Below are 57,671 nucleotides of genomic sequence, written 5' to 3' on the forward strand. Positions count from 1 at the left end.
TTAGTAGAAATAGAATTTGAAATTAAAAAAGCTGATATCAACGACATAACTATTGAAATATCAAATAGTTTAATAGAAGTAATTCACAACAACAATAATAAAACATGGTCATTAGAAGATGTTAATTCTAATATAGTACTTAAATTTAATGGTCAGACAATTTCTGATAGTGAAGTAGACATATTACATTATAACTTTACGAACTTAAGCCAATCTATTACTAGCCTTGATTTAACTAACGGAGCAAGCACATTTATTGTAAGAAGTTCAATCAAAGCTATAGAGAGTAGTAACTTTGAAGGAATATACGAAGAAGAAATAGATCATACAGATATTACAATTAAATTAAAATCGGTATTATATAATAACATATGGTATACGATTGAAGATGCTTTGGCAGTTGCGAGGAGTGGCACAGTTGTTGTAGCATTTAATACTGCATTTGCATCAAGCGAAGTGGCTCAAGAGGTATATGGCGGCAATACACAGGATGTTAAAATGGGTGTTACGTTATTATTGCCTGCAAACAGTAGTCATGAGACAAGCAGAATTAAGGGTGGTACTAGTGGGCGAATCAATCGTACTCAAGGACCATTTATCAAGCTTTCAATGGAAGATGTTGTGCTTGATGTTTTTGGAGAACTAATAGTAAACGCTAAAATAGGATATTCACAACCACAATCCGGTCATGTCGTAGGATCTGAGTATTCAGAGTTAGAACTTATTGGAAATGCGATTATCAATATTAGAGCGAGTGCAACGTTGAGTGTTTTAGGATTCATTCATGGTGGTCATATATTTGCTGAAGAAAACTCAAAGGTTTATGAAACTATGATTATCAATAATTTCCCAGGCGGAAATGTGGCGCGAGTGACATATGAAGATGTATTACCTTTTAATCAATATGGCTTGAATCATATTATAAGCACAATAGAGTTTGCATCTGGTGTTGATTATTATGGTGTAGCTTACACATCTATTGAGGGTTTTAATGAGTTTATAGATGTTAAAGTTATAGGTGCGTCTACTGATTATATGTTACAATTACTTTCAGGCAAAGTAACTAAATATTTTAGTGAAAGCAGTGGAACGATAGAATTAGAACTTAATAATGCTGAAGTATCTTTCAATAATATTGAAGTCCCTATAAAATATGTTAACATTATCACCGTCAACATTAATATGAGTACTAAAGACAAGTATTTACCACTACCTGGTAATTTCAGTGTTAAAGTCTTAAATAATTCCAATATGGTAGTTAATTCAGTAATAGCATTATTGCCAGGATCATCAATATACGTTGATAATAGTTCAATTGTAACGCTAGGTAAAAATGGTGCTGTATTTACTACACTTGAAGGAGATTATCAATATAATAACAGTGCTGGTCATTATGGTTATGGAAGCAGTAATTCCACTTTAAAAAGCACCTATAGATTGGAACCAAACATTATGTATGGACCAAATGATTCTTCTCAAGTAATTGTAAATGGAACAATAATTGTCCAAGGTAAAATCTCAGGTACTTTTAGAACGAATGAAAATGCAAAAGTCATATTAATGCCAAGTTCAACAAATCAAATTACAATTAAAGAATTAATTTCTATTACTGGATCAGGATTATCTGTATCTGCACAAAAGATTGATAAAACTTATAAATTACTTGATGCACAAGAAAACGATATTAGTAATTTGCCTAAAGGAATATATACAGTGTCTGATGGTGGTAATACTTGGACGTTAGATAATTCTGAAGCACTAATATATTTCCATTTAAACGGAGGCACAGGAGTACCTAATGAACTTCATATTGATTTATTTAATTTTGACCCAAATCAATCAATATATATACCAGAACATGATTCAAAAGTATTTTCTGGATGGTTTGTTGACGAAGAACTAACAATTCCATATGTAAATTTAGCAACATTTGAAGATGAATTGCATCTATATGCAAAATACTTGAGTGAAAATGACATAAATATAATGCTTGAGTCAAATAAAGAATCACAAACTGGAGCTGGTGATATTATATTTACAGCAACGGTAAAAGATGTTGGGGGTAATAGTATAGCTAATTTAAAAGTTAATTTTATGGAAGGTACAACCCTAAAAGGCTCTGGAATAACTAATCAATTTGGTCAAGTTGCACACACATATAAGGCAACAAATGATAATAAGACTATTAAATTGGTAGCAAGTCTTGATAAATATCCAGATACAAAAGATGAAAAATCAGTAAAAGTGACTAAAAGTAGTAGTAGTAGTCCATTCTTATACTCTGTAGACTCAGCTGGAAACCTTCATTTCGAACACGAACCAATTTCACTTTCAATGTTAAAAGTATTAGAATCATCAACATATGGAACGCTAAGATTGTTGGAAGACATTGATGGAAAATACTATATTCAAGTAATTGAAGAAGGCACATCCATAACCATGTTAAATGGAGCTAATTTATTCTATTTTGATTATGAAGAAAATAACGAAATTATAGATTTCTTTATCGATGTTTATGGAAATCCATATAGTATTAAGGAAAGAATAACTCCAAATACATTTACTGATCATAAAGGAATATCTTACTTAGATCAAGTGTTGGCAAAAGATGGTAATTATGCAACGCTAGTAGAAAATTCTCAAGATTTATTAGCTTATTACTACATGACATTTAATAGACCAAACACCAACAACGCCAAATTTATGATTAGTTTACAAGATAATAGTATTAGCAATGGTAAAAACACAACTGAAATTTATAGTCAATTGTTGAGTTCATTTAATGCACATCGTAATTTATGGTGGTTTGATCAAATCTTAATGAACAACTCAGATGATGCACAAGTAGTTAAAAACTTATTTGATTCATTATTAGTAAATGTAGAAGTTTGGGATGGTAACAAATGGATTTATAAAGGCTCAATTCAAAGAGGATCATACTTACTAGAAGAATTCTTGCTTGTATTAGACTTAGAAGGAATTAACACCGAAGAATTAAATGTAAGACTACAATTGCCAGGTAAAGCACACTATATAATTGATAGCGTAGCTGTTGATTATTCTGAAAATATTGAGTTTTCTTATGGTGCAATGACACTAGAATCAGCAATGTTAAATAATGGATTAAATGTATATTCATTAGTTGTTAATGACTCTGACAATCAATATGTATCGTTAAGTTATAAAGATGCAGTAGAATTAGCATTTACAGCGCCAGAACTACAAGAAGGATTTACAAGAAGATTTGGAGTCGAAGTAAGTGGATATATTTATCCATCAGAGACAACTATATATGATGATTTAGAGGAATTAATGATAGGTAAAACCTTTGAAGAAATTAAACAAATTATTATTGATTCAGGTAGACAAGATTTAATTGATGATATACCATTAGTTGAAGAGTTTTATTACACTGTGTTACATATAGGAAGTCAAGATTTAGAAATAATTCTAGATATCTTATTCAGTGATAACAATCCACCTGGAGAGGACGATTAAATGCTCGAAATTACAAACTTAACTAAAACTTACAAAGGTACTAAAAAACCTGCAGTAAATAATATTAGTTTAAGCCTTAAACCCGGAGAAATATTCGGGTTTTTAGGCTTAAACGGTGCTGGGAAATCAACAACATTTAAATGTGCAACAGGTATTCAAACATTTGAAGAAGGAACAATTTTAATTAATGGATTTGATATTGAAAAAGATCCTTTAAATGCGAAACAATCCCTTGGATATATTCCTGATAATCACGCAACTTTTGAAGAACTAACAGGTCTTGAATATATAAACTTTATGGCAGATGTCTATAAGGTATCTGAGGAATTAAGAAAGATAAGAATTAATCGGTTTGCAGAGATGTTTAATATGGAACATGCATTAAATACGGTTATTAAAGCATATTCTCATGGGATGAAACAAAAGATAGCTATTATGGGTGGAATCATCCATTATCCAAAGCTTTGGATATTGGATGAACCACTAGTAGGGCTTGATACTTTTTCAATGGATGAAATTATGGCTTTTATGAAAGAGTATGCAAAAGACGGTAATACAATTATTTTTTCTTCACATATTATGGCATTAGTTAAAGAACTATGCGAGCGGGTTGCAATTATCGATCACGGTGAGATTAAAGCGTTATTTGAAAAACCTGAAGATATTGCAATTATTGATAAACATTTTAAAGAAATAGTGGATAGATATGGTAATAACGTTAATAAAGAATCACTTCAAAAGAAGTAAACCGAGATTAAATAATATAAATACTAAAAATATCTTAGGATTAATACTGTTAGGGATACTATCAGTATTAATCTTAGGAATTTTTGGCTATATTTTACTTTTATTAACACAAACATTTGCAAGATTAAGATTACCTGATGTTTATTTAAAAACGGTATTTTTTATTCTTTTAGGTGTTTTAACAATCTATGAAGTATTTAATATAATTAAGCAATTATATCAATCAAAAGATAATCATATTTATTTAAAATTACCAATAGAAAAAGAAAAAATATTTTTATCTAAGATTATTTATATCTATTTAAGACAATTATTAATCTCATTCGTCTTTTTATTTGCTACTGCGGGAATATACGGGTTTGTAGAAACTGATATTACAATTTTTTATTTTTTTAGATTAATAATAATTGCCATTATTATTCCGTTTTTATCATTAATTCTTGCAAGTCTACTATCAATACCAGTTTCATTTATTATGGGATACATTAGAAAAAACAAGTTTTTACTAATTGCAAGTATTACAATTGTTATTGGTGCATTCTTTATTGTCTATATCCAGTTTATTAATGTTGTCCTAAATTTCATTGATTTAACTAGTGCATCATCATCACCAATAATTGATCCATTAATAATTGAAAATTTAAGAGCATCGACAAATAATCTTTATATAAGTTCATTGTTTTATAATTTATTAATGAATCAATCGTTTATTCAAAGCTTATTAATCTTAGTATTAGTTTTAGGGGCATTAATGATAGGCGTTTATTTCTTATTGAAATATTTTTATTTTAAAGCTTTGAATAAAGAGAATGAAAGAATTGATGTTGAAATAAAAAAAGATATAAAATTAAATAAACCAGTTATAGCAATCTTTAAAAAAGAATTGATTACTTTAACTAGAAATCCTGATTATGCTTTCCAGGCTGTTGTTTTAAATGTTTTAATGCCAATCTTTATCTTTTTAACAATTAGACTAACATATAGAGCAGGAGAGGCAACAGTAGGTAGAGAAATAGTTCCTGGTATTACATTACTAACTGTTTTAGTATTTATCTTACTTACTAATAGTTTTCAAGGGATGATTATTAGTAGAGAAAAAGAAGCGCATTATATTACTAAAATTATTCCAGTAAAGATTATTCATCAATTGTTTGCTAAAATTGGATTTGGTTATATATTGAATTTCTTAATGACAATAGTTACGATAACTATTGTCACTAGTATGCAATATATAACTCTAATGGAAGGAATTGTAATATTTATATTAAGTATTATCTTTTCTACGGGATATACACTGACATTAGTCACATCTGATTATGAAAATCCCCAACTAACAAGTAATGAAGGTGGCTTTGAAGAGGGTTTAAATATGTATAAAACATTGTTTGTAGGTCTTTTCTTAGCGATTATAGTAGGAGTAGTCTTTAGTGTTACACCGTTTATTAGAAAGTTATTTTTATCTCAAAGAGTTTTTGAATTTTTCGGACTTTTTGTTATTAAATTAGATGCAAATAAAATTAATTATTTATTATATGGTGCAATTGTATTGATTCTACTTATTTATATGATTATAAGTATAATAAGAATTAGAAAGGTGGCTAATAATAAATGAAAAAGATTTTAATTTTATTCTTACTATCTTTCCCAATTATCATTTTTACAATCGTTACTTTAACTTCTAGTGTAATTGCATATTATGTACCGCTAGCAGTTGAAGGTATTGAAATGATCGAAGGATCTGATATTGCTGATAATGATGTTGGAACAACTCATAATTTAGAATTTCAAATATTACCAGCTAACGCTCGTAATATGTCATTTGAAATTAGAGATGAAAATGACTACTTAATTGTTGATTATAATCAAGGTGAAACAATTGTTTATAATAATTTACCTGATCATATTATTGAAATATCAGGTGAGACATTATTCATTCAAAATGGTAGAGTTAATTTAAATGTAAAAACTAATAATATTGGTTTTACAAGACTTACGATAATTACCAAAGATGGTAATTACCGTATTAATAGCGATATTATGGTTTTAGATAGTAATGCTGATCCAACTGAAATTCAAGGGGTTGTCTTAGACTATAATAAAACTAATGAGGATTATTTATTTGGTAATAAAAATGAGATAGTGGTAGGATTTACTTATTTTCCTAAACGTGCAATTAATGCTTCATCTGAAGATGAAACATTAATTAATGAAGCGTTAAGGGAAAATGCAAAAATTCTTCAATTTAATTCAACTAGAGGAAGACTATCTAATCTAAAGATTAGCGATACTGATTATGGTAGGGGAGAAATTACAATTGCTTCAAATAGTCAAACATTTGAAGGGATGATGACAATTGAAATATTAATTAATAAGTTAGTTAAATATGAGTTTAATGTTAAAAATGGTTATAATATATATAATGAAGATGACCTATTCGCTAATAATAGTACTGGGGCTAATTTGTTTTTATTAAATCATATTAAACTTAATAAAACAATTGTTTTTAGAAATGGGACTAATCTTTATGGAAATTACTTTCAAATTGACCATAGTAATCTTTTAGAGTATAATGAAAGAGATGAAAATGGCAAGGTATTAAATGTAGGTAAAAAAGCTATTACATTTATTGGCCATAATAGTGGTTTACATCAAGTTCACATAATAGGTGCTCTTGATGAAAACCAACAACCATATGAAAATATTGTTAATGTTGGAATGGATGCTCAAGGAACTAACGATAAATATATGGTAGTTAATGATGTAATTATTGAAAATGGCCGTTATAATTTATCAGTTAGAGGAAAAATTAATAGTCTAGAAGATGATATGACTTTATTTGATTTAGATAAGATTAACTTAATTGGTGCATATTTTGCATCTCTTGAAATTGATAACCACCAACATACAGCAACATATTCATGGGCTACAGAAGTTAATATTTCAAGATTAAACATTGGTTATACCGCAATTGGCGTTTTAGTTCAAAATAATCGTAATAGTAATCCAGGAAGTAAGATTAATTTAATTGAAAAAGAAGGAATTCAAGCAATTACATCAACTTCATGGCGTAACTTAGATGATGCAACTGGCGCTTTAAGTGCAAATAACTTCGGCTATATTATGAATGAGTTAAAATCCGAACAATATAGTGATGTTTACTATAAAGAAGGAAAGAATTATTATGTTAACCCTGTAATTATGTTACGAGGTGGTGGGAGAAATAGAAGTGAAATTAACTTTGAAAATGATTCTACCATAGATGATTTAATTATGAAGGAAAGAGTTCCTAAAGGAATGATTGAAGTTGGTATTGTGGGTGGAACCCATCCATTTGTTATATATTTATTAAATCCAAAATATTATAAGGAGTGATTGTAATGCGTAAAATAGTATTAAGTTTATTGATTATGTTTTCATTTGTACTTGTTGCATGTGAAGAGATTACTGATGATTACAACAAAGCAAAAGAACCTTCGATTGAGTTAAAAGTAGAGGGTGAGTTAACGCAAGCATATGAAGAAAATGAAGATTTAGAGGATGTTAGTTTCGAAATTGTTTTTAAACAATTTACTGAAAATAACATTAATATGGAAGATGTTGAAATTAATTGGTTTATTAGAAACCAATTAATTGAAGAGCATTCTAATAAAACTAATATTACTCAAATAGTTAATTCACCTGGTGATATTAATGTTAGAGTTGAAGTTAAGTTTGTTTTTGAAGAAAGAGCTAAAACATTAGAAGCAGATTCATTAATAAGAGTTATTAAAACTGCAACTAATATTTTAGTTACTAATAGCATTGATGATGCTAATCACCGAATTTCAGTAAAATTAGGTGATAATAATGAAGTTGAATTTACAGGAAGAATTACTGGTAATTTAAAACATAGTGTCATTAAATGGGTAATTCAAAAACAAACATCAGGCGAACCAGAAATATATCGTGAGTTTGAAGTTGATGATTTAGAAAATTTAGGTGGTATTGGTAATACTAACTTTACTTATAAGTTTGATAAGCCAGGCTCATACATTGTATTCCTTCAAACCGGTGAAGGTATTTCACAAGATGCTAATAGATATATTAGTAATTCAACTCATATTAATGTTGGATACGGCCAGTTTGAATTAAGTACTGAAGACGAAAAGGTCTTAAGTACAAATGATGGAATTACTAATCGCGTTTTAAAAGTTAATCCCCTAGATGAAGGTTTAGTTGGCGAAGGTGAATACGAATGGTATTTAAATGGTGAAAAACTAATTCATACAGGTTTAACATTCACACATGAAGATGCTACTTTGGGTGGGTATTTATATCAAGTAGTATTTAATCCGGCAGATGATTTAATAGTGCCACTTAAAACTGATCCGTTATTAATTATTAACGGGGTAGAAGTTTCAAATGAAACTGAAATGTTAACTGAGTTAAGTAAAAAAACAGAAGCGTTAATTTTAACAAATGATATTGAATATACTAATGAAGTTGACTCACTAAACCTAAAATATCCAGTAACTATTTACGGAAATGGTCATACATTATCAAGTAAAGAAATCTCTATATTTATTAGTGTTACATCTAATAATGTTTATTTATCAAATATGACAATAGTAAGAGCTAATAGATATAACTTAATGTTTACAAGAGTTGATAATGGTTACTTAGAAGATATTAAAGTAGATGAACTTGGTGGCGGAAGTAATCCTAATGATTTCTTATCTGGTGATTTTGGATCAGGTGTATACATTAATAAATCAGAAGTTGTTGTAAATAACATTGAATTTATTAGTGGTGGACTTGTAGGAATTAGAATTGATAATGATTCAAGTGGAACATCAAAAAAGGCAAGTTTAGAATTAATTGGTGAATTTAAATATAATTCTGAAGACCCATTATTCTTACCAATTGGTAGTGGTAAGAGTTCTAGAGAAGGAGTTGAAGTAATTGCTACAGGTTTTGATTACTTTGCACTTCCAGCTGGACAAATTACAATTAGAAGATGGGATAATCAAGGTGATCCGGTAACTTGGGAAATTTATGACCAAGAAAAAACCGAGTATCAATCAGGTGAGTTCTTAGACTTATTTGGAATTGGTATTAATGTTGATATTGGATTCTTAGGACTTGAGATTTCTAATGCGGAAGGCTTAATGTTTGTTAAGATGTATATTTCAATGTTTAAAGAATTTGGTACACTTGAAATAACAGATTTGGAAGATGAAGTCTTAAACACATATTATATTGTTGGTGAAACTGATGAAGTTGTTTATGGTTTAGATAAACTAGTTTATTCAAATACAAAAGAATTAAATGTTGATAATCAAGTAGAGCCTAAACTACCTACTGAACCAGGTCAATATAAAATTAAAATATATATTAGTGATGAATTCTATTTAGGTAGTGTATTTATTACAATAACTGAATAAGTAAAAATTAAGGCTCTTTAGAATATTTTAGGGTTTGAGTAAATCAAGCTATGGAAATTCTTAGGGTTTCATGAAAACGAAAGAACCGGAAATCCGGTTCTTTTTTTGTTAATTAAGAAATTCTATATCACGTATTTCTATGGTTTACCATAGCCAAAATAACCCTTCCACGAGGGTTGGATATAAATTTAATTTCTATTTGAATATAGTTTTAAATCTATCGTAATCTTCAATGACACTTAATCCATCTTTTCCACATGTAGGACATGTGAACCAACCATCCTTATATCTTATCATAAGAAGGATTCTTACTCTTTGTGTCTACTAAACTATACTAACATCAATGGATACTAATGGTATTTGGATTCCACTAAGGGAGTTTGATGCAAGGACAATGTTTCAAGATAAAGATGTTTTAATCAACTATTTCTCCGAGATTGATTTTCTGTCAAAAGCATTTAGATTCATAGTTGAAACAAATCAAGTTCAAAATGACAATAATCGTGGTAGAGTAGTCATTGGAGATATAAGAGTTATTAGAAATCACACTCATACTTACCATTCACCGTATATTTCAGTAGGAGATGCAGGACATTTGTCAACGTGCTCATTAGGATCTAAAGTTACAAACTTTAATATAGGGGATAAAGTATTTGGTGACTTGTCAGTTCAAAAGTTCGGCGGTTATGCAGAGTATGCGAAGGCAAATCAAAAAAGTATATATCATACACCAAATAATATGGATTTAAAAGAAGTTGCCGGTTTACCTATGTGTGCTTCTACCTCTCTCATAGCCATAGATAAAGTTAAGCTCAAAAAGATTGATCATATATTAGCGTATGGTGCATCAGGTGCAGTAGGATATACTTTATCTCAAATACTTACTTACGAGGGTTATAAAGTAACACTTGTCGCAAGTAAGAGACACCATAGTTATTTATCTAAACTCAAACCTATGAGTATTATGGACTACAATGTTCCTGATTTTAAATTAGAAAACGATAAATATGACGTAATATTGCAGTAAACGGATATCAACCAATTAAAAGCTATATGAAAGTCCTGAAGGAAAAAGGTAAGCTTGCTATTATTGGCGGAGATTTCAGGCAAATTAATGATGCAATGTTTAAAGGGCTTTATTATGCAATATTTAGAGGCAAAAAGGCTATAAGTATCATGAGTAAATCAACGCCTAAGACTTTAAAGAAAATTAAGGAACTTGTTGAAGATAATAAGCTACATCAATTTATCGGAAGTATCTATTTGTCAGCTCATATTAAAGATGCTTATATAGATTTTAAAGATGCAAAAGTGATGGGAAAGATTATTATTGAGATGCCTAAATAAAACAAGTGTGCACCATTGCTTCGTTGATAACTTGATGAATTTATGCTATATTTATACTATATACCAAGTAAAGAATTGAGAAAATACAGATGCATATTAAGACAATAGAAAACTATCAACCCAAAAATGAACAAGAAGCAATAGATAAAAAGGCAATGTTAGAATTTGCTAGAAATAATGATGATGCACTATTTAGGACAAACCTTATTGCTCATTTTTCAAATTCGGCAATTGTTTTAAATAAAACATTAGATAAAGTATTATTTGCTAACCACCTTATATATAAATCTTGGGGCTGGATTGGTGGACATAATGACGGTAATCCTGATTTTTTAGAAGTATTATTAGAAGAGGTAACAGAAGAAACAGGAGTTAAGAAAGTTAGGCCACTGTTTCATGAACCTGTGGCATTAGATAACATCTTAGTTCATAACCATATAAAACGGGGTGTATATGTGGGTGACCACATTCATATGAATTTGACCTATTTACTTATAGCTGATGAAGATGAGAAACTAGTTATAAAGGCTGATGAGAATAGTGGTGTTAAGTGGTTTGATTTAGATGATGTTCTAAATCATGTTACTGAAGAGCGTATGATATATATCTACCAGAAATTACTTTCTTATATAAAAACACTTAATAAGTAAAAATCACAATATTTAACACGAATACATAAAGCAGTTAATATCTAACTGCTTTTAAAATGCCTTTTATTGGAGCTTAAGGAAACTGTATAGTAATATATTTCTATATCGAAATAATTAGTGAAAGAGGGATACACATGTTTGATAATTATTTAATAGATTCATGGCAAAAAGGCGTACTGTACTTAACTACATTAGTAGTCATAGCGCTTATTTTCTTTACAGGTAAGAAAAAGTTAAAATTTAGTTTAAGAGTGATCATTGGGATGACTCTAGGCATACTAGTAGGATTTTTATTTGGTCCAACTACAACTACCATTAATGGTCAAGAAACAACAATTGTTGCAACAATAAGACCGATTGGACAACTTTATTTAAGATTAATCCAAATGGTTGTTGTACCTCTTGTTTTAACGGCTGTAATAAAGAGTTTTACATCACTTGAGACAATGCAAAAACTAAAGAGCATTGGTATTAAGTCTTTCTTCTGGTTACTTATAACAACAACTATTGGTGCGGCTATTGGATTCTTATTTGCATATATACCAGGATTGGGTAGTAATTTTGAACCAATTGGTGAATATGTAAGAGAAATTACGCCAATAGAAACAGTTATCTTAAATTTCTTCCCTAACAATATTGGTGCAGCTTTATCTGGTAATGTTGCATTACCCGTAATTGTGCTTGCATTATTTGTTTCAGTGGCAATCATTGTTGAAAATGTAAGACATCCAGAGCGCACTAAGGCTTTTATTGACTTTAATAATTCACTAAATACTATTATGACAAGAGTAACAAAGTTTGTTATTAAATTAACACCTTATGCGGTATTTTCATTTATGGCTTATGCTGTGGGTAGAAGTAATATAGAAACATTGAAACAACTAGGTTTATATATTGCGTTAATATATGGCGCATTAATCTTTCATTTTATATTTGTTCAAATGCTTTTACTAAAGATTATGAAAGTATCACCAATCAAGTTTGTTCAAAAATTCTCTCCTGCAATGTTTTTAGCGTTTACCTCTCAAAGTAGTTATGGTACCTTACCAGTTACTATGGAGTCCTTAACAAAACGTGTCGGGGTATCTGATCGTATTGCAAACTTTGTTGGACCATTAAGTGCTAATATAGGTATGAATGCTTGTGGAGGGATTTTCCCAGCGATGGTAGCAGTATTAACAGCAAATGCTTATGGTATTCCTATAGGACCAGTAGAGTTCATATTACTTTTAGTGATCACAACCATTTCAGCAATAGGAATAGCTGGTGTTCCAGGTATTGCAACCATTGCTGCAGCAGTAGTTTTATCAGCTCTGGGCTTACCAATTGATGGTATTGCTTTAGTTATTGCAGTAGATCCTCTAATTGATATGGGACGTACACTAATTAATGTTACTGGTGCTGGTGTTGCAGCAACTATCGTTGCCAAAACAGAAAATGAATTAAATTATGACATCTTAAACAATAAAGAAGAAGTTGTATTAAGTGAATAGTTAGAATCCATGAAATAATCGATTATAACATGTAATCGATTATTTTTTTAAAGTGTGAAAGAATTGGAAGGTAAGAAAGTAATAAAACATATTTTAGTTTGTTTAATTTGGTGTTATTTGTTATAGTATTTAGAGGTGCTCTAATATGGAAGAAAATAAACGCGTAAGAAGAAAAAGATATAGTGGTCTATATCCTAAAAAATATAATGAAAAATACAAAGAAAAAAACCCCGAAAAGTATAATGAAACTGTTCAAAAGGTTATAAAAAAGGGTAATACACCTGCAGGTATGCATCGTTCTATTATGGTTGATGAAATATTAGATTTTTTTGATATTAAACCGGGGCAAGTAGGGATTGACTTGACTACTGGATTTGGTGGACATAGTAAAGAAATATTAAAAAAACTAAATCACACAGGACACTTACATGGAATTGATCAAGACCCTATTGAACTACCAAAAACAAGAGCTAGACTAGAAAGTTACGGTTTTAGTAAAGATAACTTTACGCTTCATCAATTAAATTTTAAGGATTTTGATGAAATTGATATTGAAGGCTTTGATTTTATTTTAGCTGATTTAGGTGTATCTTCTATGCAAATTGATAATCCGGAAAGAGGCTTTACATTTAGAGAAGAAGGTCCTTTAGACCTAAGAATGAATCCGGAAGTTGGTATCCCTGCTTATGTAAGATTACTTGAGATGAGTGAAATAGAAATTGAACATATGTTAATTGAAAACGCTGATGAAATTTATGCAAAAGAAATAGCTAAAGAAATTACAAAAGCAAAAATACAAGGTAAGTACATTCAAACTACATTGGATTTACACCATGTTATTGCATCAGCACTACAAAAGGTTTCGAAAAAAGTATATGAAGAAGAACTAAAAAAAGCATCGAGTAGAACTTTTCAAGCATTAAGAATTGATGTTAACAGTGAATATGAAGTATTATTTGAGATGCTTGACAAATTACCGAGTAAATTAAATCCTGGTGGTAAAGTGGCCATTTTATCGTTTCACTCTGGTGAGGATAGGCTAGTTAAAAAGGCGTTTAAGCAATATTTAAATGATGGTCTATTTAGTATGACAGAAGGTCCAATATTGCCAAGTAAAGAAGAAGTATTTAATAATCCAAGAGCAAGATCTGCCAAACTAAGGATTGCTATTAAAGGTTAATAAAAAACGGTCACTATATCATATGGATATGGTGACCGTTATATTTTACGAATGAATTGAAACTGCTATGCCAAGCGCTTCTGGACCAGTGTGGATTGCTAATGCTGGAGTAATATTGGATATAGTGAAGTTTCTGATATGTGGTAGAGCTTCTTTGATTTTTGATGTGAAAACTTCTAAGTCTAGTTTAGAGTCACTATTCATTAATGAAACATCATAACTTTTACTGTCTTTAACAAATTGGGCAACTTGATGAATTAATTCATTAACAGCTTTTTGATAGCCTCTTTGTTTTTTAACTGTATAGTAGATACCTTCATCATTACATGTTATTACTGGTTTTATTTTTAATAAATCAGCAACTGTTGCAGATACTAAACCAATACGTCCCCCTTTTTTTAGGTAAACAAGTTTATCAACTGTGAAAAACACTTTCCTGTTTGTTAAGTTATGGTTTATTGTATGCACGATGTCTTCAAAGGATTTACCTTCTTCAATCATTTGAAGTGCATCTAATGAACTATAACCACTTGCCATACTAATGTTTTTGGTATCAATAAGTTCGATAGTTAAACCTTCATAATCTTCGGCAATTTGTCTAATGATATTCATTGTACCACTCAAGCCTTTTGAAATCGGGATACAAATAACATGTGTGAACCCGTCTTTTTTAATTTGGTCAAAAGTACCTTCAATGTCTTTTGGACTTGGTAGAGAAGTAGTTACTTTTTTATGATCGATGTGACTTAAGACTTCTTTTAATGAAATTTCTTTTTTATCAATATATTCTTTACCATCAATAATAATTCTTAATGGAAGTATATATAATGGCTTATTGGTTGAATCTATGTTAATGTCAGATCCTGAATCTGCAAGTATTGCGATGTTTTGTTTCATGTTTGAAACTCCTTTATGAATTTTTGATATCAAGTTTTGAAAATAGGTAGCTAGATAGCATGATAGAAGAAAATGCTATGGTAGCTGTTTTAAGCGGTAGCAAATCAATTGAAACAGGTTTAGAATAATAAGTTATATTAGGTTTTCCTTTTAGTTCACTCACAGCTGATTGTAGTGACTGTTCTAAAAAGTCAATAAATAAATTATAAGCATCGACTTTACCATAGACAGAAGTTAAATAAGCGATACCCTTATGTACATCATTTAAGCTACCTACTTGTTTAAGTATAGTAATAGTAATAATAAATGCGATGTGAGATCTTTTATATTTTTTCTTTATGGGTGGTGTCATAATTTTATGTTTTACATAGTTATTTATCATTGAAGCTGTAACAAAACTATCTTTGATATCTTCGTGATCGATAAATATATAATCTAAGTGTTGGTTCACATAGTTTATGACTTGTTCTGAGTATAGTTCAATGTCAGGAAGTTCTTCCCAACGTGGTAACTTTATAAGCTCTATTTTGTCTATCCATGCTTTAATTTCAAAATCCATTAAACACCTCTATCTAGTTATAATAACTAGGTTACCACGTTTTAAAGACTTTAACAACAACATTGCTTCAATTTCTATATTAAAGTATATCTAATGTAAAAAATACATAAATTAATGCCATTGGTATTTTAATAGATGAACCTTTTTGTATAATGAATATATGTTTAAGCTAAGATAGATAACTTTGAGGATGATATATGGATAATTCACATAAAGTTAAATGGTATATATTTTTATGGGATGTTTTTTTATGTTCAATAGGATCATATGGTGGACCTGAAGCTCACTATGGTGTATTTTCTTCCATATTAGTTAATAAGAAAAAATACATTAGCGAAGAAGAACTTACGGAAATGATAGGGTTATATGCACTAGTCCCAGGTCCGAGTAGTAGACAAACGATTACAGCCATCGGTTATTATGTTGGTGGTAAATTACTGGCAATCTTAACTTTTCTAGTGTGGGCATTACCTGCAATAATAGTCATGACCTTAATCGGTATGTTTTTTACGTTTATCGCTACAAATCATGCATGGGAACCGGTACTTATCTATCTATCTGCCGCAGCAGTTTCATTTATTATATATGCTGCAATTACCTTATCTAAAAAAGTACTAAAATTTAAAATAGATATTATTTTATATGTTGTCATGCTTGTATTAGGTGTATTATTTGCAAATCAATCTATATGGATAGTACCGTTATTACTGATACTGGGAGGCTTAAGTTATGTAGTTTTAAAAATTAGTGACAAACGTACATAAAAACTTGAATATAAACCAAAATGGCTTATACTAATAATTGTTGTAGTGCTAGCACTAGTCAATGAGATTTTAAGTCAAACACTTGATAATTCTATCTTAAATATCTATACCTCATTTTATAGATATGGATATTCTGTGATTGGAGGTGGACAAATTGTTGTCCCACTGATGATTACTGATTTGGTGAATAATCAATCTATTATCTCTTTAAATGACTTTTTAGCAGGTTATGCAATCGATCAGGCAATACCTGGTCCGCTATTTAGTTTTGCTTCATTTGTATCTGCAAGATCATTTGATGGTAGTAGTCATAGTTTTGTAGCAGGCATGATTGGTGGGTTTAGTATTTTCTTGCCGGGTATATTATTAGTGTTTTTCATATTTCCTTTATGGAAGGCTTCAAGAAGGATGCCTTTGATGAAACACTTCTTAACTGGAGTAAGTATTACTGCAGCCAGTTTGATAGTAATGACAGCGATTAACCAATTACTTAAGTTAGAAGTAGACTATAAGATATACGCTGTTGTAGTGGTTTCAACATTATTGCTGTTATCAAAAAAAGTGCCTGCGCCAATCATTATTTTACTTTCGATGTTATTAGGTTTTATAGTTTAGTTATTTAGATGTTTTGTTAAGGAGATTATATGGCATTATTAAGTTTAGGTATTATTTTAATCACGGGATTCTTAGCTGGTATATTATTTGAAAAATTAAGATTACCCAAAATAATAGGTATGATTATAGTAGGTATCCTCTTGGGTCCATCTTTTTTAAATAGCATAGATGGTGCTATTTTAGAAATTTCGGGATATTTACGTCAAATAGCTTTAGTGATTATACTTACACGTTCAGGTTTATCACTTAATATTGATAATTTGAAGAAGATAGGTCGACCTGCAATCCTCATGTGCTTTGTACCTGCTGTATTTGAGATTGTGGCAATCACAATCTTTGCACCAATGCTTTTGGGTGTTAGCTATGTTGAAGCACTACTCATTGGTTCAGTCGTTGCAGCAGTATCTCCTGCTGTCATCATTCCAAGGATGATCAAATATAGTAAAACAAATTATGGTACAAATAAAAATATACCAGAGCTTATTATGGCAGGATCTTCAGCGGATGATATCTTTGTTATTGTATTGTTTTATGCATTTCTTGGATTACTTAAAGGAAATACATTAAATACTTGGTCTATGCTTCAAATACCAATATCTATTATATTAGGTGCAATTATTGGCATTGGTGTGGGACTCGTTATGGTTAAGATTTTTGAAAAACACACCAAAACAATACTATCAAATATACTGATTTTACTTTCTGTATCTTTTATCCTTATAGGTTTAGAAATACTTATTCAAGATATGATTTCATTTTCCGCTTTAATTAGTATTGTAACTACCGGTATGGTCATATTATTTAAAAATAGAACGATTGCACATGACTTAGAAGAAGGTTATCAAAAGTTATGGTTATTCTTTGAGATTTTACTATTTGTTTTAGTGGGTATTTCTGTAGACGTAAATTACGCGATTAGTGCTGGATTTATGCCAATTATTGTTTTAATGATTGCACTGGTATTTAGAATGATAGGCGTGTATGTATCCTTATTATTTACCAATCTAAATACTAAAGAAAAAATATTTTCAATGATAAGTTACATACCAAAAGCGACAGTTCAAGCATCGATTGGTGCAATCGCATTAACTGAAGGCTTAACTGTTGGTAATTTAGTGCTTACTATGGCTGTTCTAGCCATATTGATTACTGCACCATTAGGTGCTATACTCATGGATAATATGTATAAAAAGTTATTATTCAAATCGGTTTTGTAGATAATCAGTTATGTATAAATATAAAAGCCTTTCATTTATAAGTTTGCTGTGTACTGTTATGAACATGATGATAAGTCGATAATAGAAAGAGCTAATAATTTAGTAAAAGACATAGAAAACCTAAATAATATGACCAAGGAACTTGGCATAAGTGTATCTATTGGTATTGTAAAAATTACAGATGAAAATAAAGACTACCACAGGTTACTAAACCTCGGGGATAAATGCATGTATGAATCCAAACAAAAAGGTAAAGGAAACATCACACTTTATGTGTGAAATTTAAAGGTTATATACTTTATATAGCCTTTTTTATTTCTATTTAGCAATAAAAATGATACAATATCTTTAATCTAATCAAGGGACAAGATATTATAATGATGCTTCAAAATATAGACCCGTTATTAATTGAATATTGTGAGAGGAATATTATACCTAAATATAAACTACTTGATTTGGCACATCAACCAAATCATGTCTTTGATGTTATAGAAAAATCGCTTATTATAGCCAAAGATTATGATGTGAACATTCAAATGATTTATGTTGTTGCGGTATTTCATGATATTGGATTACTTGTGAATAGAAAAACACACCATATAGATGGTGGTAAGATCTTAAAAGATGATGCATTCATCCAAAACTACTTTACCACAGATGAAATTGTAATCATGAAACAAGCAGTTGAAGATCATAGAGCATCCAATGATGATGCACCAAGAACTATTTATGGTAAGATTATTAGTGAAGCAGATAGATTAATCGATCCTGACCAAATCATATTAAGAACCATTCAGTTTAGATTAAGTGGTTCAAATAGTGAGGATTTCGATGCGATTTATGAGGGTGTAAAAGCGCATCTTATAGATAAGTATGGTCATGGTGGTTACCTAAAACTTTGGCTTAAGACAGAACAAAATGAAACACAACTGTCTAAATTAAGAGCCATAATTGATGATGAAGATGAATTATATAAAAAAGCAAAACACATATTTAATACAATAAGAAAATAACATGGATATAATAAATCCATGTTTAAACATATAAAAAAAGTACTTAAAAGGAGCGTATTTATAAAAAATGAATGATGGCACGATGTACATATTAATCATAGTAACAATTATTATATCTGCATTTTTCTCAGCAACTGAAGTGGCTTTTGCTACCTATCATAATCTTCGAATGAAGAATTTAGCAGAGAATGGAAATAAAAGAGCAAAACTAGTAATTAAACTCAACAGTAATTATGATGTATTTTTGTCAACTATTTTAATTGGTAACAATATCGCAAATATTTTAGGTGCATCACTTGCGACTTTACTGTTTGTCAAATCATTTGGTAATGATTTAGGTGCGACACTATCGACACTTGTATTTACAGTAATCATCTTAATATTTGGTGAAGTTACTCCAAAAAGTATTGCTAAAGAATATCCAAATAAATTTGCAATGTTTGCAGCACCGATTGTAAATGTCCTTGAATTTGTATTACTTCCAGTTAATTTTTTCTTCAAGGTATGGAAGAAAGTACTATCTTATATTGTTAAACCAAACAGTAAAGCTCACTTAAGTGAAGATGAACTCATCATGATTGTTGATGAGGTACAAGAATCAGGCGCTATTGATGAATCAAGTGGTACATTAATACGTAGTGCAATTGAGTTTGCTGACTTAGAAGCAGTGGATATTTATACACCGAGAATTGATGTTGTAGCTGTTTCAACAGCTGCAAACCATGAAGATATATTTAAAGTCTTCAAAGAATCTGGATATTCAAGAATACCTGTATATGAAGAAAATATTGACCATATCATAGGTGTCATGAACTATAAAGATTTCTTTATGGTTTTAACAGAAGGTTTTGATATTAAAGAAATTATTAAAGATGTTTTATTTATACCCAAAACTAAAAAAGTAAAAGATCTATTATTAGAACTTCAACAGTCTAAATCTCATATGGCTGTAGTCATTGATGACTACGGCGGAACAGCTGGTATCTTAACACTTGAGGATATACTTGAAGAACTTGTTGGAGATATTTGGGATGAACATGATGATATCATTGAAGCAGTTAAGAAGATGAATGATAATCAATACCTCGTTTTAGGTAATAGTAGTATTGAAGATTTCTTAGATATTATAGGTTCTAAAGAAGAGCCGAATGTGCTTACAGTCAATGGTTGGGTTGTAGAAAAATTAGGCACACTACCTCTTGAGGGCAAAACCTATGTAGTTAAGCCGTATACCTTTGAAATTGTTAAAATGGACGGTAAACGCATCGATTTAGTCCAAATTACGATTGAAAAAGAAGAACAAATTTCACATGATTTGGAAAATAATGAATAATAGTATAGTCAAATGAATCATTATTTGATACAATGAATATGCAATGATTAAGATGAGTAATTAAGTACTAATTTTAGAAGAGAATCACTGGATGGTGAAAGGTGATAATTAGGTTTAATGAAAGCTGTCTTAGGAGCAAAAGTATTTCCGGCTATAACGGATTTGAACATGAGTGCACATAATTATGTGAACTAAGGTGGTACCGCGAATTTTTCGTCCTTAGAAGATTTTATATCTTTTAAGGACTTTATTATTTTTGAAAGGAAAAATAGAACTATGAAATATATGACAAGCGAACAAATTAGACAAACTTGGTTAAACTTTTTTAAAGATAAGGGGCATATTATTGAGCCTTCCGCATCATTAATTCCTGTAGATGACCCTACACTTTTATGGATTAATGCGGGTGTGGCTCCATTAAAGAAATATTTTGATGGTACAGAAACACCAAAATCAAAACGTATTACAAACATCCAAAAAAGTATTAGAACAAATGATATTGATAATGTTGGGAAAACTGCAAGGCACCATACATTTTTTGAGATGATGGGGAATTTCAGTATTGGTGATTACTTTAAAAAAGAAGCTATAGAATTTGGTTTTGAACTTTTAACGAGTCCGAAATACTTTGATATACCATTAGATAAACTGTATATGACTTATTATCCAACCGATCTAGAGGCTAAAAATACTTGGTTAGAGTTGGGTGTCAAAGAAGATCATTTAATCCCTGTTGAAGGTAACTTCTGGGAAATTGGTGCTGGTCCATCGGGTCCAGATACGGAAATCTTTTTTGATAGAGGCATATCTTATGATTTAAGAGGTCCTGAACTTATCCGTGATGATATTGAAAATGAGCGTTATATAGAAATTTGGAATATTGTATTCTCACAATACAATGCAGATCCTAAACTTAAGAGATCTGAATATAAAGAACTACCAAATAAGAATATTGATACGGGTGCTGGTTTAGAAAGATTTGCTTGTGTACTACAAGGTACAAAGACAAACTTTGAAACAGACCTACACTATCCAGTTATTCTTAAAGTAGAGTCTTTAAGTGGTGTAAAATACGATGGGCAAATGGCATTTAAAGTGATCTCTGACCACATTAAAACTTTAGTATTTGCAATCTCTGATGGTGCGAACCTTTCAAACGAAGGTAGAGGTTATGTATTACGTCGTATTCTACGCCGTGCGGTTAAGTACGGTAAATCTATTGGTTTTGATGCACCGTTCTTGCATTTACTAGTAGATACAGTTGTTGATATGATGTCAAACTTCTACACAAACTTAAAAGAAACTGCAGTCATTGTTAAGAAAATTATTTTAAAAGAAGAAGAAAAATTCTTTTCAACCATCCTAGATGGTGAAAAACACTTACTTCAATCCATTAAAGATGGTAAGTTAAGTGGTGAGGATGCATTTAAACTTTATGATACATATGGCTTCCCGATCGAATTAACGATTGAATATGCAGAAGAACACGGTATCACTGTAGATATTGAAGGATTTAACGAAGCACTTGAAGTTCAAAAATCACGAAGTAGAGATGCTAGAAAAGTAACACACTCTATGAAGGGTCAAGATGAGGCTTTATTAAACTTTGATCTACCAAGCGAATTTGTAGGTTATGACTACCTACAAACAGAAAGTAAAGTCATCAAAGTATTTGATCAAGGTATTGTATTAGATAAAACACCATTTTATGCAAATAGTGGTGGTCAAATATCTGATACAGGGTCTATTAATGGTTTAGTTGTTAGAGATGTCATCAAATTACCACATGGTCAACATCTACACTTAATTGAAACAGATGCATTTACTGAAGGTGATGAAGTATTATGTATTGTCAATCAAGATAAGCGCCAACACATAATGAAAAATCATACAGCGACACACTTACTTAATCAAGCCTTAAAAGATACGTTAGGAAGTCACGTGAAACAACAAGGTTCTTATAATGGTGATTTAAAACTAACATTTGATATCAACCATTATGAAACTATCAAAGATGATGAAATTTTAGTAGTAGAAAAAATTGTTCAACAAAAAATAAAAGAACAAATTGATGTAGTAACGCGCGTTTTACCAATTGATGAGGCTAAAAAATTAGGTGCAGCTATGCAATTTGGTGAAAAATATGGTGATATTGTTAGAGTAGTCGATGTAGGATCTTGGAGTATGGAGTTTTGTGGTGGCACACATGTTAAAAACACATCAGACATCAAAAACTTTATGATTACTTCAGTAGAATCTATTGGTTCAGGTACTTACAGATTTGAAGCAATTACTGGTCAAGTATTATCACAAGTTAAAAAAATAGCTCAAAATTTACTTGAAATGATTCATCAACATATTGAAAAGATTAAATCACTTGATGAAAATCATGATTTAAATCCATTACCAGAATTAACTGGATCTTATCAAGATATCATCAATCTAAGAGTGTATAATCACTATATATCAAATGAATCTAAAGTCGTTGAAAAACAACTAGAAGCTAAATTAATTGATCAAATTATTCTACAAGCAGATACATTTATACCTGAAACAATTGAACCAACTACCTATATTTATACTGAAAACCTACCGCAGTCATCATTAAAACCACTCATTGATGTCTTATATGATAAAATAAAGGTAGATACTGTTGTCTTATTAAACATCTCTGAAGACAAGGCAAGTTATTTAGTTAAATCATCAGTAAATGAAGCAAGAAACGTTATTAATGAGTTAAACAAAGTACTTGATGGTCGTGGTGGTGGTAAACCTGATTTTGCTCAAGGTGGTACACAGGCACTAGACAAGGTAAAAATGCTTTTGAAAGGTAAAAATTAATTTGAAATATTTTGGACTCGATTTAGGTGAAAAATCACTTGGCGTAGCGATATCTGAATCAGGTATCATCGCAAGTAATTTAACCACTATTCGATTTAAAAGCGAGGATTATGAAGATGCTGTAGAACAACTTCTTAAACTCATTAATCAATATAAAATTGACTGTGTTGTATTAGGTTTACCTAAACACATGAACAATGATATTGGTTTAAAAGGTCAAATGGCTATTGATTTTAAAACATTATTAGAATCAAAAAGTAACATTCAAGTCATCTTATGGGATGAACGTTTATCTACAAAAACAGCATTAAGAATCTTATCAGATAGTAATAAGAAGTATGATAAGCAACGCAACCTAAAAGACGAGGTCGCAGCACAAGTGATCTTACAAAACTACTTAAATTCCAGGGGGAATACATTATGAAAAAAGATAACGAATTAATCATCATTACTGGTGATAAAGAAGAAAAAGCAACTATTTTATTTACTTTCGAAGAAGAAGGTAAAAACTATGTCGTATTTGAGTTTGATGAAACTGAAGAAGTTTCAGCTGCTCGTTTTGAACCAACACAAGGTGAAGGCATTGGTCAATTAATGGATATTGAAACCGAAGCTGAATGGGATTTAGTTGAAAACGTGTTTAACCAATATGAAAAAGATTTAGAAGATGAAGAACTGGAAGATTAGTGATTTAAAGTCTTATGCACTGTCAAAAAATATTCCAATTATTCAAGATGATGCATTAAACTTTATCAAAAACTATATTCAAAATAACAACATCACATCTATATTAGAAATTGGAACTGCCTATGGATATAGTGCAGTTTCTTTCTCAAGTGAGACTACACATGTAGATACCATCGAAAGAGATAGAGTCCGTTATGAAGAGGCTTTAGAGTGGATTAGTCTACTGGATGCCAATGTCACACTTTATGCAGAAGACGCATTAACATTTGATGGATTAGAATCTACATATGATCTCATCTTTATAGATGCAGCTAAATCTCAATATGAAACACTATTTAAAAAATACAGTGCATTATTAAATCCAGGAGGGAGTATTGTTTGTGATAATATTAACTTCCATAATTTAAAGATAGAAACGGTTAAAAATAGGAGTACAAAAGGGTTACTTAAAAAGTTAGAAAAATTTAAAACTTTTTTAAAAGAAAATGATACTTTTGAAACAACTTTTTTAGATATCGGAGATGGGCTTACAGTGTCCAAGTTAAAATAATGATTGAACAATATACTAAGAATAATCAAACAATTCAATATAAGATTATTTTTAAAACGATTAAACATGTATATTTTAGAAAAAAAGATGATTATTTTTTGATATCAGCTAATCGCAAAATGAATAAAAAACAAGTACTAAGTATATTAGACAGTCATTTTAATAAATTGGTAGGTTATCAAACGAAGAAAAGACGTCAGACAACTGAAAAGTTTCAGTTATGGGGCAGTAAACTCAGTGAAGAAGCATTCTTTGATGGGTTAGAAAACACTCAAAAAAACTATGAAAAAATACTGATTAATAAAACATTTGCTCAAATAAAAATATTTGAATCGCAACTAATAAACGACCTATCTAAACTGAATTTAACACTTAAACCCACCAAGGTTAAGTTGTTAAAATCAAAATTTGGTTCATGCCAAATTATTAAAAAAGAAATAACAATTAATGCATTTTTAGCCAAAGTAGATCCTATCTATTTGTATTATGTACTTTTACATGAGTACTGTCATTTAATAGAAGCAAATCACTCAAGCGCGTTTTATAAATTGCTTGATGTACTTATGGAAAACCATAAAGTGATTCAAAAGGATTTAAGAAAATATGTTATTACATTTTAGATAGTCAATTTATGATATAATATAACAAGAAATTAAGGAGATATACATCAAATGGCAAGTAAAAAAGTATATGAACTTACCCAATCGGGTTTAGATCAACTAAAAGATGAATTAACACATTTAAAAGATGTTAAACGTGTTGAAAACTTAGAAGCTTTAAAAGAAGCTCGTGAACAAGGTGACTTATCAGAAAATGCTGACTATGATGCAGCTCGTAATGAACAAGCTAGAATTGAAGCACGAATTCTTGAAATTGAAAGCATCTTAAAAAATGTAAAAATAATTAGAACTAATGATGATTCAACAACTGTAAATATTGGTAAAAAAGTATTACTTCACTTTGTAGAAAAGAACAAAGATGTTGAGTACCATGTTGTTGGAACCATTGAAGCAGACCCTAAGAATTTCAAGATTTCTATCGAATCTCCATTAGGACGTGCTATCAAGGGTAAAGAAGTTGGAGATTTAGTACAAATCAAATCTGCAACAAATAAACAATCAAACGTAGAGATTAAAGCAATTAGTTAATGATTAAAGCAAGAAATTTAATTCCTAGCCTATATCAGGAATCTATAGCAACAATTGATTATGACATGCTTAAAAAGCAGGGTATAACGACTCTGCTTTTTGACTTAGATAATACAATCATTGACTACCATCAAACCAAACTAACAAGCGAATCGATAGAATTCCTAGCTCACTTAGAAAAAGAATTTAAAGTACTAATTATCTCTAACTCTCATAATAAACGCGTTGATTTTGCAGTAGGACATCAATTTAGATATGTTTCTTTTGCTAAAAAACCACTTAAAATGGGTTTCAAAAAAGCCTTAAAAATATTAGATTCAACAATTGGTGAAACAGCCATGATAGGTGATCAACTCCTAACGGATATTCATGGTGCTAACCGACTAGGTATGTTTAATATATTAGTGGACCCAATAGCTAAAAAGACAGATAAATTACCTACTAGAATTAATAGACAACTAGAAAAGTATTTTCTAAAGAAGATTGAAAGAAAGTATCCAGATGAATTTGGGAAAGGATTGAACGTTTATGCCATCAAACACTACTAAATGTATGGGTTGCGGAGTTGTATTACAAACTGAGGATCCAACAAAATTAGGTTATATTCCAAATCATGACCACATCTTTTGTAAAAGTTGTTACCAGCTGATGCATTATGGAAAAGCCGAAGGTCATAGTCATCCAGATAATTTACCTAATTTTGAAAAGAAATCTTTAATTGTTGTAGTAACATCTCTTCTTTATTTAGACAGTATGTTAAATTCAGAGGTGAAACGCTTAGGAGATAACTACAAAGTTGTCTACTTAATTAACCAGATTGACCTATTACCTGATGCAACTTCTAAGAATTTTTTATTAGGGAAAATTCAGAAAAGTTTTAGATTAAATAGAGTAAGCTATGAAGATATCGTTTTAATGAGTGCGCTAAACCCATATGATATCGATCATTTAAAAGGATATCTTAAATCATTTAACTTACCAAATATCTATTTAATTGGACTACAAAATAGTGGTAAAACAACTATTTTTAAGGCATTAACTGGTAATAAAGAAGCACTGAGTTTACCAAAGGCTGCTTTAACTCAAACCATGTTACATGCTAAATTTGATCAATTAAACATCTATGACACACCTGGTTTATATCAAAGTGGTTACCTACATGAATTCTTTGAGTATAAAGATTACAAAGATTTACTCCCACAAAAGCAGTTTAATCCTCGAAACGGTACGCTTAAAAGTGGACAATCACTCATGATTGGTGGTTTAGTAAATATTAGTGTTCTTAAAGGTGAAACAAAATCTACCTTATATGTATCTGATTATGTGAAACACCATATAACAAGTACAGATAATGTAGAAAATATTTTAACTACCGATAATATCTTTAAACTTAAATTTGATAATTATGTGACTAAAGATTACAAGCTTGTTGAAGACAAAAAATATCAGTTCACACTTGCAGATTTCGGGATTGTTCATATCCTAGGACCTGTCACTATCCAAATAACAACACATCCAAAATTACATGTCACACTTACAGAGAGTTTCTTCAAATGATCGATAAAATAACAGAAGATGTCAGGCTAAAGTATAAAGACAATCCCAAACGATATGAACATATCCTAGGTGTTGTAAAAACTGCTGTAAGTCTTTCGTTAAGGTATGGGGTTGATTCCAATAAAGCCTATATTGCAGCAATCTTTCATGATTATACAAAGTATGATGACATAAATAGTCAAACATCTGTATTAGACATAAATGAAATTAAAGCTTATGAAGATGTACCTGTGATGTATCATGCTTTAAGTGCAGCAGCAATTTTAAAAAATACCTACAACATAGAAGATGAAACCATCTTAAATGCCATTAAATATCATGTATATGGTAGAGTAGGTATGACAACACTGGATAAAATTATACTAATAGCTGATAAAATAGAACCAACAAGAGATTATCCACTTGTTGATGATTTAAGAAAACTATCACTTGAAAGTTTAGATGAAACCATTAAAGTATATTTAAATGATTTAGTAACAAATCCTGAATTGGGATACATTACAAATAAAAAAAACATATTAGAAATAATAAAAAGTATAGGAGAATAGATTTTGCAACTATTACAACAAACCATAGAAATATTAGAAAAAATTAATGCACAAGACATTACAGTATATGAATTCTTAGAAAAGAGTCCATTTTATGACTATTTTGTAGTCGCAACCGTCAATGAGCGTGCATCCCAAAGTGCGGTCGGTTATTTCAATGAAACCCTTAAATCAAGTATTAAACAAGTAGAAGGTAAAGGACAAACAGGTTGGTTATTAATTGACCTTGGAGATGTCGTAGTTCACTTGTTTGGTGAAAAAGATAGAGAGTTTTACGGATTTGATAAACGCTTCATGGAATTAAAAAAGAAAATATAATCTACATAAATAAAAGTCGAAAACCTCCATTATCTATACTATATAGATGAAGGAGGTTTTTTTATGAAGAAAAATGTCATATGGGCAATAGTCTTTTTACTCGTATTTATGTGGTTGGTGTTTAAACCAGAAAGTAAAGATTTACCTTATTTTAAACATGAAACAGATATGCTTCAAGTAGATATTACCGGTGCTGTTAAAAAGCCTGGAACCTATCAAATTACTAGGGGTATGACCTTAGCTTATTTAATTGATCTATCTGGCGGTCTTAAAGAACATGCAGATATATCAAATATCAAATTAGGTAGTATTGTAACAAATGCTACATATCATATTCCACACTATCAACTCATTGAAGAAGAGATTATTAAAAAGATTAATTTAAATACGGCTACCTATAGTGAACTCATGTTAGTACCTTATATTACTGAAAATAGAGCACTTGAAATTCTACTATATAAAAAAGAACATGGTAATTTCAAAAGTTTAGAAGAACTACTTCATGTGAAGGGTATTGGAGTACAAACATTTGATAAAGTTAAAATTTATTTTTTTATTTAAGCAGACGTATTTATATTTAATTTTACTTATTATTTTAATACTTACAATGCATTATCCTTATATAGGTATAGTACTTATATTATATTTGTATCGAATGAGAAAACATATATCCTGGTTGATTGTATTTTCTATAGCTTTGATCTATTTACTAGGTTTTTTTACACTTTACCCAATAGAAAAAGATGTGAATCAAAATTTTGTTGTAAGTCATATTGAAGATAAAGAAAGTTATTATCAATACACAGTCACATCAGGGTTTGATTCATTTCACTTTAATAGTCAGATACAGTATGCATTTGGTGACATTATTTTTATTAAAGGAAGGATAGAAAATTATAGGAAACAAACAGTACCTGGTGGTTTTGATAGTTTTAAGTATCAACTTGGTAAGGGGATTAAAGGTATCATAAGAATCGATACGATTAGTCTTAAATTCCCTTCAATATTTAGAAAGATTAAGTTAAAACCAATACCAATTTTAGATTTGTTTTATGATGATACACTCATTGAAACACAGTATATGTCTCACCTATTTAAATTATCCTCTATTCATCTTACCTTTTTAATCGCCTTGATGTTTAAATTATTTTATTATCTTGATATCAAGGATACATCAAAATACTTAATTACAGCAATACTTATGGGTGTATCTTATGTCATCGGTTTTAGCGTGATTATCTTAAGGATGTGTATTAAATACACCATTAAGTACTTAAATGATGTATTTAATATAGAAATGGATAACTCTAATATAGAGGTATTAACCTGTTTGATTATACTAATATTTAATCCTTATATCATCTATAATCAAACATTTATTGTAGTATATGTTTTTGTCTTTTATATCGCACTTAGTTCGAGGGTAACTAAGAAGCATATAAGCTATATCATACCTTTTTTGATTGCACCTTTTTTACTTTTATGGCAAAAAGAAATTAGTTTGATCAGTTTATTTTTTATTCCGATTATGAGTTTACTCATTAAATATGTATGGGTACCTAGTTTAATTATTGGGTCTACATTACCCTTTATTTCACTAATTGATAATATAGCTATATTTATTCAGAAAATAGAGGCGTTTATTGATATTTATGATATTCGTTTCTACCTAATACAACTTAATGGAATCATGTGGATCTTCTATTTTGGTTACATCATATTTTTATATGCTGCACCACACAAAAAAGCCTTTTACAGACGTTTTGTATCTCTTTTGGGTATGGTGGTCATCTCTTTTTTACTTACCCTTAAACCGCTTGAAGATAATGTTATATTTTTAGATGTAGGTCAAGGCGATAGTGCTGTCATATTTAAAGATAATCAAGTTATTGTTGTTGATGCATTTGTAAATGTTACAAGTTATTTAAAATATCATTATGTATATACGATTGATTACTTATTTATTACGCATTCTGATTTAGATCATATGAAAGAAGTTGATAACTTACTAGAAAACTTTAATATAAAAACAATCGTTGTAAGTGGTTATATGGATTATCCTGTGAAACACCCTAATATATATCGTGTTCGTGAAGGCTTTCTTAATCTTAGCGACTCTTTAGGTATCCAGTTACTAGGTCCTACAAAAGACTATCGAAATATAAATGATAATTCTATTGTTTTTAAAATATTTGTTGATGGTTTAAATTATTTGTTTACAGGTGATATTGGCATTCAAACAGAAAATGATTTAGTTAATATGTATGGTAGATTATTAAAAAGTGATGTTTTGAAAGTACCGCATCACGGCTCTAATACTTCAAGTTCAGTTGATTTCTTGTATCATGTGGACCCTTCGATTGCGGTAGTAAGTGTGAGTAAGCGTAATGTATACAATTTACCGAACAAAGAAATTATTCAAATATATTGGGATTATGGACTTTATTTACATCAAACTAAAGATTCTGGAAGTCTAAAAATTAAAAACAAAAATTTAATAAACTTTCCACCTTAATTTTCTATTTAGAGTTTCAAAAAGTGTCAAAAAATTGTATAATATGATGTAAGCGAGGTAATCTATGGAATCCACATATTTATTAGTTGGTCAATCAGCTTTTTTAATAAACGAACAGATAAAAACATATCAAGAGAAATTTAAACTTGACCAGTTTAATATTGTTAAATTAGATGCACTAGAAACTGAAATTGAAGTGATTAATCAAGAACTTCAAACCGTTTCTTTTTTTAGTGATTTAAAAATGGTTGTCATCGAGAACTTAGATGGTTTAACAAGGTATGATGATAAGGTACTATCTACTTTCTACAAATATTTAGAATCACCAAGTAGTGATATTGTTTTAATATTAACAATTACTGAACTACCAAAGGATCATAATTTGGGTAGTTATCTAGAAAAATATGCATTTATTGAAACAATTCAATCTTTAGAAGGCGAAACACTCATTTCTTATATTAGAGAGTCATTTCTTAAAGATGCATATCAAATAGAAGATAAGAGTATACAACTTATTATTGATCGTACTCAAAATGATCTTTTCAGTATTCACCAGGAAATTAGTAAGATTAAAATGTATGCATATGATGAAAAAATTGTCTTCATAGAAGATGTTGATTTATTAGTGACTAGAAACCTAGAAGACAATATTTTTTCTTTTTCTACTGCATACTTAAAAGGTAATATAAAATCTTATATGCAAATCTATGATGATTTAGTTACAAATAAAATGCCGTCAAGTACAATATTTAATCATTTATTTAATACAATGAACTTAATTATGCAAACTAAAGATTTAATGGAACAAGGATTAAATCAAAAAACACTGGCCGAACAATTAGGTGTATCTAGTGGTAGAGCATACCACTTAATGAAAGAAGCGAAGTTACAAAATAAAAAAGATTTAGAAAATCTAATTCATGGATTAGCTAAACTAGATGTAGAAATCAAAAGTGGCATAAAAGATGAAAAATTAGGCTTTGAATTACTATTACTAAGGAGATTAGCATGAAACTAGAATATAAAAAAATACTGGTATTTGATTTTGAAACAACAGGACTTACACCGAAAAGAGATAAAGTAATTGAAGTAGGCGCGGTATTACTTGAAAAAATAGATGATACCTATGAAATAGTTCAAGAAATTGATTATCTAATCAAACAACAAACACCAATAACAGATTTTATTTCTAATCTTACAGGTATAACAAATGAAATGTTAGAGCGTGATGGTGTTGAAGAAGAGTATGCATTTAGACAACTAGATAATCTAATTGATGAGGACACACTATTAGTCGCATATAATCTATCATTTGACATAGGTTTTTTAAGTGCACTATATAAAACGTATGTTGCACATAACTTTTTAATACAAAATGACATTTTAGACTGTATGGCAGTTTATAAAGATAGATATCCTTATCCACATAAACTTGAAAGTGCAGTGTCTAGATTTGGGTTAACAAATAACCAAGCGCATAGAGCAAGTGAAGATGCCAAAGCTACATTTAAAGTTTTAGAATGTTTAGCAAGTGAAGAAAACAATTTAAAATTATATATTAATGTGTTAGGCTATAATAAAAAATACGCCCTACCAGATAGAACGTATTTCAAAAAACATATTGAATTAGTAGCACAAGGCTTTAATGGTTACCGCGAAATCGAAAAAAGGGTAATAAAAAACACCATTTAGGTGTCTATTATAAGGAGTTTACGAGTCTTGCTAACGCAGATTTATTACGCGCAACAAAGTTCTTGTGGAAAATTCCTTTAGCTTGCCCTTTATCTAACTTTTTATGTGCAAATGACAATTTAGCTAGTGCAAGATCTTTATCTTTAGCTTCTACAGCTTTTTCAACAGCTTTAACAGCAGTTTTGTATGATGATTTAAATGAAACGTTTGCTTGATGACGTTTTTCGTTCGTTAAGTTACGTTTGATTTGGGATTTAATATTAGCCACAAATTCACCTCCTAAATAAGCACATATCATTTTACCAAAACAAACTAATAAATGCAATAAGAAATCATATTTATGATAAAATAAATGAGATGAGGGAAAATATGACAACAGCAAATAAATTAACAATCTTAAGAATATTATTAATACCAGTCATGATTATCGTGTTATACATTGATGCACTCGTGATCGATACAGCATTTTTAAACATGACAGTACAGCAAATAATTTTTGCAGTGCTATTCATTCTAGCAAGTCTAACAGACTTCCTTGATGGCTATATAGCGCGAAAGTATAACCAAATTACGACATTTGGTAAGTTTTTAGACCCGATTGCAGATAAAGTTTTAGTATTTACTGCACTGCTTTATTTAATGGTTCAAATGCCTGATAGAGTAGCTATATGGGGTGTAATGGTTATCATAGTAAGAGAATTTTTAGTTACAGGTGTTCGACTTATTGCAGTTGAACATGGCAAAGTGATTGCAGCAAGTCACTTAGGCAAATATAAGACTTTAACCACAATGTTAGCAATCATTATGTTTTTATTTAATGACGTAGGATTAACACTTATCCATCCTAATTTAGTGTGGGTGACCAATATTGTTTATTATATAGCAATATTCTTCACGGTTTGGTCTGGATTTGATTATTTATATAAAAATAGAGAGATTATATTGGAAAGTGTATAAAATAAAAGTCAAACAGACATTATTACACTACTATACTATAGGAGGAATGATTAGTTTATGAGCGATAATAAAAAACAACAAGCACTAGAATTAGCCCTTAAACAAATTGAAAAACAATTTGGTAAAGGGTCAATTATGAAATTAGGTGATGGTGCTGACCATTCAATAGAAGCAATCCCATCTGGTTCTATAGCATTAGACATAGCATTAGGTATTGGTGGCTATCCTAGAGGAAGAATTATTGAGGTTTATGGACCTGAGTCAAGTGGTAAGACAACACTTACTTTACACGCTATGGCAAGTGCCCAAAAGCAAGGTGGTACAGTAGCGTTTATCGATGCTGAGCATGCACTTGATCCAAATTATGCGAAAGCTCTTGGTGTGGATTTAGATAATTTAGTGTTATCTCAACCAGATACAGGAGAACAAGCACTTGATATTGCTGAGGCTCTAATTAAGAGTGGATCTATTGATATGATCGTCATAGACTCTGTAGCTGCTTTAGTACCAGAGGCTGAAATTGCTGGTGATATGTCTGCTAACCATGTAGGCTTACAAGCAAGAATGATGTCACAAGCAATGCGTAAGATGTCAGGTGTCATCTCGAAATCAAATGTTGTAGCAATTTTTATCAACCAAATTAGAGAAAAAGTTGGTATCATGTTTGGTAACCCAGAAACAACCCCAGGTGGTCGTGCACTTAAATTCTTCTCATCAGTAAGATTAGAAATAAGACGTGCAGAAGCGATTAAGCAAGGTAGTGAGATGATTGGTATTAAATCAAACGTCAAAGTTGTCAAGTCAAAAGTGGCACCACCACTAAAAACAGCATCTATTGATATTATGTATGGTACTGGTATTTCTAGAAGTGGTGAAGTACTTGATCTTTCAGTGGAACTTAATTTAGTCAATAAAAGTGGCGCATGGTATAACATTGGTGAAGAAAAACTTGGCCAAGGTCGTGACAATGCAAAACAATATTTAGAAGACAAACCAGAACTTCTAAATGAGTTAGAAAAAAAGGTTAGAACGCATTTTAAATTAACAAAATAGAATAATTTACACAAAATGTAATAATACTCAACAAAGTGGTGAAACTATCACCACTTTTTGTTTTATTATTTTATAATAGATATAGAGAAAAGTTTTAGGCGGGCTTGTATGATAAACATAATTAGAAAAACCGGTTGGTTCTTAAAAAAAGAATGGAAAAGTTATACAATGATGTTTGTTTTCCTCATCATTATCGCTATTCTAGCATTAACTCCAGCATATGTATTAGGTATTGCAATTGATGTGATTGTATCAAAAGGATTGACTTGGATGAGTCTATCTTTTATTGTTGGTGCACTTGTATTAATACCCATTTTTAGATATTTAACATCATTTATCTATAACTATACATCTGCTAAAACAGCACAAAAGTTAGCTTTTGAATTTAGAAAAATTTATCTAAAAAAACTCTTTGAAATGGATGCAGAGTTTTATGAAAGATTTCAAAAAGGTGACTTAATATCTAGAGCGACAGCTGACTTAGATATGATTACTATGGCTGCTACATCTGTACTTGAAGGTATTATTTTTAATATCGGTATCATTATGTTTGCCATTGGTGTTATGGCCTTCACAATCTCTTGGGAATTAACCCTTATTTCAGTCACTGTGATGCCAATAGGTATTACCATACTAAATATGATCCGCGTGAAAAAAAGAGGGTATATTAAAATACATAGAGAAATCTATGCAAATATGACTGAAAAGATTTTAGAGTCTGTAGAAGGTCAAAAAACTATTCGTGCTTATGTACAAGAAGCAAACGACTTAAAACATCAACATAAAACGATTGATGAAGATATTAAATCTTGGCGTTATATTATTAATTATGAAAATAGACTAGCGCCGTTATTTGAATCAGTATATGCAATTGCCTATATCTTAGCTTTCGTGTTTGGTGCACTTTTTATTATTAATCAAAAGATGACACTTGGTGAAATGATCATCTTTATTTCATACATCGGTATTTTATATGGACCAATTATATCTATATCGGGTGTGTTTCAACATATCAATAATGCCACTGTTGCCATTGATCGTTTTGATGAAATTATGAAGGTTGACCCAAAAGTTAAAAATGAAGATATTCCTGAACCAATCATTGACTTTAAGAAGATTGAATTCAAGAATGTAGCTTTTAAATACCCATTAGATGAACGTTATACATTAGAAGACATTAATCTAGTGATCAAAAAAGGTGAGACAATTGGTGTTGTTGGGCCAACTGGTTCAGGTAAAACTACATTGGTTAGACAACTTTTAAGAGAGTTTAATGTCACAGAAGGTGATATCATTATTGATAATAAAAGTATTAAACGCTATAACATTAAGAGTTTAAGAAAAATTGTTGGCTATGTACCACAAACACATATGTTATTTAGAAGAAAAGTAACAGAAAATATCATGATTGGTAACCCTGATGCAAGTATTGATCAATTAAATTTAGCAATCAAAATAGCAGATTTTGAAAAAGATATTGGATTCTTAACAAATGGTCTTCAAACACGTGTAGGTGAAGGTGGAACAACTTTATCTGGTGGTCAAAAGCAAAGACTATCGATTGCCAGAGCAATCATCAGAGACCCTGAAATATTAATCTTAGATGACTCACTTTCAGCAGTCGATGCAAACACAGAAGAAACCATATTAAAACAACTTAAAACTTACCGTTCAGGTAATACAAATATCATTGTTGCACACCGTTTTTCAGCAATTAGAGAAGCTAATCAAATTATTGTTATGGATAAGGGACGTATTGCTGAAATCGGAACACATGAAGAATTGATTCAAAAAGATGGTTGGTATAAAGCTCAATATGACCAACAAATGAAAATGAAATAGGTGTCTATATGAAACAATTTAAAAAAGTTTGGCGTTATATTAGACGCTATAAAAAGTTATTAACTATTTCAATCATTAGTATGCTCATTGTTCAAATGCTTGGACTCTTAGCACCACTCATCGTTCGTTCTATTTTAGATGATCAATTAGTAGGGATTACAAAACAGTGGTATGAAACAACAGATACCTCGAAAGTGGCATATAAGGGTAATTACTATACTCAAGAATTAAATGATGGTTCACCATTAACCATTGTTATCGTAAATGGTAAATACCTAGCTATTTTTGATGAAATTGTATCAGGTAACCAACAATTTGTTGCAACTACTGATACAGAAGGACAGTTAACGATTACAACCTTTGAAGGGGATGAAGTTGTTTATACTGCACAAATCCTAACGGGTGGTGAGGTGAGTAGTTTTTACGCACCTTTTCTACAACCTATCTTCATATTATTAAGCCTATTAATCCTTAGATATGTATTTCATATATTATTTTTATTTATTCAACGTATTACAACTGCCTACATCACGACAAATGTTGTCAGAGATGCAAGAAAAGATGCGGTTAGAGCACTTCAAAATATGCCGATGTCCTATTTTGAATACGAACCAGCTGGTAAAATAGCAAACCGTATCATCACGGACGTCAATGGTATGATCAATTTATTTTCAACTTTAATGAATTTAGTATTTAACTCATTTTTATCCGTCATCTTTGCATATATAGGAATGTTCTATCTAGACTCAACTCTTGCACTATTTACATTTATCTTATTCCCGTTAATCTATATTTGGTTAAAAGTATTTATTAGAAATTTAAATGAGATAGCTCAAAAAGTATCAGAATCAGCTTCCATGATTACTGCACAGTTAAATGAAATTATTAATGGTATTAACGTGCTTCAAATCTTTAACTACCAAGAACAAACAGAAAAAGAATTTGAAATCACTTCTAATATATTTAGAAGTGAACAACTCAAAGAACAACGACTTCACTTATCGATTGGTTGGAATATGATTCGTCTACTTGGTTTTTTAGTTACTGCATTTATTATTGCATATTTTGGATTCCAAAGCCTAACTGTTGGTACCTATGTTATGACTGCAGGTACAATTTATGCATACAATGATTTCTTATCTCGTTTGATGGAACCAGTTGGTGTGTTATTTAGAGAGTTTGGTAATTTACAACTAGCCCTTGTAAGAACAGATCGCATATTTACGATAATTGATGCTGAACAAGAAGATGATAGTTTTGAAGAAATTGAAAGATTTAAAGGTAAAATCGAATTTGAAAATATCACCTTTGCATACTCAAAAGATGCCCCTGTATTAAAAAATGTGAGTCTTAATATCGAAGAAGGTTCTATGGTAGGTATTGTAGGACATACTGGAAGTGGAAAATCAACAATGATGAATCTATTACTAAGATTTTATGACTTTAAAGATGGTGATTCAGGTAAAATCTATATTGATGATGTAGACATTCAATCTTACTCAAAACGTACCTACAGAAACCATATTGGCATGATTTTACAAGATCCAATGATTTATAAAGGTACTATAGCAAGTAATGTAAAATTTGGCCAAGATGTAACTGATGAAGAAGTAGAAAACGTACTTCGTGAAATTGGTGGTGGACCAATGATTGATAAATTACCAGAAGGTATTCATCAACCACTTTATAGAGGTGGTAGTAATTTATCTGTTGGAGAAAAACAATTAATTAGTTTTGCAAGAGCGGTAATTCATAACCCTGCTATCTTAATTATGGATGAGGCAACTGCAAATATTGATACTGAAACGGAAAGTCTTATTCAAACAGCCCTTAATAAGGTAAAAGAAGGACGTACAACGATTGTAATTGCACATAGATTATCTACAATTAAACATGCAAATAAAATTGTAGTATTAGATAATGGTTTTAAAGTTGAAGAAGGCACACATGATCAATTGCTTGAACTTGATAAGCAATATGCACACATCTATAAATCACAAATGAACGTTAAAATAGAAAACGTCTAATAAAAAAATCCTTTTGGTTAAGTCTCAAGTTCGAGATTAGATGCCAAAAGGATTTTTATTTTAAAATTATTTATTCAGTTTCTATTTGACTCGCCGGTGTTAAGTCACCGAGATATGTCTTGAAGTAATGTGTCACTGTCTCTTCTTGATCGAGTGCTAGTTCAATATGATATACAACTTCTACATATAGATAAGGTGCATCAACGTTAACAAACCATAATGGTGATTGAGGTAATATGTGGTTAAATGATATTTTTCTATTTGTACCAAATGTATTTGTAAGTGGTATGGTAGTCACTGCAGATTTAGCATTGATCCATTCTGCTTGAACCACAAATTTTACAGTTAATTCGTGAATATGCTTACCAGACTTCACTTCTTGACGTGCCTTGAATGTATAGTGACCATTGGTATCATCATAATATTCAGGAACTAACATATCCATAAGTTTAATTTGGATAAGTAATTCATCGGTTTCTAAATTAATGATTTCATGATTTGATTCATCTTCGGTTGTGATGAAAGTTGATTGAAACTGTGATACGTTATTGCCATCAAAATCAACATTTTTATATTTTAGATAATCCCCTAAATATAGTGCGATGACAAATGTGACGGGTATAATGACTATAAATGCAAATAGTATGAGTTTTAGTCGATATTTTAATAACCATCTTCCGAATTTAGAATTTGGTGTATGCTTAGGTACCATATATGTCTTTCTCCTTATAACGTTTACTTAAGTGATATTATACTATAGAAATGTTAGATTTAAAAACATTTATAAGTTTTTCTTAACATCAAAATCTATGAATCGTAATATTTAAAAGTAAATGCTCGTTTATGAAAATATTTAATCACTTCTATATCGTGTTTTTCATTGACTATAAAATGAAATCAAGTTATAATAAATTAAGTACTTTATGTACGAAACTAATTTTTGATTATTATTCAAATAAAAAGTTAAAACTAAATATGGAGGTTTAAAGAGATGTTTGACATAATGTTTAATGTTGACACTCCTGCATTAATTACCTTCATTTTGCTAATCGTCGTAGGTGCCCTTGGTGGTGCGTTGGTGGGTTATTTCATTCGTGTAGCTCAACATGAAAAAAGTTTACGCTTGGCTAGAGAAGAAGCTGAACGTATTATTGAAGACGGAAAAAAAGAAGCTGATAGAACTAAAAGAGAGATGGTTTTTGAAGCTAAACAAGAAATTTTAACGTTACGTAAAGAATTTGATGAAGATATTAAAGATCGCCGTCAAATCGTCATGAATCTTGAAGAAAAAGCAACTCAACGTGAGAATGCTTTAAACCAAAGATCACAATATTTAGATAAACGTGAAATCGGTCTGGACGCTAAAGAAGAAAGACATAACGAACGTAAAGAACAACTTGATATCCAATATAGCAAAGTGGAAGAATTAATAAAGGAACAAGAGGAGAAACTCAGTTCTATTTCAGCGTTGTCAAGAGAGCAAGCTCGTGAATTGATAATGGCTCAAGTAAGAGATTCTATCTCGAATGAAATTGCAGCTTATATTAGAGATGAAGAAGATAATGCAAAATCTATTGCTCAAAATAAGAGTAAAGAGATATTATCACTTGCTATGCAAAAATATGCAGCTGAAACTACATCTGAACGTACAGTTACAGTTGTTGAAATACCAAATGAGGACATGAAAGGTCGTATCATTGGTAAAGAAGGAAGAAATATTAGATCACTTGAGGCTCTCACTGGAGTGGATCTAATTATTGACGATACACCAGAAGCAGTCGTTTTATCTGGTTTTGACCCTGTAAGACGTGAAGTTGCAAAACGTGCTTTAACGATACTAGTTCAAGATGGTAGAATCCATCCGGGACGTATTGAAGAAGTTGTTGAACGTGCCAGAACAGAAATTGACATGTTCATCCGCGAAGCTGGTGAAGAAGCAGTATTTAAAACTGGTGTAGGTAAAGTACATCCAGATATTATTAAACTCTTAGGACGTATGACATTTAGAACATCCTATGGTCAAAACGTATTGAAACACTCAATTGAAGTAGCCTTCCTAGCAGGAAAATTAGCTGCTGAAATTGGTGAAAATGAAATGCTTGCACGTCGTGCTGGTTTATTCCATGATATTGGTAAAGCAATTGACCACGAGGTAGAAGGTTCACACGTATCTATCGGTGTTGAACTTATGTCTAGATATAAAGAACCTAAAGAAGTTATTGATGCAATCGCATCTCACCATGGTGATAGTGAACCAGAATCAATTATTGCAGTATTAGTTGCAGCAGCTGATGCTTTATCTGCAGCGCGTCCAGGTGCAAGATCTGAATCTATGGATTCCTACATGAAACGTTTAACTCAATTAGAAGAAATTTCTAATGATGTTACCGGTGTTGATAAAGCTTATGCTATCCAAGCTGGTCGTGAAGTACGTGTCATGGTATTACCTGATAAAGTAGATGATTTAGGATTGATTAATATTGCACGCACAATCAAAGAAAAGATTGAAGCACAAATGACATATCCTGGAACCATCAAAGTTACAGTTATTCGTGAAAAACGAGCAACGGATGTAGCTAAATAAAATAAAGTTTAATGTAAAGAGGCAATTTTGCCTCTTTTTCATATATAATAGATGTATGAAAATATTATTTATTGGTGATATCTATGGTGATCCTGGTATAGATTACTTATTAGAAAATATCACATACCTAAGACAAACATACCAACCTAATTTAATCATAGCAAATGCAGAAAATTCTGCAAATGGACGGGGTATTAATAAAAAGATATATAAAAAGCTTATGCAAGCTGGTATATCACTTTTAACAATGGGTAACCATACATGGAAAAACCCTGAACTTAAAACTTTTATTGAAGACAGTAACATTATTCGACCAATTAATGACGGTTCAAATTTAGGTAGTGGTTACAAAATTATGAACTATAATGGTCAAAAAGTATTGGTGATCAATGCACTTGGAAAAGCCTTTATGAATGAAGATTATGAACCGCCATTTATAATGGTTAAAGAAGTTTTGGATAGAGAAATTTATGATTACGCACTGTTAGATTTTCATGCTGAAACGACCTCTGAAAAAATTGCGATGGCATATTTTTTAGATGGTAAAGTTGATATGATGGTAGGCACACATACACACATTCAAACAAATGATGATCGATTACTTGATAATGGTACACTCTATTTAACAGATGTAGGTATGACAGGTCCACTAGAAGGTGTCATTGGTGTTAAAAAAGAAATCATCATCGATAGATTTATTCATGGTCAAAGTAGACCAAATGAAGTAGCACTCGGTAGACGTCAGTTAAATGCTTGTTTATTTACTTTAAGTCCTACAAAGAAAATAGAAAAAATACATTTAGAGGAAACTCATAAATTAGTTTAAAGGTTATATTAAGGCATTATTTGACTTGTAAGACTTACTCAAATGTTTGTTTTTATAAATTGTTATATGTTATAATTAAACTAGTCTATATGATAAGGGGGAATTTTTTATGGCAGTATTCAATAAAGAGGGTTTGTTTGTTACAAAAAAAGGGAAATACCAAGTAGATGACTTGGTCACTAAGTTAAGTTTCGTATCAGGAACTTATTTAGTTGATTTTTTACAATCTATTGGTTTAACTTTACCGCGTAAATTACGCATGAATGTTTTATTCAAAGTTTTAAAAGAACCTGTTGAGCGTACAATTGAGGAAAGAAAGTCACTTGCCGATGAAATGGGTTATAGATTAACATGGTTTAGTAAGTTTACGGATACACAATTAGTAAACTTATTAGAATGGTATAAATCGACATCCTTAGGCAATCTTTATCTCACCGGTTTCTGGAGAGATTTTTTAGACTACATCGTTGTTAAAGGTGTATCGGATAGTGATATTGATAGGTTATTTACAGAAGCTGATAATGCAATTAAAACCAACAAACGCTCACTTACTCTAGACTTCAATAAAGCTTTAAATGCTGTTTTATATGATGAGAACGGAGAAATTGATGGTGTAACACAAGCTCAATTTAGACTGGTTACTTATGAAGCAACCACTTTAACTGAGCTAAGAGGTATTGGTGAAAAGTATAACGCACCAATTCCAAAGCGCTTAAAGAAAAATGAAATGCTTCAAGTGATTTTGGATAAATTAAAAGAACGCAATGAGCTTACGCCTGAACTTGAAAAGAAATTAAAAACTCAAAATATTATTTTACTTGAAAGATTTGCTAAAGATCATGACATCAAAGTTTCTACAGAACTTAAAAAAGAAGAGATTATTGAATTTATTCTTTCAAATGCAGAAGAAACTAAGTCGACATATTTCGTACCACAGTCTCAAGAAGTATACGAAAATCTTGATGAACCAGTAGTTAAAAAGGAAGCACCTAAACCAGAAGTTAAAATTGAACCAGTGGTTGAACCTAAACCGGTGATTATTGAACCTACTATGACGCCGAATGTTGTCGTAAACTCAGATGTCATTGATTATAGACCTCAACTTGATAAACTAACTGAAGCTTTTAACAGATTAGCTGAAAGTTTCAAAGATAAAGAATTTAGTGTTAACATTGAAAATTCAATTAAACCTGAATCTGTGGTTGTTCAAGAACCTGTTATTAGAGAAGAACAAGTCGTTAGACCACAACCAACGAATATGATGGTGAATCAAGAAGCACTTATTCAAGAACTATTAAGAGAAGATGATTCTGACGCACCAGAACTTGATTCTGAAAAACCATTTGATATTGATGGTAAGATTATAACCAAAGAATTCAAATACAAACGAGGATTCGGCGTATTTGCAGCATTATTATCATTAGTTTTTGCAGTATTATTTGCTTGGCTTTACCTACTTTCATTTGGTCTACTTGTTGCACCATTCTTAGTGAAAGCTAACCAAATGGTCAATGATTTAGATGCTACTATGAAACTAGTAGTTAATTATGGAACCATTGTACTTGCACTAATCAACATATATGCCTTCATTATACTTTTAAGAAAACCTTCTAAGCAGTCACTTAAAGTCTTAGGATTTATTACACTATTCACAGGGTTTATTATTACAGGATTATTCGTGTTTGCATCTATTGGAACAAAAGTTCAAGTTATAGAACAAAAAGAAGAAACTGAAATAACTAAATTAACTGAAGCTATAAAGAAAATGAGTCATCCTGATCATAAGCGTAAGGTAAAAAAATCACGTGGGTTCATGTTTGGCTTATTAGCATTTATTACATTTGTGCTTTTAGTATTTATAGTTTTCTATGGCATTTGGAGATTAGAATTCACTTATGGATATGAAAATATACCATTTATAGGACCATTATTAAGAGATTACATCATAGAACCACTATTTGGTTCTGCGCATGATATGTCACAATATTATGTATAAAATAAGGAAGTAAACATGTCAGATATTTCTAAATACACACCTATGATGCAACAATACTTAAAAATTAAAGAAGACTACGCAGATGCGATAGTCTTTTTTAGACTTGGTGATTTCTATGAAATGTTTTTTGATGACGCCATTACTGCATCCAAGGTTTTAGAAATAGCTCTTACAAAAAAAGAAGCTGGTCAAACCGTTCCAATGTGCGGTGTTCCACATCATGCTGCAAAAGTTTATATTCAAAAACTTATCACTAAAGGCTTTAAAATAGCAATTGTTGAACAAACATCAGAACCTGGTAAGGGTTTAGTTGAACGCGAAGTCGTTCAACTCATTACTCCAGGTATGATTATTGATGATGATATTCTGCCTAAGAATGAATATAATTTTATTGGATCTGTTTCTTTATCAGAATATGGATATATATTAAGTTATGCAGATATTTCAACGGGTGATACATTCATCTTAAATGGTCTAACAAAACAAGCTTTAACGGATGAAGTATCCAATTTAAAACTCAAAGAAATTGTTTTAACAAACACTTCGGATACTTACTTGTTAAACTTTTTTAAACAAGAAAATATTTTAGTGTCCATCTATACGAACCAAGAAGTTCAGAATACTAGAATTGTAAGAAACTTAAAAGAAAAACATCTTAAAGAAGCAGGTTCTTTATTAATTAATTACTTAGAAAAAGAATCTAAACTTGATTTATCTCACTTGATGCCGTTTGAAAGTGTCATCATCGATCAGTATATGAGACTTGATTATCAAGTCTTAAATCACTTAGAGTTAACAGAGTCCTTAACAGGTAACATTAATTCTACCTTGATTCAGTGGATTGATAAAACATCCACTGCAATGGGTTCTAGATTACTTAGATATGAATTAACACATCCTTTAAAAGATAAAGCATTACTCGAAAAAAGATATGATTACATTGAAGCATTTACACAATTTGAACCAAGAAATAGACTAGAATCGATATTAGAACAAGTTTATGACTTAAATAGATTAGTGGGACGTGTTTCAAGTAACCAAACACACGCAAGAGATTTAGTTCAACTTAAAACAACGCTTAGCCTTATTCCAGAGTTTAAAGAAGTTTTATCCTCATTTAATAACCCACTTATTGATGAAATGAATGACAAGGTTGATGTTTTTGAAACTTTATTTACATTACTGGATGCATCCATTGAAAACGAACCACCCTTAACGATTAAAGAAGGTGGCATCATTAAAGATGGATATGATGAAACTTTAGATGAATTTAGAAGTATTGCTAAAAACGGTGATTTATGGCTAGAAAAATTTGAAAAAGAGGAAAAAGAACGTACCGGAATTAAGAATTTAAAGGTAGGTTATAACCGCGTATTTGGATATTTTATTGAAGTATCCAAAGGTAATATTCCATTTATTCAAGATGAGTTTGGTTATATTAGAAAACAAACACTAGCTAATGCAGAACGTTATATTACAGAAGATTTAAAAAATGCAGAAAATAAGATTTTATCTTCTAAAGATAGAGCGGACAAATTAGAGTATGAAATATTTAATCAAATCAAAGAAACTGCTAAAACTTATACTCATGAACTTCAATTACTAAGTCAAATTATTGCCTCAGTTGATAAATATATTAGTTTATCAAAAGTAGCAGAAATGTATAAATATGTAAGACCAAAACTCAATCATAACCGGATTGTAGATATAGAAGATGGACGTCACCCGGTTGTGGAACAGCATGTGGAGTTCATTAAAAACCATATTCACATGAAACCAAGTGAAATATTTATTTTAACTGGTCCAAACATGAGTGGTAAGTCGACATATATGCGTATGTTTGCAGTGATAACTGTTATGGCTCAAACGGGTATGTTTGTGCCAGCTACATCTGCAAATCTACCGATATATGATGCAATATTTACACGCATTGGTTCAAGTGATGATATTTCAGGTGGTAAGTCTACATTTATGGTTGAAATGGTTGAGGCAAATGATGCACTCACCTATGCAACAGAAAACTCACTTATTTTATTTGATGAAATAGGAAGAGGTACTGCAACCTATGATGGTCTTGCACTTGCTCAGGCGATGATTGAGTATGTACATACCCAAATCAAAGCTCAAATGATGTTTTCAACTCATTATCATGAACTTACTAAATTATCAGAAAAACATGATCTTATAACTAACTTACACGTTAAAGCTATCGAACAAAAAGACCATATGGTATTCCTACACCAAGTTGAACTTGGTTCATCTGATAAATCCTATGGTATTCAAGTAGCAGCCCTAGCACATCTACCTGATCCTGTGATTAAACGTGCGAAATACTTACTTAAAAAGTTAGAAAAAGATGGAAAAGGTATTGACCATAATCTATTTATGTTTGAAGAAAAAGTAGAACTTGGTCAAATTATACCGCATGATGTTCAAGATTTATTGAACCACATCAATGACTTGGATATTAATCAAATGACACCGCTTGATGCATTGATTAAATTAAAATATCTACAAAGTTTAAGTAAAGATAAAAAATAAGGATTTAATGATGAAAAATATAGCCATTATGGATATGGCGCTTGCCAATACAATTGCAGCTGGTGAAGTCGTTGAACGTCCTGCATCAGTAATCAAAGAATTAGTAGAAAATGCAATTGATGCAGAAGCCAAAAACATAAGTATAGAAGTTCATAATATGGGACTGGAATCCATCAGCGTAACAGATGATGGAAGTGGTATGACGAAAGAAAATCTTCATAAAGCTTTTCTTAGACATGCTACGTCAAAGATATTTAAAATATCAGATTTAAATGATATCAGATCCCTTGGTTTTAGAGGTGAGGCACTCCCCTCTATTTTATCTGTATCCAAAATTGAGATTATGTCTAGAACAGACGCTGGCGATGGGTACTTTTTAAAGTTAGAAGATTCTAAGGTTGTTGATGAAGGTATCGCAGTTTTAAATAAGGGAACTAAAATAATTGTTAAAGAACTCTTTTATAATACACCTGCACGCTTTAAGTATATGAAATCTGAATATTCAGAAAAAAATGCTATCTCAGAAATATTTGACAAACTAGCACTTTCACATCCAACGATTAGTTTTAAACTTTATATGGATAATAAATTAGTAAAATCTACATTAGGCAATAACCAAATGAATCAACTCATAGAAGCAATCTATGGTAAAAAGACTACTGAAGGAATTAAAGTATTATCTACATATCTAGGTAAGATTAAAGTGGATGCTTATTTAGTAGATCCTAAATTTGTTCGTTCTAAACGAAGTGATATCAACATCTTTATTAATCAAAGATATATTAAAAACTATGTTATTAGTCAAAGTATCATTGATGGATACCAAACATTTTTAATGACAAACAAATATCCATTATGCTTACTATATATTACATTAGACCCAAGTTTAGTGGATGTAAATGTCCATCCTCAAAAGATGGAAGCTAAACTTGCTAACGAGCGTATGTTTGCATATCAACTAGCACCAGAGATAAGAAAAACCTTAGAATCCGGAAATATGCCAATTAGACAATCAATTACTGAAGTTAGAAAAGATTTATTTAAACCAACTATTATTGATATCTTTGATTTTGTTAAACAGGAAGACTCACCAGAACAGTTGTTTGAATTTAATGAGGCACCAGCAGTCGAACCGCTTATTGTAGAAACTGAAAAATTGCCACATTTAGAGTACATCGGAACACTTTCAGGTACTTATTTACTGTATCAAAATGATCAAGGCCTTTTCTTAATGGATCAACATGCTGCTGCAGAACGTATCCGTTATGAATATTATGAAGATAAAGTCGGTGCCTTAAAAAGTGATTACTATGAACTCTTAGTCGCGAAAGATTTACACATTACTGAACAAGATGCGTTAATTTTACATACACATCGCCATTTATTAAAACACATTGGATTTGAGTTTGATAATGCTAGTGTTGTAAAACACCCAACATGGTTACGTGAAAATGAACTGGATAAAGCAGTTCATGCTTTAGTGGATCAACTTCAAGATAATGGTAAAATTGATCTTAAGATATTAAGAAATCAACTTGCTAAAGATATTGCATGTAAAGGTGCGATTAAAGCAAATCAACAACTATCCCTGCAAGAAATTAATAAATTAGAAAATGATTTAAGACAGTGTAAAAATCCGTATACCTGCCCACATGGACGTCCTGTATTAATTAAACTTTCTAATCAAGATATTGAGAAAATGTTTAAACGTATTGTATGAAAAAAGTCATTTGTATTGTGGGACCTACAGGTAGTGGGAAGACTGCACTCTCTGTAAAACTTGCCAAATCATTAGGTGCTGAAATTATTAATGGTGATAGTGTAAGTATTTATAAAAAACTAGACATTGGCTCAGCTAAGATAACACCTGATGAAATGGATGGTGTAAAACATCATTTAATCAGTCATGTTGCCTTAGATGAACCCTATACAGTTTATAATTTTCAACAAGATGTTCGTAGGCTAATTGATCGTATAGATAGACCATTTATCGTAGGTGGTAGTGGCTTATATGTTAAGTCCTCGCTATATAACTATGAATTCGAACAACAAGATAACATTGAATTTCCAAACATTAATGAAATGATTGAAGTTATTAGAAAAACAGATCCTGATGTTGAAATAGATCTAAATAATCCTAGACGTATTGAATCTGCATATAGAACGATTATCCATGGCCAAAAGCGAAGCGATAAAATAAGAAAGAATGAACCACTCTATGACATCTATTTAATTTATTTAGATTTGGATAGAAATATCTTAAAAAAGAGACTGGAAACCAGATTAGATCTAATGATTGAAAAGGGATTTATTGAAGAGACTAAATCTTTAATCAACTATGATTTAAATATCATAGGCTACCGTGAAATTAAAGAGTATCTAAATGGCATGACCGATTTAGATACTGCTAAAGAAAAGATTATTACTGCAACAATGAGATTTGCTAAAAGACAAAAAACATGGTTTATCAATCAAATGAAGCCTAAAGTATATAATGCTTTAAGTCCTGATTTGCTAGATGAGTGTTTAAAAGACATCAAAGAATTTTTTGGAGTATAAAGTTATGAATATATATTTAATAGGTATGCCAGGAAGTGGTAAAACCACATTAGGTAAAAAGTTAGCAGTAGAACTTAATAAGACATTTATCGATTTGGATCAATATATTGAGGAAAAATATTTACTTTACATTGATGAAATATTTGGAATGTATGGTGAAGAAAAATTCAGAGAAATTGAAACTGAAAGTCTAAAAGATTTTATTGGTAAAGACTATGTCATTTCAACCGGTGGTGGTATAGTTATGAAGAAGGCAAATAAAGCCTTGATGGATGGTCTTAAAATTTATATTAATACACCGATTGAAACGATAGAAAAAAGATTAAAATCTAGTTATGATAGACCTTTATTAAAATCTATGACCTTAGAAGAAATTTATGATATTAGATTTTTGAAATATCAAGGGTTTGCTGATAAAATAGTATCAAACAGTGATGATATAACAAAAGCTGTTTCAGATTTAGTTAAAATCGTCACGGATTGGAAAAATAAATGAAGATAGTTGTTGTTCATGGACCTAATTTAAATATGTTAGGAAAAAGAGATGCAAATCATTATGGTTTAATGACACTTGATGACATCAATCACCTTATTCAAAATACATTTCCTAAAGTAGACTTTGAATTTTTTCAAAGTAATCATGAAGGTGCAATCATTGATTTTCTTCAACAAACAACATGTGATGCTATTGTAATTAATGCAGGTGCATATACACATACCTCGATTGCTATTAGAGATTGTTTAGAAATAATTAAGGTAATTAAAGTAGAGGTTCATTTATCAAACATTTATGAACGAGAAGCATTTAGAAGGACAAATTATATAAAAGATGTGGTAAATCAAACATTTTTTGGTAAAAAAGAGCAGTCTTATATCGATGCAGTTACTTATATACTTGAAAAAAACAGTAATTTCGAGTAAACTATATAAGGTTTTACAAAGGAGAATATAAAAATGGTATCTACAAGTGATTTTAAAACAGGCTTAACAATCGAAGTTGACGGCCAAATCTATGTAATATTAGACTTCCTACATTCTAAAACAGCTAGAAGTGGTGCGCTAATTAATACAAGATTACGTAATCTACGTACAAAAAACATTCAAGAAATAACTTTCAAATCTGGTGATAAAGTTGAACGTGCTATTATCGACCGCATTAAGATGCAATACTTATATGCATCAGGTGACATACACGTATTCATGAATATGGAAACTTATGAACAAATCGAAGTTGATAAATCTCAAATCGAATACGAACTTAATTTCTTATATGAAAGTTTAGAAGTTGAAATCAATTTTTACGGCACAGAAATTATTGGTGTAAACTTACCTGAAAAATTAGTATTAGAAGTCAAAGAAACAGTACCTGGTGTTAAAGGTGATACAAAAACTAACGCAATGAAAGATGCTTATTTAGCGTCTGGATACTTAGTTAAAGTGCCAATGTTCATTGAAACTGGTGAAAAGATCATCGTGAATACAACTGAAGGTACTTACGTTTCAAGAGCGTAATTTATATTTATGAAGATAGAAAGACCGTTAGTGTCTTTTTATTTTGAAACAAGTAGATTTTAGGGTTAAAATTATAAGCTAAACATGCTATAATATTAAAGGTGAAAATATGGAAAGATTATCAAAAGTCATTGCTCAGGCTGGGTTTGCATCCAGACGTAAAGCAGAAAATTTAATTACAGAAGGTAAGGTTAAGGTTAATGATGAAATCATTAATGTTTTAGGTTATAAAGTTAGTCCTAAAGATATCATTACTGTTGAAGGCAAACCCTTAGTCAAAGAACCTTTAGTATACTATTTACTAAATAAGCCTACTGGTTATCTTTCTACAACCGCTGATATACATAAGCGTCGTAACATTTTAGACCTTATTTTAAAAGAAGATCAAAATGTTCGTTTATTTCCAATCCATAAACTTGAGTATGATACATCTGGTTTATTACTTGTAACAAACGATGGTGAGTTAACAAAGAAATTAACAAACCAAAGCGAAAGTATTCAAAAAGAATATGTTATACGTACTAAAGGTATCATGATTAAAGAGCGAATCCGTGAAATCAAACGCGGTGTTAAGGTTGAAAACAAAATTATCAAACCAGTTGATATAGCAATTGTTGAACTTGATAAAGCACATCAATCAACATTAGTTAAAATGATAATAACCAATGAATCAGCGAAAGAATTAAAAACCATGTTCAAGCAACTTGGACATGAGGTTAAAAACATGACACGTATTAGATTTGACAGTCTAACACTTGAAGGTGTTAACCGAGGAAGTTATAGAAAATTGAAAGCTCATGAAGTAAAATACTTATATCGTAGTTAACTTATGATATTAAATCTACTTTGTGGTATAATAAAATGTAGTGTGGAGGAATTTTATGGCAGGATTTAAAGTGGCCATTGATGGTCCCGCAGGTAGCGGTAAATCATCAATTAGCAAAAATATAGCGCACAAACTAGGTATGACCCATATAGATACGGGTGCCATGTACCGAGCAGTCACCCTTTTAGCCATCGAAAATCAAATTGATATGAATGACGAGTCTCAATACCATTTTCTAGAGGACGTTCATATAACCTATAAAGATGATCACATCTATATAGGTGACCGTATTGTTGAAAAAGAAATTCGTTCTAAAGCGGTCACCGACCATGTGTCACTTGTCTCAAGTTTTCCTTATGTGAGGAAAAAGTTAGTTGAAATACAACAAAAACTTGGCGAAACTAACAATATCATTATGGATGGCAGAGATATTGGTACAGTTGTCTTACCAGATGCAGACTTAAAAATATTTTTAGTTGCTGATGTAAGAGAACGTGCTAAGAGGAGACAACAAGATAAACAAAATCAAGGCTATGAAGTAGATATCGAAAAGTTAATTGATGAAATAACTAGAAGAGATCAACTAGACTCACAAAGAAAAATATCACCACTTAAAAAAGCAGAGGATGCAATCGTGGTAGACTCGACACATATGACATTGCAACAAACAGTTAAAAAAATAATAGAGCTGATACAGTCAGCAAAAGGAGTAATCAATGAATGATTTTATAATCCCTAAAAAAGGACAAATTATCGAAGGTGAAGTTTTTCAAGTAAAGAAAAATTATGTACTTTTAGACATTAACGCAGCAACAGAGGGGACTATCTATGCTGAGTACTTTGACAGACCTGCACCTGAAGATCTGAGAAAAGTTATCAAAAAAGGCGATAAAGTACGCGCTAAGGTAGAAAAAATAAGTGAAGATGATCGTTCATCTTTAATCATGTTATCTAGATTACCACTTTTACATGAAAAAAATATGGAAAAAATTCAAAAAGCTTTTGATGAAAAGTTAGAAATTGAAACTGTTGTCAAAGCAGCTAATGATAAAGGTTTAGTATTAAATTTTGAAGGTATTGAATTATTCTTACCATACTCATTATTAGATTTCGAATTAAAAGATCAAAAAGATAAGCTTATTGGACAATCATTAGTTGTATTAATTGAAGAGTTTAAATCAGATCGTAAACGTCCTAAATTAATTGCAACTAGAAAACCTATTTTTGAAGCACATCGTCAAGAAGAACAACAAAAACGTCAAGAAGCACGTAAAGAGGAATTAGAAACAATTACAACTGGTGCTGTATTAGAAGGTGTTGTTGAATCCTTTGAAACGCACGCTGCATTTGTGCGTTTTGAACATGTATCAGGTATGTTACGTATTTCCCAAGTATCACATCATAGAATTGATAAAATTGAAGATGTGTTAGAAATCGGACAAAAAGTTGAAGTTAAAGTGATTAAAAAAGAAGGTAACCGTCTAGATTTATCTATGAAGGCTTTACAACCTACACCATATGAAGCATACTTAAAGGCTCACAAAGTTGGAGAAACAGTAAAAGGTAAAGTGGTATCTAAATTACCATTTGGTATTTTAGTGGAACTTGATCGTGATGTGAAAGGTTTACTTCATAAGAGTGAATATTCATGGAATCCTCAATCTAATTTTGATGCATACATCAAAATTGATGATGAAATCGAAGCAGTGATTTTATCTAAAGATGCTAAGAAAGAAAGAATTTCACTTTCTAAGAAAGTATTAGAAGACAATCCATGGGCTAAACTTAACTTAAGAGTTGGTCAAGATATTGAAGTACGTATCGAAGAAGTTACAAAAGAAGAAGTTAAAGTATCTTTTGAATCCGTTGATGGCATCATTGCAAAAAATGAAGCACATAACGATCCAAAAGTGAATATTGATGAGTATTACCAAGTTGGTGATACTGTTAAAGCTAAAGTGATTGAATTTAATAAACAAAACTGGGTATTGAAATTATCTGTTAAACGTTTATTGAACTTACAAGAACGCCAAGAATTTGAAAAATATATGGGTGACGCTGATGAAGCAGAAAGCCTAACACTAGGTGACATATATTCAAATTTAGGCAAAGATAAAAAGAAGAAATAAAAAAATATAATATAAAGAAGGTTTTAGGATGCCATTTACTGTAGCAATCGTCGGTCGTCCAAACGTCGGCAAATCATCACTGTTTAATCGTATAATTGGTGAAAGGTTTTCGATCACGGACGATGTAGCGGGTGTCACAAGAGACCGTATCTATGCTCAAGCAGAGTGGTTAACTAAACGATTTAGTCTAATAGACACTGGGGGCATCGATATAGGTGATGCCCCTTTTTTAACTCAAATTAAACACCAAGCAGAAATAGCAATGGATGAAGCAAACGTCATTATTTTTGTTGTTGATGGCTTAAGTGGTTTAACAGATAGTGATTACTATATTGCAAAACTACTTTACAAGACAGATAAACCTGTCATTGTTGCTGTTAATAAAATAGATGATATTGTACACGCCCATAATGCTTTTGAGTTTTATGCACTTGGATTTGGTGATCCAATTGCAGTATCCAGTCACCATGGTATTGGTGTCGGTGATTTATTAGATAAAACATTAAGTTACATGGTTGAGGAAGAAAAAGTGCATGAAAAAGGAATTATTTCTTTTTCAGTTCTAGGTCGCCCAAATGTTGGTAAGAGTTCATTAGTTAACGCCATTATTGGTGAAGACCGTGTTATTGTCTCAGATATTTCTGGTACAACCACAGATGCAATTGATACAACATTTACAAAGGATAAACAAAAATATACGATTATTGATACTGCTGGTATTAAAAAACGTGGTAAGGTATACGAAAACTTAGATAAGTATTCTGTATTACGTGCCATGACTGCACTTGAACGTAGTGATATTGCACTACTTGTACTCGATGCAACAGCAGGTATTCAAGAACAAGACGGACACGTTGCTGGCTATATTATGCAGTATATGCGTGGATGTATTATTGTCGTTAACAAATGGGATTTAATTGAAAAAGATAGTAAGACAATGAAGAAGTTTGAAACTGAAATCCGTGAAACGTTTAAGTTTTTACCTTATGCTCCGATTGTCTTTGTTTCTGCTAAAGAAAACCAAAGAGTTCACACAATATTCCCTGTATTAAGAGAAGTATATGAAAACTTCACAAAACAATTACCTACCAAACTTGTCAACGATACTTTATATGATGCTGTAGCAATGAATCCACCTGCTATATTCAATCATGGTAAAGCAAACTTCTCATATGCAACACAGGTAGATACAAAACCACCTACGATTGCCATTTTCGTTAACGATCCAGTTTTTATTCATTTTAGTTATGAACGATATCTACAAAATCAGTTTAGAGATAATTTTGAATTAACGGGTACACCGTTAAAATTCGTCTTTAGAAAGAAGGATAACTATGAAGATTAGTGTAATTGGTGGCGGTTCTTGGGGAACTACACTTGCTCAAGTACTAACTGATAATGGACATGAAGCATTGATTTATGATGTCAATCCGGAAGCAGTTAAAAAGATTAACAATAATATCCATCCATTTTTTGATAATAAGATTACCGGCATTCGTGCCACATTAGATTTGAAAGAGTCTATTGATTATGCTGATTACATTTTACTTGCAGTTCCTACTAAGTTTATTCGTGACTCCTTAAGAGAAATTAATAAACTAGCAACTAGAAAACTGTATTTTATTAATGTGTCTAAAGGAATTGAACCTGTAACACTTAAACGTGTTTCAGAAATTGTTACTGATGAAATTAATCCGGATTTACTGGGTGCTTACGCAGTATTGACAGGTCCATCACATGCTGAAGAAGTTATTGAACGAAAACTTACAGTATTAACTGCTGCAAGTGATGTGGAATGGTTTAGAAAAAGTGTTCAACAACTATTTTCTAATAAAAGCTACTTACGTGTTTACACATCAGATGATCTTATTGGTTGTGAAGTTGGTGGTGCAATCAAAAATGCTATTGCTATCGTATCTGGTATGATGACGGGTTATGGTTTAGGAGAAAATGCACGTGCCGCATTAATTACACGTGGAATCCTAGAAATTGTACGTGTTGTTGTTCACTATGGTGGTAAAAAAGAAACTGCTTTTGGTCTAACAGGTATTGGAGATTTGATTGTAACAGCTTCAAGTTATAATTCTAGAAACTTTAATGCAGGTTTAAAGATAGGTCAAGGTACACCAGTTGAACAAGTTTTGAGTGAATCTAAGATGGTTGTAGAAGGTGTTCGCGCAATCCAAGCAGCAAAAGATTTATGTCTTCAAACAGGTATTGAGTTACCAATCATTGAAATCACTTATGAAGTTATTTTTAACCACATGAGTGTCAAAGAAGCGATTCAAAATCTATTAACCAGAGAGTTAAAAGAAGAAGTTATTGCTTAAATTTAAAGACTAATTTAAATATAATACTCCGTAAAATATTGACCCACTAGATGGATGCAATTCGTTTTACGGGGTATTTTTATGCTTAAAATGAGAACATTTATGACGAAAAAATAGAATTATTACAAATTATTACAAAAATAGAATGTATTAATCGTTGTATAAAGCGATTTATCATGTTATAATCATAATATCTTAATAGGAGGATTAAAAATGAACAAAACTGAATTAGTTGTATTAGTTGCCGACAAAGCTGAAGTTACTCAAGTTATAGCTGAAAAAGTCGTTAACTCGTTTGTAGATGTCGTTACAGAAACTCTTTCTAAAGAAGAAAAAGTAGTTGTTACGGGATTTGGTACTTTTGAAGTACGTAATCGTGTTGCACGTCGTGGTAAAAACCCACGAACTGGTGAAGAAATTATTGTCCCAGCACAAAAAACACCTGCTTTCAAAGCTGGTAAATTGTTAAAAGACGCAGTTAAATAACCTTTTAATAGAATCTATGAGCAACGTGAGACCAGCTCAAACATCTATAAGTTAATCTTTTAGAAATCATAGTAAATAGGTACACCTCTAAGTACAACTTAGGTGTACTTTTTTTTGAAACTAGTTTGAATCACTTTATTTTAGGAAATAGTATATAATATATTTGAAGGAATAGGAGGTTTTTAATCATGGATTTATTTAAATTTGCATATGATAATGATGTATCTAGTCTTCAGAAGCATATCGATTTTATAGGTATTAAAGACCAAAGAGGTAAGGGGTTACTTTATCATGCAGTATTAGGCAGTAGTATGGATGTTATTGATTATTTATTAAATCAAGAAATTGATTTAAATACAAAAGATCAATTAGGTGAAACTGCACTTTTTGATTGTGCCAGAAAAGCTAAATTAAATATTGCTAAAAAACTACTCTCGAAATATGCACGTGTAGATATCAAGAATAACCGTGAAGAAACAGTTTTACATTTGGCAGCTCATAAGGGTAATCTAGATATGGTTAAATTACTGCTTGAGTATAAAGCTGATCCAAAAGCAAAAAACATTGAAGATAGACTACCTGTTCACTATGCAATACTTGCAGGACATATAGATGTTGTTATATATCTTTTAGAATATGCTAAGACTTCATACTTTCATCTAGACAGTAATAAAGATTCATTTTTACATTATGCTGCTAGGACAACCAATGTTTCAATGGTAGAACACTTTCTAGAACACAAATTAGACCCTAATTTATTAAATGACCACTTTGAAACACCACTTTTTAACGCCGTTCGATTTGGTCAAAAAGAAATTGTTCAACTTTTATTAAAGTATGATGCTTATGTTGAAATATACAATAGACGTTATGAAACACCATTAAATCTCGCAAAAATCAATGATGACGTCGTTGTTTACGAACTATTAAAAGAATGGCAGTTATCACCTGCTTATACGAATTTACTAAATGAACAAATACTTACACTAGCGGTATTAAATAGAGATCACTTAAAACTTAGAACACTCATTGATAATGGCTATTTATTAAAAAAAGATAGATTAAAGCAAAACGCTTTTCATTATGCACAACACTATAAATTAAGTGCATGCGTGAATGTCCTTAGACAACTTATTTAAAAACTAAACAATAATAGCAGCCGATTTGGCTGCTATTATTTTTATAAAACATAAAGTAAGAACATAGACATTAAAACAGATATTAAATTATAACCCATATGCGCAATGATCGGTATGACAATATTTTTTTTATTTATCATATAAATATAACCAAATATAAATCCACCTGCAATATATGGTAGGCTACTTATAATCACCATTCCAATATCACCTGTAAGAATTTCAGTAGAGATGTGGATTAAACCAAAGACTAATGAAGAAATAACAAGTGC

55 protein-coding genes and 1 other annotated feature (1 of these 56 running past the window's edge) are annotated in these 57,671 nt (G+C 30.8%); of the genes, 50 read left to right on the plus strand and 5 right to left on the minus strand.

The window, feature by feature from the left end; all coding sequences use genetic code 11:
• The 10 genes from IY230_RS05255 to rsmH form a co-directional block, all read left to right on the plus strand.
• Window positions 1-3,498, plus strand: a 3,498-nt coding sequence (locus IY230_RS05255; protein WP_196370419.1) for an Ig-like domain-containing protein, incomplete at its 5' end; no start/stop codon positions are given.
• On the plus strand, window positions 3,499-4,245 hold the full coding sequence (locus tag IY230_RS05260; protein WP_196370421.1) for an ABC transporter ATP-binding protein: 747 nt from the start codon (window positions 3,499-3,501) through the stop codon (window positions 4,243-4,245). It abuts the gene before it with no gap.
• Window positions 4,205-5,857 carry a hypothetical protein gene (locus IY230_RS05265; protein WP_196370423.1) on the plus strand — a complete coding sequence of 551 codons (1,653 nt, stop codon included), beginning with the start codon at window positions 4,205-4,207 and terminating at the stop codon, window positions 5,855-5,857. Before IY230_RS05260 ends, IY230_RS05265 begins: the two co-directional genes overlap by 41 nt.
• Window positions 5,854-7,617 (plus strand): hypothetical protein, encoded by a 1,764-nt coding sequence (locus IY230_RS05270; RefSeq protein WP_196370425.1) that lies wholly within the window; start codon window positions 5,854-5,856, stop codon window positions 7,615-7,617. Before IY230_RS05265 ends, IY230_RS05270 begins: the two co-directional genes overlap by 4 nt.
• Window positions 7,618-7,622: 5 nt before the next feature.
• The gene (locus IY230_RS05275; protein ID WP_196370427.1) at window positions 7,623-9,668 is read left to right on the plus strand and encodes a pectate lyase-like adhesive domain-containing protein; all 2,046 of its coding nucleotides are present in this window, start codon (window positions 7,623-7,625) and stop codon (window positions 9,666-9,668) included.
• A 394-nt stretch (window positions 9,669-10,062) separates the two neighbouring features.
• Window positions 10,063-10,695: a hypothetical protein gene (locus IY230_RS05280; RefSeq protein ID WP_196370429.1), complete on the plus strand. Its 633-nt coding sequence runs from the start codon at window positions 10,063-10,065 to the stop codon at window positions 10,693-10,695.
• 26 nt (window positions 10,696-10,721) lie between these two features.
• Window positions 10,722-11,015 carry a hypothetical protein gene (locus IY230_RS05285; protein ID WP_196370431.1) on the plus strand — a complete coding sequence of 98 codons (294 nt, stop codon included), beginning with the start codon at window positions 10,722-10,724 and terminating at the stop codon, window positions 11,013-11,015.
• A gap of 89 nt (window positions 11,016-11,104) precedes the next feature.
• Window positions 11,105-11,665, plus strand: a complete 561-nt coding sequence (locus tag IY230_RS05290; protein WP_196370433.1) for an NUDIX domain-containing protein — start codon at window positions 11,105-11,107, stop codon at window positions 11,663-11,665.
• A gap of 134 nt (window positions 11,666-11,799) precedes the next feature.
• Window positions 11,800-13,158: a dicarboxylate/amino acid:cation symporter gene (locus IY230_RS05295; RefSeq protein ID WP_196370435.1), complete on the plus strand. Its 1,359-nt coding sequence runs from the start codon at window positions 11,800-11,802 to the stop codon at window positions 13,156-13,158.
• Between the two features lie 145 nt (window positions 13,159-13,303).
• Window positions 13,304-14,338, plus strand: coding sequence for a 16S rRNA (cytosine(1402)-N(4))-methyltransferase RsmH (gene rsmH / locus IY230_RS05300; protein WP_196370437.1), 1,035 nt, complete (start codon window positions 13,304-13,306; stop codon window positions 14,336-14,338).
• A gap of 45 nt (window positions 14,339-14,383) precedes the next feature.
• Here the strand turns inward: rsmH and IY230_RS05305 are convergent, their stop codons facing one another.
• Entirely contained in the window at window positions 14,384-15,235 is an 852-nt protein-coding gene (locus tag IY230_RS05305; RefSeq protein ID WP_196370439.1) for a DegV family protein, read from the minus strand.
• A gap of 13 nt (window positions 15,236-15,248) precedes the next feature.
• Window positions 15,249-15,794, minus strand: a complete 546-nt coding sequence (locus IY230_RS05310; RefSeq protein WP_196370441.1) for a DUF1836 domain-containing protein — start codon at window positions 15,792-15,794, stop codon at window positions 15,249-15,251.
• 197 nt (window positions 15,795-15,991) lie between these two features.
• Between IY230_RS05310 and IY230_RS05315 the strand changes: the two genes are divergently transcribed.
• From IY230_RS05315 to IY230_RS05410, 20 genes are all read left to right on the plus strand, one after another.
• Window positions 15,992-16,558: a chromate transporter gene (locus IY230_RS05315; RefSeq protein WP_196370443.1), complete on the plus strand. Its 567-nt coding sequence runs from the start codon at window positions 15,992-15,994 to the stop codon at window positions 16,556-16,558.
• Between the two features lie 45 nt (window positions 16,559-16,603).
• Window positions 16,604-17,173: a chromate transporter gene (locus IY230_RS05320; RefSeq protein WP_196370445.1), complete on the plus strand. Its 570-nt coding sequence runs from the start codon at window positions 16,604-16,606 to the stop codon at window positions 17,171-17,173.
• Between the two features lie 29 nt (window positions 17,174-17,202).
• Complete coding sequence (locus IY230_RS05325; protein ID WP_196370447.1) at window positions 17,203-18,390, plus strand: cation:proton antiporter; 1,188 nt, start codon at window positions 17,203-17,205, stop codon at window positions 18,388-18,390.
• 48 nt (window positions 18,391-18,438) lie between these two features.
• Window positions 18,439-18,669: a diguanylate cyclase domain-containing protein gene (locus IY230_RS05330; RefSeq protein WP_196370449.1), complete on the plus strand. Its 231-nt coding sequence runs from the start codon at window positions 18,439-18,441 to the stop codon at window positions 18,667-18,669.
• Window positions 18,670-18,767: 98 nt separating this feature from the next.
• Window positions 18,768-19,403 carry an HD domain-containing protein gene (locus tag IY230_RS05335; RefSeq protein ID WP_196370451.1) on the plus strand — a complete coding sequence of 212 codons (636 nt, stop codon included), beginning with the start codon at window positions 18,768-18,770 and terminating at the stop codon, window positions 19,401-19,403.
• Between the two features lie 67 nt (window positions 19,404-19,470).
• Complete coding sequence (locus IY230_RS05340; protein ID WP_196370453.1) at window positions 19,471-20,736, plus strand: hemolysin family protein; 1,266 nt, start codon at window positions 19,471-19,473, stop codon at window positions 20,734-20,736.
• A gap of 34 nt (window positions 20,737-20,770) precedes the next feature.
• Window positions 20,771-20,960 (plus strand) — a binding site (T-box leader).
• Window positions 20,961-21,012: 52 nt separating this feature from the next.
• Complete coding sequence (gene alaS / locus IY230_RS05345; protein ID WP_230852609.1) at window positions 21,013-23,577, plus strand: alanine--tRNA ligase; 2,565 nt, start codon at window positions 21,013-21,015, stop codon at window positions 23,575-23,577.
• A 1-nt stretch (window position 23,578) separates the two neighbouring features.
• Window positions 23,579-24,001: a Holliday junction resolvase RuvX gene (ruvX, locus tag IY230_RS05350; RefSeq protein WP_196370455.1), complete on the plus strand. Its 423-nt coding sequence runs from the start codon at window positions 23,579-23,581 to the stop codon at window positions 23,999-24,001.
• Window positions 23,998-24,264, plus strand: a complete 267-nt coding sequence (locus IY230_RS05355; protein WP_012242848.1) for a DUF1292 domain-containing protein — start codon at window positions 23,998-24,000, stop codon at window positions 24,262-24,264. The genes ruvX and IY230_RS05355 overlap by 4 nt, the downstream gene beginning before the upstream one ends.
• Complete coding sequence (locus tag IY230_RS05360) at window positions 24,245-24,814, plus strand: O-methyltransferase (RefSeq protein WP_196370457.1); 570 nt, start codon at window positions 24,245-24,247, stop codon at window positions 24,812-24,814. Before IY230_RS05355 ends, IY230_RS05360 begins: the two co-directional genes overlap by 20 nt.
• Window positions 24,814-25,434, plus strand: a complete 621-nt coding sequence (locus IY230_RS05365) for a M48 family metallopeptidase (protein WP_196370459.1) — start codon at window positions 24,814-24,816, stop codon at window positions 25,432-25,434. The genes IY230_RS05360 and IY230_RS05365 overlap by 1 nt, the downstream gene beginning before the upstream one ends.
• Before the next feature lie 51 nt (window positions 25,435-25,485).
• Window positions 25,486-25,962 (plus strand): transcription elongation factor GreA, encoded by a 477-nt coding sequence (gene greA, locus IY230_RS05370; protein WP_012242845.1) that lies wholly within the window; start codon window positions 25,486-25,488, stop codon window positions 25,960-25,962.
• Complete coding sequence (locus IY230_RS05375) at window positions 25,962-26,510, plus strand: YqeG family HAD IIIA-type phosphatase (RefSeq protein ID WP_196370461.1); 549 nt, start codon at window positions 25,962-25,964, stop codon at window positions 26,508-26,510. The genes greA and IY230_RS05375 overlap by 1 nt, the downstream gene beginning before the upstream one ends.
• Window positions 26,491-27,519, plus strand: a complete 1,029-nt coding sequence (locus IY230_RS05380; RefSeq protein ID WP_196370463.1) for a GTPase — start codon at window positions 26,491-26,493, stop codon at window positions 27,517-27,519. The genes IY230_RS05375 and IY230_RS05380 overlap by 20 nt, the downstream gene beginning before the upstream one ends.
• Entirely contained in the window at window positions 27,516-28,067 is a 552-nt protein-coding gene (yqeK, locus tag IY230_RS05385; protein ID WP_196370465.1) for a bis(5'-nucleosyl)-tetraphosphatase (symmetrical) YqeK, read from the plus strand. Before IY230_RS05380 ends, yqeK begins: the two co-directional genes overlap by 4 nt.
• A gap of 3 nt (window positions 28,068-28,070) precedes the next feature.
• Window positions 28,071-28,385 carry a ribosome silencing factor gene (gene rsfS, locus IY230_RS05390; RefSeq protein ID WP_196370467.1) on the plus strand — a complete coding sequence of 105 codons (315 nt, stop codon included), beginning with the start codon at window positions 28,071-28,073 and terminating at the stop codon, window positions 28,383-28,385.
• 63 nt (window positions 28,386-28,448) lie between these two features.
• Window positions 28,449-28,946: a helix-hairpin-helix domain-containing protein gene (locus IY230_RS05395; RefSeq protein ID WP_196370469.1), complete on the plus strand. Its 498-nt coding sequence runs from the start codon at window positions 28,449-28,451 to the stop codon at window positions 28,944-28,946.
• A 184-nt stretch (window positions 28,947-29,130) separates the two neighbouring features.
• A complete protein-coding gene (locus IY230_RS05400) occupies window positions 29,131-30,900 on the plus strand; it encodes a ComEC/Rec2 family competence protein (protein WP_196370471.1) in 1,770 nt (589 codons plus the stop codon).
• Window positions 30,901-30,964: 64 nt separating this feature from the next.
• Entirely contained in the window at window positions 30,965-31,912 is a 948-nt protein-coding gene (gene holA / locus IY230_RS05405) for a DNA polymerase III subunit delta (RefSeq protein WP_196370473.1), read from the plus strand.
• On the plus strand, window positions 31,909-32,592 hold the full coding sequence (locus IY230_RS05410; protein ID WP_196370475.1) for a 3'-5' exonuclease: 684 nt from the start codon (window positions 31,909-31,911) through the stop codon (window positions 32,590-32,592). Before holA ends, IY230_RS05410 begins: the two co-directional genes overlap by 4 nt.
• 7 nt (window positions 32,593-32,599) lie before the next feature.
• On the opposite strand, the gene rpsT is transcribed toward IY230_RS05410, so the two are convergent.
• Window positions 32,600-32,860, minus strand: coding sequence for a 30S ribosomal protein S20 (gene rpsT / locus IY230_RS05415; RefSeq protein ID WP_012242836.1), 261 nt, complete (start codon window positions 32,858-32,860; stop codon window positions 32,600-32,602).
• Window positions 32,861-32,961: 101 nt separating this feature from the next.
• Here rpsT and pgsA point away from each other — a divergent pair, with 101 nt between their 5' ends.
• From pgsA to IY230_RS05435, 4 genes are all read left to right on the plus strand, one after another.
• Window positions 32,962-33,549, plus strand: coding sequence for a CDP-diacylglycerol--glycerol-3-phosphate 3-phosphatidyltransferase (gene pgsA, locus IY230_RS05420; protein ID WP_196370477.1), 588 nt, complete (start codon window positions 32,962-32,964; stop codon window positions 33,547-33,549).
• Window positions 33,550-33,606: 57 nt separating this feature from the next.
• A complete protein-coding gene (gene recA / locus IY230_RS05425; RefSeq protein ID WP_196370478.1) occupies window positions 33,607-34,602 on the plus strand; it encodes a recombinase RecA in 996 nt (331 codons plus the stop codon).
• A 108-nt stretch (window positions 34,603-34,710) separates the two neighbouring features.
• Window positions 34,711-36,444 carry an ABC transporter ATP-binding protein gene (locus IY230_RS05430; RefSeq protein ID WP_196370480.1) on the plus strand — a complete coding sequence of 578 codons (1,734 nt, stop codon included), beginning with the start codon at window positions 34,711-34,713 and terminating at the stop codon, window positions 36,442-36,444.
• Between the two features lie 8 nt (window positions 36,445-36,452).
• Window positions 36,453-38,471, plus strand: a complete 2,019-nt coding sequence (locus IY230_RS05435; RefSeq protein ID WP_196370482.1) for an ABC transporter ATP-binding protein — start codon at window positions 36,453-36,455, stop codon at window positions 38,469-38,471.
• 70 nt (window positions 38,472-38,541) lie between these two features.
• Here IY230_RS05435 and IY230_RS05440 read toward each other — a convergent pair whose 3' ends face one another.
• Window positions 38,542-39,183 carry a hypothetical protein gene (locus tag IY230_RS05440; RefSeq protein ID WP_196370484.1) on the minus strand — a complete coding sequence of 214 codons (642 nt, stop codon included), beginning with the start codon at window positions 39,181-39,183 and terminating at the stop codon, window positions 38,542-38,544.
• A 291-nt stretch (window positions 39,184-39,474) separates the two neighbouring features.
• Here IY230_RS05440 and rny point away from each other — a divergent pair, with 291 nt between their 5' ends.
• From rny to IY230_RS05520, 16 genes are all read left to right on the plus strand, one after another.
• Window positions 39,475-41,055, plus strand: a complete 1,581-nt coding sequence (rny, locus tag IY230_RS05445) for a ribonuclease Y (RefSeq protein WP_012242830.1) — start codon at window positions 39,475-39,477, stop codon at window positions 41,053-41,055.
• Between the two features lie 55 nt (window positions 41,056-41,110).
• Window positions 41,111-41,881, plus strand: coding sequence for a TIGR00282 family metallophosphoesterase (locus tag IY230_RS05450; protein ID WP_196370486.1), 771 nt, complete (start codon window positions 41,111-41,113; stop codon window positions 41,879-41,881).
• Window positions 41,882-41,990: 109 nt separating this feature from the next.
• Window positions 41,991-43,877 carry a hypothetical protein gene (locus IY230_RS05455; protein WP_196370488.1) on the plus strand — a complete coding sequence of 629 codons (1,887 nt, stop codon included), beginning with the start codon at window positions 41,991-41,993 and terminating at the stop codon, window positions 43,875-43,877.
• A gap of 15 nt (window positions 43,878-43,892) precedes the next feature.
• Entirely contained in the window at window positions 43,893-46,418 is a 2,526-nt protein-coding gene (gene mutS / locus IY230_RS05460; protein ID WP_196370490.1) for a DNA mismatch repair protein MutS, read from the plus strand.
• Window positions 46,419-46,428: 10 nt separating this feature from the next.
• Window positions 46,429-48,138 (plus strand): DNA mismatch repair endonuclease MutL, encoded by a 1,710-nt coding sequence (mutL, locus tag IY230_RS05465; RefSeq protein WP_196370492.1) that lies wholly within the window; start codon window positions 46,429-46,431, stop codon window positions 48,136-48,138.
• A complete protein-coding gene (gene miaA / locus IY230_RS05470) occupies window positions 48,135-48,977 on the plus strand; it encodes a tRNA (adenosine(37)-N6)-dimethylallyltransferase MiaA (RefSeq protein ID WP_196370494.1) in 843 nt (280 codons plus the stop codon). Before mutL ends, miaA begins: the two co-directional genes overlap by 4 nt.
• Window positions 48,978-48,981: 4 nt before the next feature.
• Window positions 48,982-49,473 carry a shikimate kinase gene (locus IY230_RS05475; protein ID WP_196370496.1) on the plus strand — a complete coding sequence of 164 codons (492 nt, stop codon included), beginning with the start codon at window positions 48,982-48,984 and terminating at the stop codon, window positions 49,471-49,473.
• A complete protein-coding gene (locus tag IY230_RS05480) occupies window positions 49,470-49,898 on the plus strand; it encodes a type II 3-dehydroquinate dehydratase (RefSeq protein WP_196370498.1) in 429 nt (142 codons plus the stop codon). The genes IY230_RS05475 and IY230_RS05480 overlap by 4 nt, the downstream gene beginning before the upstream one ends.
• A 33-nt stretch (window positions 49,899-49,931) precedes the next feature.
• Window positions 49,932-50,489, plus strand: coding sequence for an elongation factor P (gene efp, locus IY230_RS05485; protein ID WP_196370500.1), 558 nt, complete (start codon window positions 49,932-49,934; stop codon window positions 50,487-50,489).
• Window positions 50,490-50,598: 109 nt separating this feature from the next.
• Window positions 50,599-51,315: a pseudouridine synthase gene (locus IY230_RS05490; protein ID WP_196370502.1), complete on the plus strand. Its 717-nt coding sequence runs from the start codon at window positions 50,599-50,601 to the stop codon at window positions 51,313-51,315.
• A 55-nt stretch (window positions 51,316-51,370) separates the two neighbouring features.
• Window positions 51,371-52,039: a (d)CMP kinase gene (gene cmk, locus IY230_RS05495; protein WP_196370504.1), complete on the plus strand. Its 669-nt coding sequence runs from the start codon at window positions 51,371-51,373 to the stop codon at window positions 52,037-52,039.
• A complete protein-coding gene (locus IY230_RS05500; protein ID WP_196370506.1) occupies window positions 52,032-53,444 on the plus strand; it encodes a S1 RNA-binding domain-containing protein in 1,413 nt (470 codons plus the stop codon). The genes cmk and IY230_RS05500 overlap by 8 nt, the downstream gene beginning before the upstream one ends.
• 28 nt (window positions 53,445-53,472) lie before the next feature.
• Window positions 53,473-54,789, plus strand: coding sequence for a ribosome biogenesis GTPase Der (gene der, locus IY230_RS05505; protein WP_196370508.1), 1,317 nt, complete (start codon window positions 53,473-53,475; stop codon window positions 54,787-54,789).
• The gene (locus IY230_RS05510) at window positions 54,779-55,774 is read left to right on the plus strand and encodes an NAD(P)H-dependent glycerol-3-phosphate dehydrogenase (protein ID WP_230852611.1); all 996 of its coding nucleotides are present in this window, start codon (window positions 54,779-54,781) and stop codon (window positions 55,772-55,774) included. The genes der and IY230_RS05510 overlap by 11 nt, the downstream gene beginning before the upstream one ends.
• Window positions 55,775-55,987: 213 nt before the next feature.
• Entirely contained in the window at window positions 55,988-56,260 is a 273-nt protein-coding gene (locus IY230_RS05515; protein WP_196370510.1) for an HU family DNA-binding protein, read from the plus strand.
• A gap of 188 nt (window positions 56,261-56,448) precedes the next feature.
• Window positions 56,449-57,399 (plus strand): ankyrin repeat domain-containing protein, encoded by a 951-nt coding sequence (locus tag IY230_RS05520; protein WP_196370512.1) that lies wholly within the window; start codon window positions 56,449-56,451, stop codon window positions 57,397-57,399.
• Between the two features lie 41 nt (window positions 57,400-57,440).
• Here the strand turns inward: IY230_RS05520 and IY230_RS05525 are convergent, their stop codons facing one another.
• Window positions 57,441-57,671, minus strand: partial view of a CPBP family intramembrane glutamic endopeptidase gene (locus IY230_RS05525; RefSeq protein ID WP_196370514.1) — the final stretch only. Its footprint extends 972 nt past the window's final position; 231 of the gene's 1,203 nt are visible here — the last part of the coding sequence; its start codon lies off the right edge, out of view — the gene reads right to left on this strand; its stop codon occupies window positions 57,441-57,443.

It is taken from the genome of Acholeplasma laidlawii (genome assembly GCF_015709225.1).
GTDB classification, from domain to species: Bacteria; Bacillota_I; Bacilli_A; order Acholeplasmatales; family Acholeplasmataceae; genus Acholeplasma; species Acholeplasma laidlawii_A.

What these genes read in the sequence shown, in the direction of transcription:
- IY230_RS05260 (WP_196370421.1), top strand. Translation starts at nt 3,499, where the DNA reads ATGCTCGAAATTACAAACTTAACTAAAACTTACAAAGGTACTAAAAAA.
- IY230_RS05265 (WP_196370423.1), top strand. Translation starts at nt 4,205, where the DNA reads ATGGTAATAACGTTAATAAAGAATCACTTCAAAAGAAGTAAACCGAGA.
- IY230_RS05270 (WP_196370425.1), top strand. Translation starts at nt 5,854, where the DNA reads ATGAAAAAGATTTTAATTTTATTCTTACTATCTTTCCCAATTATCATT.
- IY230_RS05275 (WP_196370427.1), top strand. Translation starts at nt 7,623, where the DNA reads ATGCGTAAAATAGTATTAAGTTTATTGATTATGTTTTCATTTGTACTT.
- IY230_RS05280 (WP_196370429.1), top strand. Translation starts at nt 10,063, where the DNA reads ATGTTTCAAGATAAAGATGTTTTAATCAACTATTTCTCCGAGATTGAT.
- IY230_RS05285 (WP_196370431.1), top strand. Translation starts at nt 10,722, where the DNA reads ATGAAAGTCCTGAAGGAAAAAGGTAAGCTTGCTATTATTGGCGGAGAT.
- IY230_RS05290 (WP_196370433.1), top strand. Translation starts at nt 11,105, where the DNA reads ATGCATATTAAGACAATAGAAAACTATCAACCCAAAAATGAACAAGAA.
- IY230_RS05295 (WP_196370435.1), top strand. Translation starts at nt 11,800, where the DNA reads ATGTTTGATAATTATTTAATAGATTCATGGCAAAAAGGCGTACTGTAC.
- rsmH (WP_196370437.1), top strand. Translation starts at nt 13,304, where the DNA reads ATGGAAGAAAATAAACGCGTAAGAAGAAAAAGATATAGTGGTCTATAT.
- IY230_RS05305 (WP_196370439.1), bottom strand. Translation starts at nt 15,235, where the DNA reads ATGAAACAAAACATCGCAATACTTGCAGATTCAGGATCTGACATTAAC.
- IY230_RS05310 (WP_196370441.1), bottom strand. Translation starts at nt 15,794, where the DNA reads ATGGATTTTGAAATTAAAGCATGGATAGACAAAATAGAGCTTATAAAG.
- IY230_RS05315 (WP_196370443.1), top strand. Translation starts at nt 15,992, where the DNA reads ATGGATAATTCACATAAAGTTAAATGGTATATATTTTTATGGGATGTT.
- IY230_RS05325 (WP_196370447.1), top strand. Translation starts at nt 17,203, where the DNA reads ATGGCATTATTAAGTTTAGGTATTATTTTAATCACGGGATTCTTAGCT.
- IY230_RS05335 (WP_196370451.1), top strand. Translation starts at nt 18,768, where the DNA reads ATGATGCTTCAAAATATAGACCCGTTATTAATTGAATATTGTGAGAGG.
- IY230_RS05340 (WP_196370453.1), top strand. Translation starts at nt 19,471, where the DNA reads ATGAATGATGGCACGATGTACATATTAATCATAGTAACAATTATTATA.
- alaS (WP_230852609.1), top strand. Translation starts at nt 21,013, where the DNA reads ATGAAATATATGACAAGCGAACAAATTAGACAAACTTGGTTAAACTTT.
- IY230_RS05355 (WP_012242848.1), top strand. Translation starts at nt 23,998, where the DNA reads ATGAAAAAAGATAACGAATTAATCATCATTACTGGTGATAAAGAAGAA.
- IY230_RS05360 (WP_196370457.1), top strand. Translation starts at nt 24,245, where the DNA reads ATGAAGAACTGGAAGATTAGTGATTTAAAGTCTTATGCACTGTCAAAA.
- IY230_RS05365 (WP_196370459.1), top strand. Translation starts at nt 24,814, where the DNA reads ATGATTGAACAATATACTAAGAATAATCAAACAATTCAATATAAGATT.
- greA (WP_012242845.1), top strand. Translation starts at nt 25,486, where the DNA reads ATGGCAAGTAAAAAAGTATATGAACTTACCCAATCGGGTTTAGATCAA.
- IY230_RS05375 (WP_196370461.1), top strand. Translation starts at nt 25,962, where the DNA reads ATGATTAAAGCAAGAAATTTAATTCCTAGCCTATATCAGGAATCTATA.
- IY230_RS05380 (WP_196370463.1), top strand. Translation starts at nt 26,491, where the DNA reads ATGCCATCAAACACTACTAAATGTATGGGTTGCGGAGTTGTATTACAA.
- yqeK (WP_196370465.1), top strand. Translation starts at nt 27,516, where the DNA reads ATGATCGATAAAATAACAGAAGATGTCAGGCTAAAGTATAAAGACAAT.
- IY230_RS05395 (WP_196370469.1), top strand. Translation starts at nt 28,449, where the DNA reads ATGAAGAAAAATGTCATATGGGCAATAGTCTTTTTACTCGTATTTATG.
- holA (WP_196370473.1), top strand. Translation starts at nt 30,965, where the DNA reads ATGGAATCCACATATTTATTAGTTGGTCAATCAGCTTTTTTAATAAAC.
- IY230_RS05410 (WP_196370475.1), top strand. Translation starts at nt 31,909, where the DNA reads ATGAAACTAGAATATAAAAAAATACTGGTATTTGATTTTGAAACAACA.
- pgsA (WP_196370477.1), top strand. Translation starts at nt 32,962, where the DNA reads ATGACAACAGCAAATAAATTAACAATCTTAAGAATATTATTAATACCA.
- recA (WP_196370478.1), top strand. Translation starts at nt 33,607, where the DNA reads ATGAGCGATAATAAAAAACAACAAGCACTAGAATTAGCCCTTAAACAA.
- IY230_RS05430 (WP_196370480.1), top strand. Translation starts at nt 34,711, where the DNA reads ATGATAAACATAATTAGAAAAACCGGTTGGTTCTTAAAAAAAGAATGG.
- IY230_RS05435 (WP_196370482.1), top strand. Translation starts at nt 36,453, where the DNA reads ATGAAACAATTTAAAAAAGTTTGGCGTTATATTAGACGCTATAAAAAG.
- IY230_RS05440 (WP_196370484.1), bottom strand. Translation starts at nt 39,183, where the DNA reads ATGGTACCTAAGCATACACCAAATTCTAAATTCGGAAGATGGTTATTA.
- rny (WP_012242830.1), top strand. Translation starts at nt 39,475, where the DNA reads ATGTTTAATGTTGACACTCCTGCATTAATTACCTTCATTTTGCTAATC.
- IY230_RS05450 (WP_196370486.1), top strand. Translation starts at nt 41,111, where the DNA reads ATGAAAATATTATTTATTGGTGATATCTATGGTGATCCTGGTATAGAT.
- IY230_RS05455 (WP_196370488.1), top strand. Translation starts at nt 41,991, where the DNA reads ATGGCAGTATTCAATAAAGAGGGTTTGTTTGTTACAAAAAAAGGGAAA.
- mutS (WP_196370490.1), top strand. Translation starts at nt 43,893, where the DNA reads ATGTCAGATATTTCTAAATACACACCTATGATGCAACAATACTTAAAA.
- mutL (WP_196370492.1), top strand. Translation starts at nt 46,429, where the DNA reads ATGAAAAATATAGCCATTATGGATATGGCGCTTGCCAATACAATTGCA.
- miaA (WP_196370494.1), top strand. Translation starts at nt 48,135, where the DNA reads ATGAAAAAAGTCATTTGTATTGTGGGACCTACAGGTAGTGGGAAGACT.
- IY230_RS05475 (WP_196370496.1), top strand. Translation starts at nt 48,982, where the DNA reads ATGAATATATATTTAATAGGTATGCCAGGAAGTGGTAAAACCACATTA.
- IY230_RS05480 (WP_196370498.1), top strand. Translation starts at nt 49,470, where the DNA reads ATGAAGATAGTTGTTGTTCATGGACCTAATTTAAATATGTTAGGAAAA.
- efp (WP_196370500.1), top strand. Translation starts at nt 49,932, where the DNA reads ATGGTATCTACAAGTGATTTTAAAACAGGCTTAACAATCGAAGTTGAC.
- IY230_RS05490 (WP_196370502.1), top strand. Translation starts at nt 50,599, where the DNA reads ATGGAAAGATTATCAAAAGTCATTGCTCAGGCTGGGTTTGCATCCAGA.
- cmk (WP_196370504.1), top strand. Translation starts at nt 51,371, where the DNA reads ATGGCAGGATTTAAAGTGGCCATTGATGGTCCCGCAGGTAGCGGTAAA.
- IY230_RS05500 (WP_196370506.1), top strand. Translation starts at nt 52,032, where the DNA reads ATGAATGATTTTATAATCCCTAAAAAAGGACAAATTATCGAAGGTGAA.
- der (WP_196370508.1), top strand. Translation starts at nt 53,473, where the DNA reads ATGCCATTTACTGTAGCAATCGTCGGTCGTCCAAACGTCGGCAAATCA.
- IY230_RS05510 (WP_230852611.1), top strand. Translation starts at nt 54,779, where the DNA reads ATGAAGATTAGTGTAATTGGTGGCGGTTCTTGGGGAACTACACTTGCT.
- IY230_RS05515 (WP_196370510.1), top strand. Translation starts at nt 55,988, where the DNA reads ATGAACAAAACTGAATTAGTTGTATTAGTTGCCGACAAAGCTGAAGTT.
- IY230_RS05520 (WP_196370512.1), top strand. Translation starts at nt 56,449, where the DNA reads ATGGATTTATTTAAATTTGCATATGATAATGATGTATCTAGTCTTCAG.